Origin of the sequence: uncultured Marinobacter sp. (genome assembly GCF_913055835.1) — a bacterium.
Taxonomy (GTDB): Bacteria; Pseudomonadota; Gammaproteobacteria; order Pseudomonadales; family Oleiphilaceae; genus Marinobacter.
Map to the genome: position 1 here is coordinate 1 of NZ_CAJXKQ010000036.1, position 45,424 is coordinate 45,424.

Annotated in this window: 49 protein-coding genes and 1 pseudogene; 18 read left to right on the forward strand and 32 right to left on the reverse strand. The window is 57.4% G+C overall.

Translation table 11 applies throughout. The features are described 5' to 3' along the window. Positions 1-178: 178 nt before the first annotated feature. The 4 genes from QZ534_RS16015 (at position 179) to QZ534_RS16030 (ending at position 5,147) form a co-directional block, all read left to right on the forward strand. Positions 179-400 (forward strand): DUF2835 domain-containing protein, encoded by a 222-nt coding sequence (locus QZ534_RS16015; RefSeq protein WP_296935823.1) that lies wholly within the window; start codon positions 179-181, stop codon positions 398-400. A 363-nt stretch (positions 401-763) separates the two neighbouring features. Further along, positions 764-2,938 carry a catalase/peroxidase HPI gene (katG, locus tag QZ534_RS16020; RefSeq protein WP_296935825.1) on the forward strand — a complete coding sequence of 725 codons (2,175 nt, stop codon included), beginning with the start codon at positions 764-766 and terminating at the stop codon, positions 2,936-2,938. Between the two features lie 137 nt (positions 2,939-3,075). Continuing rightward, positions 3,076-4,047 carry a tRNA-dihydrouridine synthase gene (locus QZ534_RS16025; protein WP_296935827.1) on the forward strand — a complete coding sequence of 324 codons (972 nt, stop codon included), beginning with the start codon at positions 3,076-3,078 and terminating at the stop codon, positions 4,045-4,047. A 107-nt stretch (positions 4,048-4,154) separates the two neighbouring features. Then, positions 4,155-5,147 (forward strand): MBL fold metallo-hydrolase, encoded by a 993-nt coding sequence (locus tag QZ534_RS16030; RefSeq protein WP_296935828.1) that lies wholly within the window; start codon positions 4,155-4,157, stop codon positions 5,145-5,147. 28 nt (positions 5,148-5,175) lie between these two features. Here the strand turns inward: QZ534_RS16030 and QZ534_RS16035 are convergent, their stop codons facing one another. Beyond that, positions 5,176-6,189: a class I fructose-bisphosphate aldolase gene (locus tag QZ534_RS16035; RefSeq protein WP_296935830.1), complete on the reverse strand. Its 1,014-nt coding sequence runs from the start codon at positions 6,187-6,189 to the stop codon at positions 5,176-5,178. 160 nt (positions 6,190-6,349) lie between these two features. Between QZ534_RS16035 and QZ534_RS16040 the strand changes: the two genes are divergently transcribed. Next, entirely contained in the window at positions 6,350-8,428 is a 2,079-nt protein-coding gene (locus tag QZ534_RS16040) for a dehydrogenase (protein WP_296935831.1), read from the forward strand. Here the strand turns inward: QZ534_RS16040 and QZ534_RS16045 are convergent. The 4 genes from QZ534_RS16045 to QZ534_RS16060 all read right to left on the reverse strand — a co-directional run bounded on the left by QZ534_RS16045 (position 8,398) and on the right by QZ534_RS16060 (position 14,134). Continuing rightward, positions 8,398-9,957, reverse strand: a complete 1,560-nt coding sequence (locus QZ534_RS16045) for a glutamate synthase-related protein (RefSeq protein ID WP_296935833.1) — start codon at positions 9,955-9,957, stop codon at positions 8,398-8,400. The two genes, QZ534_RS16040 and QZ534_RS16045, sit on opposite strands and share 31 nt — an antisense overlap. A 164-nt stretch (positions 9,958-10,121) precedes the next feature. Continuing rightward, positions 10,122-12,314: an OsmC domain/YcaO domain-containing protein gene (locus tag QZ534_RS16050; RefSeq protein WP_296935835.1), complete on the reverse strand. Its 2,193-nt coding sequence runs from the start codon at positions 12,312-12,314 to the stop codon at positions 10,122-10,124. Between the two features lie 90 nt (positions 12,315-12,404). Then, positions 12,405-13,100 (reverse strand): aspartate/glutamate racemase family protein, encoded by a 696-nt coding sequence (locus QZ534_RS16055; protein WP_296935836.1) that lies wholly within the window; start codon positions 13,098-13,100, stop codon positions 12,405-12,407. 14 nt (positions 13,101-13,114) lie between these two features. Further along, on the reverse strand, positions 13,115-14,134 hold the full coding sequence (locus tag QZ534_RS16060) for a sodium:calcium antiporter (RefSeq protein WP_296935838.1): 1,020 nt from the start codon (positions 14,132-14,134) through the stop codon (positions 13,115-13,117). A gap of 159 nt (positions 14,135-14,293) precedes the next feature. On the opposite strand from QZ534_RS16060, the gene QZ534_RS16065 reads away from it, so the two are divergent. Together QZ534_RS16065 and QZ534_RS16070 are read left to right on the forward strand one after the other, a co-directional pair. Then, complete coding sequence (locus tag QZ534_RS16065; protein ID WP_296935839.1) at positions 14,294-15,205, forward strand: pirin family protein; 912 nt, start codon at positions 14,294-14,296, stop codon at positions 15,203-15,205. Positions 15,206-15,302: 97 nt separating this feature from the next. Further along, entirely contained in the window at positions 15,303-15,542 is a 240-nt protein-coding gene (locus QZ534_RS16070; RefSeq protein WP_296935841.1) for a DUF1289 domain-containing protein, read from the forward strand. 51 nt (positions 15,543-15,593) lie between these two features. On the opposite strand, the gene QZ534_RS16075 is transcribed toward QZ534_RS16070, so the two are convergent. From QZ534_RS16075 to QZ534_RS16085, 3 genes are all read right to left on the reverse strand, one after another. Then, the gene (locus QZ534_RS16075; protein WP_296935843.1) at positions 15,594-17,693 is read right to left on the reverse strand and encodes a TonB-dependent siderophore receptor; all 2,100 of its coding nucleotides are present in this window, start codon (positions 17,691-17,693) and stop codon (positions 15,594-15,596) included. Between the two features lie 89 nt (positions 17,694-17,782). Continuing rightward, positions 17,783-18,448, reverse strand: a complete 666-nt coding sequence (locus QZ534_RS16080; RefSeq protein ID WP_296935845.1) for a DNA-3-methyladenine glycosylase I — start codon at positions 18,446-18,448, stop codon at positions 17,783-17,785. Positions 18,449-18,461: 13 nt separating this feature from the next. Then, complete coding sequence (locus QZ534_RS16085; protein WP_296935847.1) at positions 18,462-19,589, reverse strand: hypothetical protein; 1,128 nt, start codon at positions 19,587-19,589, stop codon at positions 18,462-18,464. Between the two features lie 208 nt (positions 19,590-19,797). Here QZ534_RS16085 and QZ534_RS16090 point away from each other — a divergent pair, with 208 nt between their 5' ends. Next, positions 19,798-20,340: a GNAT family N-acetyltransferase gene (locus tag QZ534_RS16090; RefSeq protein ID WP_296935850.1), complete on the forward strand. Its 543-nt coding sequence runs from the start codon at positions 19,798-19,800 to the stop codon at positions 20,338-20,340. Between the two features lie 16 nt (positions 20,341-20,356). Beyond that, positions 20,357-21,460 (forward strand): histone deacetylase, encoded by a 1,104-nt coding sequence (locus tag QZ534_RS16095; RefSeq protein WP_296935853.1) that lies wholly within the window; start codon positions 20,357-20,359, stop codon positions 21,458-21,460. 3 nt (positions 21,461-21,463) lie between these two features. Here the strand turns inward: QZ534_RS16095 and QZ534_RS16100 are convergent, their stop codons facing one another. Then, the gene (locus QZ534_RS16100; protein ID WP_296935855.1) at positions 21,464-22,660 is read right to left on the reverse strand and encodes a CoA transferase; all 1,197 of its coding nucleotides are present in this window, start codon (positions 22,658-22,660) and stop codon (positions 21,464-21,466) included. Between the two features lie 166 nt (positions 22,661-22,826). Between QZ534_RS16100 and QZ534_RS16105 the strand changes: the two genes are divergently transcribed. The 6 genes from QZ534_RS16105 to QZ534_RS16130 all read left to right on the forward strand — a co-directional run bounded on the left by QZ534_RS16105 (position 22,827) and on the right by QZ534_RS16130 (position 29,371). Then, a complete protein-coding gene (locus tag QZ534_RS16105; RefSeq protein WP_296935908.1) occupies positions 22,827-23,480 on the forward strand; it encodes an ABC transporter ATP-binding protein in 654 nt (217 codons plus the stop codon). Beyond that, positions 23,470-26,052, forward strand: a complete 2,583-nt coding sequence (locus QZ534_RS16110; RefSeq protein WP_296935857.1) for an FtsX-like permease family protein — start codon at positions 23,470-23,472, stop codon at positions 26,050-26,052. Before QZ534_RS16105 ends, QZ534_RS16110 begins: the two co-directional genes overlap by 11 nt. A gap of 309 nt (positions 26,053-26,361) precedes the next feature. Further along, on the forward strand, positions 26,362-27,180 hold the full coding sequence (locus tag QZ534_RS16115) for a transporter substrate-binding domain-containing protein (RefSeq protein WP_296935860.1): 819 nt from the start codon (positions 26,362-26,364) through the stop codon (positions 27,178-27,180). 153 nt (positions 27,181-27,333) lie between these two features. Continuing rightward, the gene (locus QZ534_RS16120; protein WP_296935862.1) at positions 27,334-27,999 is read left to right on the forward strand and encodes an amino acid ABC transporter permease; all 666 of its coding nucleotides are present in this window, start codon (positions 27,334-27,336) and stop codon (positions 27,997-27,999) included. After that, a complete protein-coding gene (locus QZ534_RS16125) occupies positions 27,999-28,652 on the forward strand; it encodes an amino acid ABC transporter permease (protein ID WP_296935865.1) in 654 nt (217 codons plus the stop codon). Before QZ534_RS16120 ends, QZ534_RS16125 begins: the two co-directional genes overlap by 1 nt. Next, positions 28,649-29,371, forward strand: a complete 723-nt coding sequence (locus QZ534_RS16130) for an amino acid ABC transporter ATP-binding protein (RefSeq protein WP_296935867.1) — start codon at positions 28,649-28,651, stop codon at positions 29,369-29,371. Before QZ534_RS16125 ends, QZ534_RS16130 begins: the two co-directional genes overlap by 4 nt. A 110-nt stretch (positions 29,372-29,481) precedes the next feature. Here QZ534_RS16130 and QZ534_RS16135 read toward each other — a convergent pair whose 3' ends face one another. From QZ534_RS16135 to QZ534_RS16170, 8 genes are all read right to left on the reverse strand, one after another. Continuing rightward, positions 29,482-29,874 (reverse strand): hypothetical protein, encoded by a 393-nt coding sequence (locus QZ534_RS16135; RefSeq protein ID WP_296935870.1) that lies wholly within the window; start codon positions 29,872-29,874, stop codon positions 29,482-29,484. A 19-nt stretch (positions 29,875-29,893) separates the two neighbouring features. Next, positions 29,894-30,640, reverse strand: coding sequence for an SDR family oxidoreductase (locus QZ534_RS16140; RefSeq protein ID WP_104320678.1), 747 nt, complete (start codon positions 30,638-30,640; stop codon positions 29,894-29,896). Positions 30,641-30,753: 113 nt separating this feature from the next. Then, positions 30,754-31,182 (reverse strand): DUF4399 domain-containing protein, encoded by a 429-nt coding sequence (locus QZ534_RS16145; RefSeq protein ID WP_296935871.1) that lies wholly within the window; start codon positions 31,180-31,182, stop codon positions 30,754-30,756. A 67-nt stretch (positions 31,183-31,249) separates the two neighbouring features. Then, positions 31,250-32,248, reverse strand: a complete 999-nt coding sequence (locus QZ534_RS16150; protein ID WP_296935872.1) for a serine hydrolase — start codon at positions 32,246-32,248, stop codon at positions 31,250-31,252. A 120-nt stretch (positions 32,249-32,368) separates the two neighbouring features. Beyond that, the gene (locus QZ534_RS16155) at positions 32,369-32,701 is read right to left on the reverse strand and encodes a YnfA family protein (protein ID WP_219119894.1); all 333 of its coding nucleotides are present in this window, start codon (positions 32,699-32,701) and stop codon (positions 32,369-32,371) included. 33 nt (positions 32,702-32,734) lie between these two features. After that, positions 32,735-33,307: a hypothetical protein gene (locus tag QZ534_RS16160; protein WP_296935873.1), complete on the reverse strand. Its 573-nt coding sequence runs from the start codon at positions 33,305-33,307 to the stop codon at positions 32,735-32,737. A 74-nt stretch (positions 33,308-33,381) separates the two neighbouring features. Further along, complete coding sequence (locus QZ534_RS16165; RefSeq protein ID WP_296935874.1) at positions 33,382-33,810, reverse strand: GFA family protein; 429 nt, start codon at positions 33,808-33,810, stop codon at positions 33,382-33,384. A 66-nt stretch (positions 33,811-33,876) separates the two neighbouring features. Continuing rightward, on the reverse strand, positions 33,877-34,626 hold the full coding sequence (locus QZ534_RS16170) for an NAD(P)H-dependent oxidoreductase (protein ID WP_296935876.1): 750 nt from the start codon (positions 34,624-34,626) through the stop codon (positions 33,877-33,879). Positions 34,627-34,715: 89 nt separating this feature from the next. Here QZ534_RS16170 and QZ534_RS16175 point away from each other — a divergent pair, with 89 nt between their 5' ends. Together QZ534_RS16175 and QZ534_RS16180 are read left to right on the forward strand one after the other, a co-directional pair. Continuing rightward, entirely contained in the window at positions 34,716-34,991 is a 276-nt protein-coding gene (locus tag QZ534_RS16175; protein ID WP_296935878.1) for a LysR family transcriptional regulator, read from the forward strand. Positions 34,992-35,005: 14 nt separating this feature from the next. After that, entirely contained in the window at positions 35,006-35,605 is a 600-nt protein-coding gene (locus tag QZ534_RS16180; RefSeq protein ID WP_296935910.1) for a substrate-binding domain-containing protein, read from the forward strand. 2 nt (positions 35,606-35,607) lie between these two features. On the opposite strand, the gene chaB is transcribed toward QZ534_RS16180, so the two are convergent. The 3 genes from chaB to QZ534_RS16195 all read right to left on the reverse strand — a co-directional run bounded on the left by chaB (position 35,608) and on the right by QZ534_RS16195 (position 37,512). Then, on the reverse strand, positions 35,608-35,832 hold the full coding sequence (gene chaB / locus QZ534_RS16185; RefSeq protein WP_296935880.1) for a putative cation transport regulator ChaB: 225 nt from the start codon (positions 35,830-35,832) through the stop codon (positions 35,608-35,610). Between the two features lie 69 nt (positions 35,833-35,901). Further along, a complete protein-coding gene (locus tag QZ534_RS16190; protein ID WP_296935881.1) occupies positions 35,902-36,420 on the reverse strand; it encodes a CPBP family glutamic-type intramembrane protease in 519 nt (172 codons plus the stop codon). A gap of 72 nt (positions 36,421-36,492) precedes the next feature. Then, positions 36,493-37,512, reverse strand: a complete 1,020-nt coding sequence (locus QZ534_RS16195; protein WP_296935882.1) for a helix-turn-helix domain-containing protein — start codon at positions 37,510-37,512, stop codon at positions 36,493-36,495. Between the two features lie 158 nt (positions 37,513-37,670). On the opposite strand from QZ534_RS16195, the gene QZ534_RS16200 reads away from it, so the two are divergent. Next, the gene (locus QZ534_RS16200; protein WP_296935884.1) at positions 37,671-38,102 is read left to right on the forward strand and encodes a GFA family protein; all 432 of its coding nucleotides are present in this window, start codon (positions 37,671-37,673) and stop codon (positions 38,100-38,102) included. 64 nt (positions 38,103-38,166) lie between these two features. On the opposite strand, the gene QZ534_RS16205 is transcribed toward QZ534_RS16200, so the two are convergent. The 12 genes and pseudogenes from QZ534_RS16205 to QZ534_RS16260 all read right to left on the reverse strand — a co-directional run. Next, complete coding sequence (locus QZ534_RS16205; RefSeq protein ID WP_296935886.1) at positions 38,167-38,700, reverse strand: cupin domain-containing protein; 534 nt, start codon at positions 38,698-38,700, stop codon at positions 38,167-38,169. A 79-nt stretch (positions 38,701-38,779) separates the two neighbouring features. After that, positions 38,780-39,328 (reverse strand): OsmC family protein, encoded by a 549-nt coding sequence (locus tag QZ534_RS16210; RefSeq protein WP_296935888.1) that lies wholly within the window; start codon positions 39,326-39,328, stop codon positions 38,780-38,782. Positions 39,329-39,486: 158 nt separating this feature from the next. Beyond that, entirely contained in the window at positions 39,487-40,557 is a 1,071-nt protein-coding gene (locus tag QZ534_RS16215) for an alpha/beta fold hydrolase (RefSeq protein ID WP_296935890.1), read from the reverse strand. A 157-nt stretch (positions 40,558-40,714) separates the two neighbouring features. Further along, positions 40,715-41,170 carry an isoprenylcysteine carboxylmethyltransferase family protein gene (locus QZ534_RS16220; RefSeq protein ID WP_296935893.1) on the reverse strand — a complete coding sequence of 152 codons (456 nt, stop codon included), beginning with the start codon at positions 41,168-41,170 and terminating at the stop codon, positions 40,715-40,717. Between the two features lie 85 nt (positions 41,171-41,255). Next, positions 41,256-41,522, reverse strand: a complete 267-nt coding sequence (locus QZ534_RS16225; RefSeq protein ID WP_296935895.1) for a DksA/TraR family C4-type zinc finger protein — start codon at positions 41,520-41,522, stop codon at positions 41,256-41,258. A 104-nt stretch (positions 41,523-41,626) separates the two neighbouring features. Further along, on the reverse strand, positions 41,627-41,947 hold the full coding sequence (locus QZ534_RS16230; protein WP_296935897.1) for a DUF2834 domain-containing protein: 321 nt from the start codon (positions 41,945-41,947) through the stop codon (positions 41,627-41,629). A gap of 228 nt (positions 41,948-42,175) precedes the next feature. Further along, complete coding sequence (locus tag QZ534_RS16235) at positions 42,176-42,463, reverse strand: DUF1330 domain-containing protein (RefSeq protein ID WP_296935899.1); 288 nt, start codon at positions 42,461-42,463, stop codon at positions 42,176-42,178. Positions 42,464-42,553: 90 nt separating this feature from the next. Continuing rightward, positions 42,554-43,294 (reverse strand): DUF899 family protein, encoded by a 741-nt coding sequence (locus tag QZ534_RS16240; RefSeq protein ID WP_296935901.1) that lies wholly within the window; start codon positions 43,292-43,294, stop codon positions 42,554-42,556. 70 nt (positions 43,295-43,364) lie between these two features. Next, positions 43,365-44,159, reverse strand: coding sequence for an SDR family NAD(P)-dependent oxidoreductase (locus tag QZ534_RS16245; protein WP_296935903.1), 795 nt, complete (start codon positions 44,157-44,159; stop codon positions 43,365-43,367). Continuing rightward, entirely contained in the window at positions 44,156-44,653 is a 498-nt protein-coding gene (locus QZ534_RS16250) for a nucleoside deaminase (RefSeq protein WP_296935905.1), read from the reverse strand. The genes QZ534_RS16245 and QZ534_RS16250 overlap by 4 nt, the downstream gene beginning before the upstream one ends. A 120-nt stretch (positions 44,654-44,773) precedes the next feature. Then, entirely contained in the window at positions 44,774-45,259 is a 486-nt protein-coding gene (locus tag QZ534_RS16255; protein ID WP_296935907.1) for a GNAT family N-acetyltransferase, read from the reverse strand. 51 nt (positions 45,260-45,310) lie between these two features. Next, positions 45,311-45,424 (reverse strand): annotated as a pseudogene (locus QZ534_RS16260) (antibiotic biosynthesis monooxygenase); the annotation flags it as partial.

The window sequence follows — 45,424 nt, forward strand, 5'->3', positions numbered from 1 at the left end:
TTAGTCCTGGTAGGTCGGATTAGGCGAAGCCGTAATCCGACAATAGGTCAGGCAATCCGGTTAGCCTTGGTAGGTCGGATTAGGCAAAGCCGTAATCCGACAATAGGTCAGGCAAGCCGGTTAGCCTTGGTAGATCGGATTAGGCGAAGCCGTAATCCGACAAAAAGGACGCAATCAGATGCAGCAGATCATTGTGGATATCAGCATCAGCCCTGATGAGTGGATCAAACTCTATCAGGGCGTTGCCAACGATGTTCACACCACGGCCCGGGACGGACGTTCTGTCCGCTTCCCGGCCCGTATCCTCTCCCGTTTCTATCTCCGCGATGGTATTCGCGGCAGTTTCCGCATCGTTTTCGACGATGCCGGCAAATTCTCCTCCATTGAGCGCCTTCAATAGAAGCTCACTTTCGATAAACAAAAACTTTCACAATTTTATTTTTAATTAATTGTATCGTGTCGTCTTCCCCGGGCTACAGTGAATCTGTTCTCGTCAGACAGGAGTATCCCTATGTCAGGAACGGCTTTACTCAGTCAAAGTGTGGCGTGGCGTGATCTGGTTGGAATCCTGGCGGATTACTCGAGCAATTTTGCCTGCTCGCAGTAGCCGCTTTAAGGCCTCCGGCGCCAGCGGGAATCCCTATAGGCATTCACTATTCAGGGTATAAGAAAATCTCAGAGCAGAGCATTTTTTCTGTCCTATAGTTAGTGATGCCTTGATCTCAAGAAGTGTCGTTTTGCCAAACCCAATGAGGAGAGAGAAATGACGGACAACAACAGCTCTGGTGGAAAGTGCCCTGTGATGCACGGTTCCAACACTCAGGAAAAGTCTGATGTGAAGGCTTGGTGGCCTGAGAACCTGAACCTGAATATTCTTCACCAGCACGACCGCAAAACCAATCCGATGGGCGACGATTTCGACTATCAGGAAGAGGTCAAGAAGCTCGACCACAAAGCGCTTGAAAAAGACCTGCACGCCCTGATGACCGACAGCCAGGACTGGTGGCCGGCTGACTGGGGTCACTACGGCGGCCTGATGATCCGTATGGCGTGGCACGCTGCGGGCACCTACCGTCTGGCCGATGGCCGCGGGGGCGGCGGCACCGGTAACCAGCGCTTTGCACCGCTGAATTCCTGGCCCGATAACGGCAACCTGGACAAGGCCCGTCGTCTGCTGTGGCCGATCAAGAAAAAGTACGGCAACAAGATTAGCTGGGCTGACCTGTTCATTCTGGCCGGTAACATTGCCTATGAATCCATGGGCTTCAAAACCTTCGGCTTCTCCTACGGCCGAGCCGACATTTGGCACCCGGAGGAAGACATTTACTGGGGTGCCGAGAAAGAGTGGCTGGCTCCGTCTGACACGCGTTACGAAAACGTGGAAAAGCCTGACACCATGGAAAATCCGCTGGCCGCCGTCCAGATGGGCCTTATTTACGTGAACCCGGAAGGTGTGAACGGCAATCCGGACCCTCTGAAAACCGGTGAGCAGGTACGTGAAACCTTCGCCCGAATGGCGATGAACGACGAAGAAACCGCTGCCCTGACCGCCGGTGGTCACACCGTTGGTAAGGCACACGGTAATGGCGATGCGGAAGCCCTCGGGCCCGAGCCGGAAGGTGCAGACGTTGAGAACCAGGGCTTTGGCTGGATCAACCCCAACATGGCTGGCAAGGCGACGAACGCGGTGACCTCCGGCATCGAAGGTGCCTGGACAACCAACCCGACCAAGTTCGACATGGGTTACTTTGACCTGCTGTTTGGTTACGAGTGGCAGCTGACCAAGAGCCCGGCGGGCGCCAACCAATGGGAGCCGATCGACATTAAAGAAGAGCACATGCCGGTTGACCCGACCGACATGACCACCCGTGTCAAGCCGATGATGACTGACGCTGACATGGCAATGAAGGTCGATCCGAAGTACCGCGCCATCTGCGAGAAGTTCATGGCAGATCCCGAGTACTTCAAGGACTGCTTCGCCCGCGCCTGGTTCAAGCTGACGCACCGCGACATGGGTCCGAAGGCTCGTTACATCGGCCCGGACGTACCGGCTGAAGATCTGATCTGGCAGGACCCGGTGCCGCAGGGTGAGACCAACTACATTGAGGAGGTGGTCAAAGAAAAAATTGCCGCAGCCGGCCTGAGCCTGAACGAAATGGTCTGCACCGCCTGGGACAGCGCACGCACGTACCGCGGCTCGGACATGCGTGGTGGTGCCAACGGTGCCCGGATCCGTCTGGCTCCCCAGAAAGACTGGGAAGGCAACGAGCCTGATCGTCTCGACAAGGTGCTGAAGGTCTACGAGCAGATCTCTGCCGACACAGGCGCCAGCATTGCGGACGTGATTGTGCTGGGTGGTAATCTGGGTATCGAGATGGCGGCGAAAGCTGCCGGTCACGAAGTTCACGTTCCTTTCCTGAAAGGCCGTGGTGATGCCACCGACGAGATGACCGATGCCGAATCCTTCGAACCGCTGGAGCCGCTGGCGGATGGCTTCCGCAACTGGCAGAAGAAGGACTACGTGGTCAAGCCGGAAGAAATGCTTCTGGACCGCGCCCAGCTTATGGGCCTGACCGCGCCGGAAATGACCGTTCTGCTGGGCGGCATGCGGGTGCTGGGCACCAACTACGGTGGCACCAAGCACGGTGTGTTCACAGATCGCGTTGGCCAGCTGACCAACGACTTCTTTGTGAACCTGACCGACATGGCCAACCGTTGGGAGCCAACTGGCAAGAACTCGTACAACATCGTGGATCGCAAGAGCGGCAACACCAAGTTCACTGCGACCCGGGTTGATCTCGTGTTCGGTTCCAACTCTATCCTGCGTGCCTACGCAGAGGTGTATGCGCAGGACGACAACGAAGAGAAGTTCGTGAAAGACTTCGTCGCAGCCTGGGCCAAGGTCATGAACAACGACCGCTTCGATGTGAAGAAGTAAACCAGCAGTAACCAGCCGGGCATTCCATTGCGGGATGCCCGGCTACCAACTTCCCGCCAAATTCCCTACAATCCGCTCCGTCTGATTTTTGATCAGCCGCAACCGTTATCCCTTTTGGTCAAAGCTCTGGAGCCTTCATGCGAATCATCCTTGCCCCGATGGAAGGGCTGGTCGACGCACCTATCCGTGAAACCCTTACCGGGGTTGGCGGTATTGACCGGTGCGTAACCGAATTCGTTCGGGTGACCCATGGCATGCTGCCTCCAAGAGTGTTCTACAAATACGCCCCCGAGCTACACAACCGGTCACTCACTCGAGTGGGTACCCCCGTTGCCGTTCAGCTGCTGGGTTCAGACCCTCATCAGATGGCACGCCATGGCGTGCGTGCCGCAGAACTCGGCGCCACCCAGGTGGACATCAACTTTGGTTGCCCGGCCAAGACCGTGAACAAGCACAAGGGCGGCTGCGTGTTGATGCGGGAACCGGAGCTGATGCACGAAATTGTGGCTGCTGTGCGCCAGGCTGTGCCTCGCGATGTACCCGTTACCGCCAAGATGCGGCTGGGTTACGATGACCGTTCCATGGGCGTGGCCTGTGCGCAGGCACTGGAAGCGGCAGGTGCGGAAGAGATTGTCATCCACGCCCGCAGCAAAGTGGATGGCTACAGACCGCCGGCCTACTGGGAGGAAATTGCCCGGGCAAGGGAAGCGGTAAAGACCCACATCATCGCCAATGGCGAGATCTGGACGGTTGCAGACTACTGGCGTTGCCGTGAAGTGTCCGGTTGTGACGATGTGATGATTGGCCGTGGCCTGATCGCACGGCCAGATCTTGCCCGCCAGATCAAGGCCAGCCAGCAGGGCGAAACCGTGGCTGATATGACCTGGCCAGAGGCCGTGGCGCTGGTCCACGAGTACGCGACAGTTCTACAGGGATGGCTTGAGGACCGTTACGTCACCGGTCGCATCAAGCAGTGGCTCAACTTCCTTCGCCAGGGCTTTGCGGAGGCTGAAATCCTCTGGCCCGAGGCCCGCAAGATCCGCCAGGTAGCACCCATGATGGCCTGTCTTGATCAGCAGGTACCGGTTTCAGATTCCCGCGCGGCCTGATCCCGATTTCCCTCTCGTTCGCTTCCCCCCGGCTACACTGGTACTAAAGGCTTTGTCGTTCGTATTACTGCCTATACCAACAAAAGACGAGAGGGAGGACGAACAACATGTTCAAACCAGGTTTGCGCAGCACATTGGCCTCTGCCGGCGTGTCTGCCTGTATGCTCCTTGGCGCCGCAATGCCGGCTGCCGCAGACGACCATGTGGTGAAAGTCACACCTTTAGGTAGCCACGATGGTGAGTTCTGTGGCCGGGACCGGGCGCTGGTGTTTGAAGATCCGAATGGCACCCGGATTCTCTACGATGCCGGCAGGACCGTCGCCGGGCCCGACGATCCGCGCCTGGGCAAGATTGATATTGTTCTGGTTTCCCATATGCATGGGGATCACGTTGGGGACCAGCGTATCAGCAAGACGAATGAAGGCACCTGCGGATCCCCCGACACCGGCGTTTCAACGCTGCCGCAATCCAATACCGTCGATATTGCAGTGAAACACAACGCGAAGATCGTGACAGGCAGTGAAATGCCTGCCTTCTTTGCCGCCAAGCTCAAGGACGCTGGCGGTGATCCCGCCAACTCCATGCTGGTGCGTTTCGGAGGCGAACGTGAGGTTGGCGGAGTGGCCATCACTACGGTGCCTGCGGTCCACAGCAACGGCGTTTCGCCTTCATTCCTGACCGGCCCGCTGGCAGAGTACCTTGCTGCCGCCGGTGTTGGAGCCAGTGTCGGACCACCTACAGGCTACGTACTGAAGTTCTCCAATGGCCTGGTGGTTTACCTGTCTGGTGATACCGGCATTACCGCCGAGCAGCAGCTGGTTGTGAGAGATCACTATGGTGCGGGGCTTGTGGTGATGAACATCGGAGATACCTTCACCACCGGGCCTAAACAGGCTGCATACGTGATTAACGATCTGGTGCAACCGAAGGCGGTTATCGCCTCCCATGCCAACGAACCGGCTACCTCCGGTGGCAAGGTGCAGGAAGGCACGCGCACGGCGCTGTTCCGGGATTCAGTGAACGTGCCGGTTCATGTGCCCCTCAGTGGCCGTACCATGGCGTTCAACGGTATGGCCAGCTGCATCTCTGGCTGTAACTGAGGAGCAACTGCCGCCGGGCAATTGCCGATCAATCTTCCATTGCTGATCGGTAACTGCCCGAGCGTGCTGCACTGTTGAGCCGGGCGCGCTTGAGTATCGCCGCCTGGGCTTCAGGGCCATTGTCCAGGTTGCCGGCCCAGGCTTTCTGGGCGGGTTCCTGAAGGGCCCGACCATAGGAAAAGCTGAGCTCCCAGGGCTGAGGCCCCATGCTGTTCATGGCATTCAGGTTAATGGTTGCTTCTTCAGGAGTCTGGCCGCCCGAGAGGAAGAATATGCCGGGTACCGCTGCCGGTACCGCCCTGCGAAAGACATCAAGGGTTGCTGTTGCCACGTCTTCCGGCGACGCCTTCGGGTTTTCCTTGCCCGGCGTCACCATGCTGGGTTTCAGGATCATGTGTTCCAGTTCCACCTTATGACGGTAAAGGGCGTGGAAAACCTCGCGAATCACCGCTTCGCTGACTTCCGCGCAGCGTTCAATAGTGTGACTGCCGTCAATCAAAACTTCCGGCTCGACAATGGGCACGATGCCCAGGGATTGGCAGATTGCTGCATAGCGGGCGAGAACCTCGGCGTTCGCCTCAACCGCGTGCCGGGAGGGCAAGGTGTCCGAGATATGGAACACGTCCCGCCATTTGGCGAACCGCGCCCCCTGGTTCTTGTAGATTTCCAGGCGGTCTTCGAGACCATCCAGGCCAAAGGTGATCTCGTCGCCGGGGGCATTCACAAGCGGACCCTTGCCCTTGTCGACCTTGATGCCCGGCACGATGCCCTTGCTGGCCAGCAGCTTTGGCATGGGCACATTATCCAGGCTGTGCTGGCCGAGTGTCTCTTCAAACAGAATGACCCCACTGATGAATTCTCCCAATCCGGAAGCGGAGAAAATCAGGCTCCGATACTCCCGGCGCATGTCTTCGCTCGACTCCACGCCAACGGCCTTGAAGCGCTTGGCGATCGTGGGGTGGCTTTCGTCCGCCGCGAGAATTCCCTTGCCGGGCTGAACCAGTTCCCGGACAGTGGCGTTGAGTTCTTCCTGAATGGTCATAGTGAGCTCCTGGTTGATCCGTAAAATCTGAGTAGTCGTTCGGCCCGTCACCTTATTGTAGACGTTGAATCGCGCACAGGAATTTGATCTGGGCTAAGGCAGAAACCGGTGTCCTGATTTACGCTACAAAGCATAACAACAGGAAAAGGGAAGCCTGAATATGAAAACCGTTGTCAGTGTCAGCCTGGGATCTTCCGAATATGATTACGATCTGGAAACCTCGTTCCTCGATCAGACTTTCCGGATTATCCGAATCGGCACGGATGGCGATCTTTCCCGTGCCGAAGCGGTTCTGGAGTCGGTGCATACGCAGGCAGACGCCATCGGGTTGAGTATGGTCCACGATCACTATGAGGTGGGCCGGGAACAGCTTGAACACCCCGATACCGCTCGTCTGGAAGCCTGTGTACCGGACAAGCCCGTTACCACCGGTGCGGGCCTGCGTGCGATCCTTCAGGAATGGGCCGTCCGCCATACCCAATCCGAACTGGGGCATTTCTTCGACAATGCCCGTGTAATGTTCATGAACGGGCAGGCCGGTTATCGAATTGCCCGGTCCCTCTCGGAACATACCGAGAACCTTTTCTTTGCCGATCCTTATACGGATTTTGGTGTCCCCAGGCTGCTGACTTCCCTGAAACAGCTTGAAACCTATACCTCGCTGACCGCTCCGATCATGTTCAGGCCGGCGGCTGTGAAGGCGGTAGAAACCATTCTCCGTACACCGCTGTATCGTCTGGGCGAAAACCTCGTTAAAGGGTCTTTGCACAACGCCGTGGCCGACTCACATGTGATTGTGGGCGCCATCGGAGACCTGGAGCATTTCACGCAGAAAGAGCTGGATGGCAAGACCGTCATAACCTCACGGGTGACTGACTCGGCGCTCGACTGGATGCGGTCCCGCAAGGTTGCCATGGTGGTGGATTACAGCCCCTGGCTGGAGGGCCGGCCCGTGGGTGTGAACGTGATGGAGGCGATGATCAGTGCGGCGCTCTCCAGAACTCCGGATCAGTTGGGCCCCGATGACTATCTGGATGTTATCCAGAACCTCGGTATTGAACCACGTATCCTTTATCCGGATGGCTACCGTCGGGTGAACCGTTTTGCGTTCGTGATTCATCCCTTGTCACAGCAATATCTCACCAAAACACCGCCGCTGGACTATGTTGCCAATGTGTCGCCGCCGGTAGTGATGAACCTGGTTGAAAAGGCGGTGGCCTACACGCCACCTTTTATCTACTCGAAGGTATCCGGAATCCGCTCCCCCAATGGCGATGAGGTGGAGGGCTGGCTCATTACCGTTGGCGGCACCCCTCGGGAAATCATGGCCCACGGGCCGGAATTTACCTACGCCAGGCTGCTGCAGGCGGCAAAACTCGCCAAGAAGCTCGGGGCCCAGATCATGGGACTGGGCGCGTTCACCAAGGTTGTCGGGGACGCGGGGATTACGGTGGCCAAGCGCGCACCACTGCCGATCACAACTGGTAACAGCTATAGCGCTTCCGGTGCACTCTGGGCGGCTCACGATGCCATGAAAAAAATAGGGCGGGTAAGCATTGGCCCCAATGGCAAAGCGGCCGGCAAAGCCATGGTGGTAGGTGCTACAGGTGCGATCGGGTCGGTCTGTGCAAGATTGCTGGCCAAGGCCGTGGATGAGATTTACCTGGCGGCGCCGGAGCCGGCCAAACTGTTGGCGCTGAAGGAAAGCATCGAACAGGAAACGCCAGGGGCAATCGTGCATGTTGCCGGGTCAGCGGAACGGGATTTGGCACACATGGATATGATCGTAACCGCCACCTCCGGTGCCGGCAAACGCATCCTGGATATCATGAAAGTGAAGCCCGGCTGCGTGATCACGGACGTTGCCCGCCCATTGGATATTCCGGCGGAAGATGTGGCGAAACGCCCGGATGTGCTGGTGATCGAGTCCGGTGAAATCCAGCTACCGGGTGAAGTGCGCATGAAAGACATCGGTCTGCCCAAAGGCATTGCCTACGCCTGCCTGGCAGAAACCATCGTACTGGCTCTGGAAGCCCGCTTCGAGAACTTCACCCTGGGCCGGAACATCGAGTGGGAGAAGGTGCGGGAGATCTACAAGCTGGGCCTGAAGCACGGCATGAAACTGGCCGCCATTTCCGGGGTGAACGGTGTATTCACCGAGGAAGACTTCGAACGGGTTCGAGTCCTGGCGGCCAGTGCCGAAGAACCTCAGGCAGAGGGATCCAGCACACCGGCGTAGCGAACGCCGCTGAGCAGGGCCATCTCCCGATGCCAGGTGGACAGATCATCTATGTTCAGTTTGCTGAGGCTGTCATGGCCGCAGGCCCTTGCCATCACCTGCATCAGTGAGACCGAGGCCTCGAGGAAGTTCTGCAGCTGTTTGGCAGACTGGTCCACATTCAACCGCTGGCGCAGATCCTTGTTCTGGGTCGCGATGCCGGCGGGGCAGTTGTTGGTGTTGCAGATGCGGGCCGCAACGCAGCCAATGGATTGCATGGCACTGTTGGCAACGGCAATACCGTCGGCGCCCAGGGCCATGGCCTTCACGAAATCAATGGGTACCCGAAGACCGCCGGTTACGATCAATGTGACTCGTCCGCTGGCGCCACGATCATCCAGATAGCGTCTGGCGCGAGCCAGGGCCGGAATGGTGGGCACACTGATATGATCCCGGAAGATTTCCGGGGCAGCACCGGTGCCACCGCCACGGCCGTCCAGAATGATGTAGTCGGCGCCGGCATCCAGCGCGAACTGCACATCCCGCTCAATGTGATTGGCGCTGAGCTTGAATCCGACGGGAATACCGCCGGTAATTTCCCGGACGTGGCTGGCAAAGCGCTGGAAATCCTCGACCGAGCGCAGATCCTCGAACGTGGGCGGGGAATTGGCCGGTTCCCCTTCGGGAATGTTCCGAACTTCGGAGATCTTGCCGGTGTTCTTGTTGCCGGGCAGATGTCCTCCGGTGCCGGTCTTGGCGCCTTGGCCACCCTTGAAGTGGAATGCCTGGACTTTCTTCAGCAGCTCTTCCTTGTAGCCGAACTTGGCGCTGGCCAGCTCATAAAAATACCGTGAATTCTCCTGCTGCTCCTCAGGCAACATGCCGCCTTCGCCGGAGCAGATCCCGGTGCCTGCAAGCTCGGCCCCCCGAGCCAGGGCAATCTTCGCCTCCTCAGAAAGAGCGCCGAAACTCATGTCGGAAACGAACAGGGGCATACTGAGGGTGAGGGGCTTTCTGGCTTCAGGCCCGATCACCAGTTCGGTTGACACGTCAGCGTCATCGGCCAGCGGCTTGCTGGCCATCTGCGCTACCATCAGTTGCAGGTCGTCCCAATGGGGTAACGTGTGACGGGGTACGCCCATCGCAGTCGTCGGGCCATGGTGGCCCATATTGCTCAGCCCCTCACGCGCCAACTGGTGAATAAATTCTACGGTGGGTTCTTCTTTGGTGGACTTGGCTTTCGGTGCCGCATCGGATTCGTCGTCGCCATCATCATCGGAATCCGGCGCTTCCTTACCAACCTGATCATCGCTGAACTGCTGATGGGTACCATCGCAATAGGGAGCGCTGCCGGTCTGTTTGCACTGGCACAGCACCGCCTCTTCGTCTTTTTCTGCCTTGAATACCTTGGGCTTGAATCCCGTGTCCCCGTGGGAACCGTCACAGAAGGGCTGGTTGCTGGAACGGCCACAAACACAGAATGCGTATTCCTCGCCTTTCTTCAGGCTGACTTTCTTGGGCTTGTTATCCGCGATCACCGGATTGCTCATTGCAAAGCTCCTTGTTTGGCGTATGCCGGTCAATGTACGAAGGTGTACGGGCATTAAACGCAAATAGGCTACTTGTAATGGTCCAGTGTGGATCAGGAATGCCCGCGCCGCCAATGCGGCGGGGCTGAGTCAGGCCGCTACAATCAGGGCTACGATGTCTGCGGTCAGGCTGTCAGACCTGCCTTGGCGGCGCGCGCTGCGTGTAGTTTCCGGTAGCTTTCGATCAACCGCTGATGCTTTTCCAGGCCTTCCAGCTGCATGTTGGTTGGTTCCAGACCGTGGAAGCGAACGGAGCCATCCACCGAACCGACAACGCCTTCCATGGTTTTCTCGCCGAACATGCGGGTGAAGTTGGTGATGTAGTCTTCCAGTTCCATCTCATCGTCGAGGGTGACTTCAAGAACTGCATACATGGCGCGGTAGAACAACCCGCGTTCAACAGTGTTGTCGTTGAACTGCAGGAACATGTCCACGAACTCAAGCGCTTCTTCGTGCCACTGCAGCGCCAGGCAGATCAGGATCTTCAGCTCAAGAATGGTGAGCTGCCCCCAAACGGTATTCTCATCGAACTCCACGCCAATCAGGGTGATGATGGTCATGTAGTTGTCCAGCTGGCTGGCTTCCAGGCGTTCCACCAGGTCGGCCAGCTGCTCGTCGTCCAGTCGGTGCAGGTTTAGGATGTCTTCCCGGTAGTCCAGGGCCATGTTGGTGTTGTCCATGATCAGGTCTTCAACCGGGTACACCTCGGAATAGCCCGGCACCAGAATCCGGCAAACCGGCGCGCCCAGTTCCTCATAAACCGAGACATACACTTCCTTGCCCAGGTCCCGGAGGATACCAAACAGACATTCGGCTTCCTCGGCATTGGTGCCGGAGAAATCCCATTCAACGAAATCATAATCGGACTTGGCGCTGAAGAACCGCCAGGAAACAACACCCGTGGAGTCAATGAAGTGCTCCACGAAGTTGTTCGGCTCGGTCACGGCCAGGCTATTAAATGTCGGCGGTGGCACATCGTTGAGGCCTTCAAAGCTGCGACCCTGCAGCAGTTCGGTCAGGCTACGCTCCAGTGCCACTTCAAAGTTCGGGTGCGCGCCGAAGGAGGCAAATACTCCGCCGGTTCGCGGGTTCATCAGGGTAACGCACATCACCGGGAACTGGCCGCCGAGGGAGGCGTCTTTTACCAGGGTCGGGAAGCCCTGGGCTTCCAGGGCTTCAATGCCTTCCAGTATGTCCGGATACTTTTCCAGAACCTCCCGGGGCACGTCCGGGAGGGCAATTTCCTCTTCGATGATCTGTTTCTTGACCGCCCGCTCGAAAATCTCCGACAGACACTGAACCTGTGCTTCGTTGAGGGTGTTGCCGGCACTCATGCCGTTGCTGAGAAAGAGGTTCTCGATCAGGTTGGAGGGGAAGTACACCACCTCGCCGTCCGATTTGCGCACGTAGGGCAGGGAGACAATACCCCGATCAGACCTTCCCGAGTTGGTATCGATCAGGTTGGAACCACGCAGCTCGCTGTCCGGGTTGTAGATGGCCAGGCAGTGGTCATCCAGAATGCCTTCGGGTAGCTCGTCGTTGGGGCCCGGCTTGAACCACTTTTCGTTCGGGTAGTGGACGAACTCGCTGTTGGCGATTTCTTCACCGAAGAACTGATCGTTGTAGAAAAAGTTGCAGCTGAGCCGCTCGATGAATTCGCCCAGGGCAGAGCACAGGGCGCTTTCCTTGGTGGCCCCCTTGCCATTGGTGAAGCACATGGGGGAGGCCGCATCGCGAATGTGCAGGGACCACACGTGCGGCACGATGTTCCGCCAGGAGGCGATCTCGATCTTCATGCCGAGTTCTTCGAGGATGCCGGTCATGTTGGCGATGGTCTGCTCCAGGGGCAGGTCCTTGCCTTCGATAAAGGTCTGGCTGCCACCCTCCGGCTGAGTCATCAGCAGTGCCTGGGCGTCGGCATCCAGGTTCTCGACGGTTTCAATCTCGAAGGTGGGGCCGGTCTGGACCACTTTCTTCACGGTGCAGCGGTCGATGGAGCGCAGGATGCCCTGGCGGTCCTTCTCCGAAATGTCCTCGGGAAGTTCCACCGAAATCTTGAAGATCTGGTTGTAGCGGTTTTCCGGGTCCACGATGTTGTTCTGGGACAGGCGAATGTTCTCCGTGGGAATGTCCCGCGCCAGGCAGTAAACCCGCACGAAATAGGCGGCACACAGGGCAGAGGAGGCCAGGAAGTAATCGAACGGGCTGGGAGCCGAGCCGTCGCCCTTATAGCGGATAGGCTGGTCTGTTACGACGGTGAAATCGTCAAACTTGGCTTCAAGTCTGAGGTTCTCGAGAAAGTTGACGTTGATTTCCATTACAGAGTCCTGGATCGGAGAATTTGGCGCGTCATGGCTTCAATGGCGGCCATTATCCAGTTTTTGCCCGCGTTCGTCTTGGTCGGTCTTCTACGGATGAGCCAACGCCAGCTCGACCGCATGAGCGGCGTGTATTTCCGTGGTGTCGTAGAGCGGAACATCGGTATCGGCCTGGCTGATCAGCAAGCCAATCTCGGTACAACCCAGTATTACCGCCTGCGCACCGCGCCCGGAAAGCGACGAGACAATATCCATGTAGGCATGGCGCGAGTCAGACCTGATCTCGCCTCGGCAAAGCTCTTCGTAGATAACACGATGCACTTCATCCCGCTGAGGTTCATCCGGGGTGAGAACGTCGATACCGGCGGCTTCCAGTCGCTCCCTGTAGAACGCCTGCTCCATCGTAAACCGGGTGCCCAGAAGGCCGACGCGACTTACGCCATCTCTCTTGAGCACCTCTGCCGTTGCATCCGCGATGTGAAGCAACGGAATCTGAATGGCCTGTCCGATCTCCGGAGCGACCTTGTGCATGGTGTTGGTACCGATCACCAGGAAGTCCGCGCCGGCCTTCTGCACTGACAGCGCGGCCCCGGACAGGATGTCGGCAGTGGCCGGCCAGTCGCCTTTGTGCTGCAGTGCTTCAATCTCCGCGAAATCCACGCTGAAGAGCACCAGTTTGGCTGAATGCAGCCCGCCCAGACGGCTTTTGACGCCCTCGTTGATCAGCCGGTAATAGGTTTGCGTGGATTCCCAGCTCATGCCGCCCAGAAGACCAATGGTTTTCATGGTTAACCTCCGTATTATCCGCTTGCCATAACAATTGATAGCGCCACCGCGTAGACCGTCAGCATTAAAGCGCTTTCAAATCCGATCTTCCCGATTCCGTACCGTTGGCGTCGGACCATGCCCATCAGCAGTGTGGCCGTCATCAGAATGCTTACCAGACCCCAGGTCATCTGTATCGGGGTAATGTCGTGATAGATGGAACCGCCAGGGTAGCCCACGTCGGCTGAAGCGATCACCAGCATGTTAAAACAGTTGGTGCCGAATATATTGCTCACCGCCAGAGTCAGCGCGTTCCTGCGAATGGCGGCAATGGTGGTGACCAGCTCGGGCGAGGAGGTAGCTAGCGCGGTAAACAACCCGCCAATCAGAGTATCAGACAGGCCCGTTTCGTCGCTGATGACTTTGGCTCCTTCCATCAATATCCATCCGGCGACGCCCGTGATTGCCGCCAGAACAATAAAAGTGACCCAGGCCTGGGCAAGGCCTCCATGAAGATAATGGCCCGGCTTATCGGGAACGGTCTGGCGAGTCAGTCGGGGAAACCACATGGGTTTGCTGTCGGTTGTGCGAACCAGGTGCAGACCGAACAGATACGCCGCGGTAATCACGGGCGTGATTGGGTGTATTCCCCAGAAGGAAACCGGTGGACTGGCAATTGCCAGTAGCGGCAGAGCCAGCAGAACAATCAATAGCGCAGCCAGCATCAGGTTGGTGGAAGAGGCAGCCGCGTGCTCCAGGTTGGCCTTTCGGTAAATGATGTCCGCAATGCCAAGAAACACCAGGTTCGCGGCCATACTGCCCATGACATTGCTCATGGCCAGATCCGGCCTTGAATCCATAGCTGCGCTGAGTGTGGCAGCGAAGTCCGGTAAAGAGGTTACCCCGGCCAGCAGAAAAATGCCGAACAAGGCCTCGCCCAGACCCGTCCGATCAGCCAGTTCATCCGCCACCCGCGCAAGTCGGCTGCCCGCAGTCACAATGACGATGGATGCGATGGCGAAAGCGATGATGCCGATAGTCAGTGATGGAAACACTCAAGGCCTCAAACTGTTGCAATTGGTTAAGTCCCCTACGCTAACTATAGCGGCCGAGGAATTGCCAGGAGGAATATCGCTGCCCAGACAAAAATTCCGGGTTCTATAATAGCTTCAGGAAAAACAGGTAACTGGTTCGGAGCAAAACGGGAGCGATGCATGAGCAATCTGATGAATTCTGTTGAACAGAACTGTGATTCGGCCGAGGTGCCGTGGAGCGCCATTGAAATCATTTTAAGCCCCCGCGTTGCCGATCTCGGCGGATTCTCCGTACGTCGGTTGTTGCCAACGGCAAAACGGAAAATGGTTGGCCCGTGGATCTTTTTTGATGAAATAGGCCCGGCGGACTTCCCGTCGGGCCAGGGCATCAATGTGTTGCCGCACCCGCATATTGGCATTGCCACCGTAACCTACCTGTTCGAGGGCGAGATACTGCATCGGGATTCCGTTGGCAGCTACCAGCCAATCCGGCCGGGCGATATCAACCTGATGGTTGCGGGCAGGGGGATCGCCCATTCCGAGCGGGAGCGCCCGGAAGTCACTGCCACAGATCACCGTTTGCATGGGCTTCAGCTCTGGCTGGCGTTGCCGGAAAACCACGAGGAAACAGAGCCAGGGTTCCACCACTACTCAGGCGATGATATTCCTTCATTTGAAATCGACGGTGTTCCGGTTCGAATCATGATCGGCAGTGCTTACGGAGTAACGTCGCCCGTGCGCCAGTTCAGCGAAACCCTGTACCTGGAAGCCACCCTTAAAGCCGGCCGAACCCTGACATTACCCAAGGCGCCTGAACGTGCCGTTTACGTGGCCAGCGGCGCACTGCGAGCCAGCGGCTCTGAACTTTCCACCCATAGCATGACAGTCTTTTCGAGTGAGCCCGGTGTTGCCATTACAGCCACGAAGGATGCCCGCATTGTCGTTATTGGCGGGGAGCCGCTCGGGAAACGGTTCATCGAGTGGAACTTTGTCTCTTCCAGCAAGTCCCGAATCGACCAGGCCAAAGAAGACTGGCGAGCGGGGCGGTTTGAAAAAGTCGTGGGTGATGAGGAGGCTTTTATCCCCTACTAGTCTCGGTTTTCCACGGGCTATGTATCTTGTAACTCCGGGGTGCAGTCCTCAGGCTTGAACCAAGCCAAGTCTTCAGTGAGAGGAAAAAGCAGAGCCCATGGAGCCCGTTACCAAGAAACCCTGCATCGATGTCTGTGAGTTCAACAAGAAGGCCGTCTGCAAAGCGTGTGGCCGAACCAAGGAGGAGAAAAAGGAGTGGAAGCAGCTCTCTCCCGATCAGAAGCAGGCGATCTGGACACGTATCCTGGAGTCTCACGGCTCAGGTAAAGGGAAGAATCCCAAAGCATTGCGCGAGCTGTACGAGAAGGCGAAAAAGAAGAAGAAAAAGAAGAGCTGATCGCCGCAGAGGTCCTCAGGCTGCGGCGACCAGAGACTTCAGGATGAAGCCTTAGAAACGATACTTCGCGTTGGCGTTTACAGTGCGTCGCTCGCCATAACCGCAGTCTGCACCCTCGGAGCGGCACCAGGTGATGTACTCCTCATCAGCCAGATTCTTGGCATCTAAGGTGAAGTCCCAGTTCTGCCAGGTGTAGCCAATCATGGCGTCGTAGAGGGTAACGGAGGGAACGACGGGCCCGCCGCCTGAGCCGACGTTGTCACCCACATAGCGCACCCCGGCGCCGAACCGCCAGTTGCTGGCGATATAGAGCTGGTTCCACCAGGAGGCCTGGCGCTCGGCTACATAGGGCAGACGGTTGCCGGAGGCGTCGTCCTTTGCGTTCATATCCGTGTAGGCCAGTTGGGTTTCGAAACGCTGCCAGCGCTTGTTCACCTGCAGCTCCCAGCCGTCGATCACCGCGCCAGTCTGCTCCACACCACCTGGCGTGCTGCCGTCGCTGATCCGGTTCTTCTGGGTAATGTCGAAGTAGGCTGCGGTAATACCGAGGGACTGGTCCGGCGACACGTATTTCACGCCCGCCTCCTGCTGGTCGCCTGTGGTTGGCTTCAGGGTATTCGCTGCGGCCGTGCCGTCGGTTCCCAGGTTCATGCTGAATGCTTCAGCGTAACTGATGTAGGGGGAGATCCCGTTTTCGAACCGGTACATCACACCCGCACGACCAGTGGTAGCTTCTTCCTCGCTGACGGTGTCTGAGCCGGAGACGGCCAGTCGGCGGTTCTCGGCCCAGTCGTGGCGGAGGCCTGCGGACACAACGACGGGTCCGATCTCGATGTGGTCGGCAATGTACAGACCAATTTGTTCGATCTCGTTGTCCGGCCGGTCTGTCGGGTTGATAACGCCGTCGTTCAGGTTGCCGTACTGTGGGTCATACACATCGAAGGTGCCACCCAGGCCGTAACCATAGAAGTAGTTATCCTGTTCCCAGAGTGCGTCCTGGCGATCGGCGCCGATAATCAGGCGGTGGCGGGTCATGCCCAGCTCCACATCGCCCTCAAGGCGAGCGTCCATGTTGAAAATGCGAGTTTCAGCATCTGCCGTGTAAATGGTACGCGGCACTTCTCCGTCGGCGTCGGGCACGCTTGGAATGGTGATCCAGTGTTCGCGGGTTTCTGTGCTGGAACGGGTGTAACGGGCCGTAGCGGAAACCGCCCAGTTGGAGTTCAGCTGATGATCGACAAACAAGGTAGCTTCGGTCTTTTTCCGGTCATAACGATCCCACCCTGGCTCGCCAACGAACCGCTCGGAACCGATAAAGCCCTGTGAGCCGGGTTCCAGGGTGCCGACCTGAGGCAGGAACTGGGCGGATACTTGGCCTTTGTTCTCCTGGCGGTTCAGGAGCAGGGTAACGCTTGTGTCATCAGTGGCGCGCCAGGTCAGGGAAGGGGAGAGCAAGTAGCCGTCGTCTTCCACATAATCCACCTGGGTGTCGCTGTCGCGTCCAAGTGCGATGAGCCGGTACAGCAAATCACCGCTTTTGTTGACTGGGCCGGTTACATCCACCGCCAGTTGCTTGCGATTGAAGGTACCGTATTGGGCCCAGATTTCACCGGCTTGCTCATCTTCCGGGAGCTTGGATACCCCATTGATGATGCCACCCAGATCGCTCTGGCCATAAAGCATGGAGGACGGGCCTTTCAGCACTTCGATGCTTTCCAGGGCGTAAACATTGGTGCGGACGGTATTGTAGGAGCCATAGATCTGACGCAGACCATCCAGATAGCGCCCGGCATCAACACCACGAACTTTTGCGGAATCGATTCGAGTGTCAAAACCGAAGTTGCCAGCATAAACTCCGGGAGTGTAGAGCAGGGCATCCTGGATATTCTTGGCGCCGGAGTCCTCGATAAATCCGCGATCAACGATCGATACCGAGTAAGGTTGTTCTTCTACCGGAACACTGAGCTTGCCGACTTCAGGCGTCTTCTCCAAAGGCATGTAGTCGGGGGCTGTAATGGCGTCGGAGACCACGTCGAGAGCCTCGAGTGTGGTTGTGTCGTCAGTCTGGGATTGTGCAGTAGCCAGCGAACTGGCGCCGAGCAGGGAAGCGAGTGCCACGCAACTGCAGCGTCGGGAGCTTGGGGCTTTCATAGGTATTTACGCCTCGGTTGTTAATACGGAGGCGAATGATAACAATTATCATTAAAGTTGCAAGAGCTGGCGCACTTTGCCGGATGAGGTCAGTCCACAGTCAACGAAAGAATTCTTGAAAGATGGCTGTAAGGCATGCCGCTCTCCTCATGCCAGCGGTTGAAGGCTTCCTGGGCCTGCATAAGCCCCTTCTTGCTGGCGGGAGACGCATCCAGCAACTCCTCCCGGTGCAGTGCGGCAATCACATCGCGGGAGAGGATAAAGCCGTCCCAGCCTACGCGGCGCAGAAAATACTGGGCACTGTTGCCACCGAGCCGCGCACCGTTGCGTTTGAGCCAAAGCAGTAAACCGGCCTGGTCACTGTTGGGCCAACCCGCCAGGAACTTGCCAAAACTGCCGTGTTCCCGGGCAGCATCGACAATCATCCGGGCATTCTCGGGCACGGTTTGAATTTTCTGGGCGTTGCGGACAATCCGCTCATCGCCAGCCAGCCGCTCGAGAACCTCGGGTGGCACCTGTTGCCAGTAAAGGGGGACGAACCCCTCGAACGCCTCTTCAAATTTCGGCCATTTGTTTTCAATCACCCGCCAGACGAACCCCGCCTTGAAAATGCATCGGGTGATTTCCGAGAGGTAGCGATCGTCGCCAAGAGCCTCCAGTTCGCCGAGTTCGGCCACTTTCGGTAGCCTAGCGCGAACCTCGCTCTCGCCGCCTTTCTGGAGAACGGCCTGTTCGTAAATACGGGAGAAAGACATAGCGGTTTCTGAATCAGTCCAGTCTGTTAAGTGATTTGCGCCGGCCTATGCGGGATAAGCCGGCGAACGAGACAGCCAGCAATCCAAGAGCAGGGCGCAGGAAAAATCGGAATATCCAGCTGCCGATGTACAACACGGGCAACAGTATCACCATCCATCCAATAAACTGCACCAGCTTTTCAGGGTAACCCAGTATTTCTGATACTTCGGCCAGAAGGTCATTGATAATACCCGGGTGCGTGACCACCAGGTATCCGGCGCCAATCACGGCGGGCCACTTTGCGTATCGGGCGGTTGCCATCAACAGGCGCCCGCTATTGGCGAGACGAGCACCAATTGCCGCAGACCGGCTACCGGCAGCAGCGGTGCGTGAAGAAACCGCAACCGCCCGTCCGGCGCGCAGAACCTTCAGTGCACTGGCGAATACCAGCACATCGACCGAAGCCCAGCCAAGGTCAGCGGCGGACACATCTTCACCCGTACGGTGCTGAATCTCCAGGTTGCGGATTCCACTGGCGAAAAACTGATTGATATTCTCAAGTACACGTTCCGTTCTAACCCAGATAATGTCGCCTTGGTCGTTCACAACAAACTGGCCCAGGAAATCGTGTCCCTCTTCCTGGATAAAGCGAACGGCATACCATCCGCGCTCTTCCCGGGTCAGCTTTTCTTTCTGCGGGGTGTTTGGTTGCTCGGCAGTATTGGTGTCGGTTTTTCCGCTGCCGGTGAAGAACTCCACTGCCGCCTGGTATTTGTTGGCAAGATCATTCATCAGTTCGATGGACCCAACAGGATTGCTCAGGAAGTAGTGGATCGGCGGAAGAACGTTTTCCCCATACAGTCGGAGAACTTCCCGGAACTCCGGTTCGGGCCCGTAAACCGGAAGGATCTCCCGGGTCATTTCCGGATATCGCAAATAGGCCGCGCGGGCTTTCAGTAGCAACAGCTCGTCATCAGCCATATCCAGCAAAGCTGCTTGAACTTCCAGTGGCTCCGTCTCGATACGAGGAAATTCCCGTAGCGTATCCTCCGCCTGAATCTGGATCAGCCTTTCTTCAATCAGCATGGGCCGGGATGTGACCGTCGCCAATAATGCAATGAGCGTCGCGAGCCCCAGAATTACCAGGAGTTTTCTCATCATTCCTCGCTTCGATATGTACAACCCGCCTGCGCTATCGAAACCAACCCCAGGGGGATAATTCCCAGAACAGTTTGTGAACGTCGCTTTTGTCGCGGGACTAACCAGAGACTACGCTTTGGAGAGTAGCTCAAATGTATGTCACCCGAAAATTCAGATCATTCGGGTTTCACCCGGTTCCCCTGATATGTCGGTGCAACGGGAGTGGCGCGTGGCTGAGAAGCAAGCGAAGCGTGGATTTTTAATCAGAGAGGCCCGCGAAGAAGACCTGCCTGAAATGGTGGGGTTTCTCGCCAAACTGGCCCTGCATGTTTCGGGCGCACCTCCCCATGATTTGAAGGAGAGTGAATACAAGCGGTTGCTCCGTACTTTGCACTCATCGCTGGACGACCCGAACAAGCGCCTGATAGTGGCTGAAAGCAAAAGCACGGGACTGGTGGGCATGGGTTACGTTTACATCTGGCGAAGCCAGGGCATCTGGGAGCAGTCGGAGCCCACCGAGTTCAAGTCTGGTGTTATCGACGATATCTGGGTAGAGCCTGAATACCGGGGGCGCGGCATCCTGAAGGCGTTGTTGCGGGATCTGGTGACATTTGCTGAGCAGCACCACGCATCGGAACTGATTCTTGAATACTCCGCCTCAAACAAGGAGGCCAAGGCCGCCTGGACCAAACTGGGTTTCAAACCGACCGGGGTGCGCGCGGCGGCATTCACTTCGGTGGTGAAGCAGGCGCTGACCGAATCACAAGGATAAGAAAAGGAATCAGGCCATGATCGGCGATCGCAGTGTGAATGTGTTTTACGATGAGGTCATGTTGGGGCACAACCCGGAGGTGGATCTACCGTTCATGCCCAGCCGGGTGGAGAAACGCGTGCGCTCCATTCTTCAGGGGCTGGATTTCAAGTGGAGCTACCCCGAGCATCCGGGGCGGATAAGTGCCATCAAGGAGTATCTGGATGAAAACCCTGTTGCGGGGGTTCAAATCATATCCGGTGCCCCTGCTGCCACATACGATCAGCTAGCCCGGGTACACACCACCTCTTATCTTGATCACATTTTTTCACTGGCGGGCAAGCGGGCCTGGCTTGATAAAGATACAACAGCGGTATCGCCAGACAGCATCAAAGCAGCCACCGCTGCAGCCGGTAATGCCATTGCCGCCGTGGAAAGTGTCGTTAAACGGGAGTGTGAAAGCGCGTTTGCCCTGATACGCCCGCCCGGACATCACGCTGAGCCTGTTCGCGCCAGGGGGTTCTGCCTGCTCAACAACGTTGCCATCGCTGCGGCACATGCCCAGGCCAAACTCGGCTGCGAGAAGGTTCTTATCATTGACTGGGATGCCCACCATGGCAACGGAACCCAGGATATTTTCTGGGCAGACCCTGATGTCCTGTTCTTCGACACCCACTGCGCAGCGCCTTTTTACCCCGGCTCCGGTCATCTGGAGGAAGTCGGGGATGGCCTTGGCGAAGGCTACACTATCAACGTTCCTCTGCCGGAAACGGCTGGCGATGTCGCCTTCGAGAAAGTGTTCCGGGAGATTTTGATGCCGGCGGCTGATTACTTCGAACCGGATCTGGTGCTGGTCTCCGCGGGCTTCGATCCACACCGGAACGACATGGCTCTGAACCTTACTTACGATGGCTTCAAAGTGATTACAGGCATTGTTCAGGCTATTGCCGGCAAACACTGCGATGGTCGGTTAGCTCTCGTTCTGGAGGGCGGATACAGCCTGACTTCGTTGGCCAAGGGGGTGCATGCCGTGCTCGAAGTGCTGGCAGGAGGGGAGGTGCCGGAAGTTCATGAAATAGGTGTGCCAGAGGCCGAGGAGGCAGCCGAGTTCCATCGGTCTGCTTTCAGTGATGATGACTGATTGTTACTCGGCGGGCACGGATGCGATGCCTGAATCACACATCGCCTGAATCTCTTCTACGGAATACCCGCATTCTGCCAGCAGTTCACGGGTTTGCTCGCCGAGACGCGGCGCGCCTTGCCAGTGCTGCTCTGGCGTCGCCGAGAACCGCGACGGGGCGCGGGCCTGGCGGAGGCGGCCGGCCTGGGGATGGTCATAGTGTGAGAGCAGGTCGTTGGCCTGTACCTGGGGGTGGTCGAGCAATTGGGTGCGGGTTAACACCGGGGCACAGGGCACTCGTTCGGCCTCAAGCCTGGCCAGCCAGTGTTCCGCAGAATCGGTTTTGATGACCGACTGAATCAGCTCGAGCCTGGCGTCTATATTCTCCTGGCGCAACTCGGCGGTCAGGAACCGTGGATCCTTCGTCCAATCCGGGCGGTTCAGTGCACGAATGAGGGCTTGCCATTCACGGTCGCTCTGAACCGCAATGGTGATGTAGCCGGTTGTGGTCTCATAGATAAGATCCTGAAGGCTCGCAGCCTCCTGCTGTGGCACCTCACTATGAACAAAGGTCTGGCTGCCCATGTCGGAGCTCCACAGAAACGCGATGATCGCATCCAGCATGGAAAGCCGGACATGCTGGGGCTCCCCGGTGCGTTCGCGGGCGAACAGTGCGGCCGTGATTGCCTGGGCTGCGGTCACACCGGTGAGTTTGTCGGGCAGGATGGTCCTTACCAGTTGCGGGCGCAGCTCATCCGCGCCGGCCTGCACGGTGGCCAATCCGGAGAGGCCCTGAATCAGCGGGTCGTATACCGGTCGTTCGGAATACGGGCCGGTGTCACCAAAACCACTGATTGATACCATGATCAGATTCGGGGCCACCCTGCGCAGTTGCTCCTCACCAAGCCCCATCCTCTCAATAACTCCCGGCCGGAAGTTCTGCACAAAGACATCGGCCGTTGCCACTAGGCGGAGCAGCGCGTCCCGTCCTTCCTGCTCTTTCAGGTTAAGCGCCACTGATTTCTTGTTGCGGTTGTTGTTGAGATACAGCGCCGACATCTCCCCCTGCCGATTGGCAGCGGAGCGGGTGAAATCACCTCCCACCGGGTTTTCGACCTTGATGACCTCAGCCCCCTGATCGGCCAACATCATGGTAGCGAGAGGCCCTGAAATCATGGCTGTCAGATCAATAATGCGGATGCCATCAAGCGGTCCGGTCATGGAGAATGGCTCCTGTTTTACACTTTCGGCGTCAACTAACGGGAGTGCGCCACTCTTGAAAAGGGTTCGTACTCTAAACTTTATCCTGCCATTAATGATTTATTGATACGCGCGAAAACAGGAAATTCATCAAACCAGAGGAGCGCCAGTGTCTACCAGTGTTGAAATGACTGAGATTTTTCTGGAGTACCCCACCGAGTCCGGCAAGGTCGGCGTACTCCAAAACGCCTCTCTCATGGTGCCGCCGGGAGAAACACTGGCAATCACAGGCCCTTCCGGCAGCGGCAAAACGTCCCTGCTTCTGTTGCTCTCTGGCCTGCAGCGCCCAACCAGCGGCGAGATTCTGGTGGGCGATCAACGCCTGGGCGACATGGACGCCAATGCTCTGGCGGACTGGCGAAGTGAGCACCTTGGCATTATTTTCCAATCCTTTCATCTGTTGCCTGGCCTGACGGCTCTGGGGAATGTCAGTCTGCCCCTTGAGATTGCCGGCGAGGCAAGGCCCCGGGAGCGTGCTCTTGCCATGCTGGAGGCGGTTGGTCTGAGCCATCGGCTGCAGCATTATCCGGGGCAACTTTCCGGCGGTGAGCAGCAGCGTGTTGCCATTGCCAGAGCACTGGTGCACCAGCCGAGTCTTCTTTTGGGGGATGAGCCCACCGGCAATCTGGACCAACAAACCGGTGAAAAAATTCTTTCTCTGTTGTTCGATCTTCACAAAGAAAGCAAATCTACTCTGGTGCTCGTGACGCACGACGAGCGCGTTGCCGAGCGGTGCCAGCATCGGGTCCGCATGGACGGTGGTCGTCTCTATGAAGCCTGAAAGCTCTCGACAAGCCCGTTCCACGAGCCTGGTCTGGATGCTCAGGTTTGCCATCACCGATCTGCGATCACGGATCTCCGCACTGAAGGTTTTCCTGGCCTGTCTGATTCTTGGCGTCACCCTGGTGGCGGCGACAGCCAGCCTTTACCGTGTCATTGAACAGAGTCTGCTGGCGGACACCCGGGCGCTGCTGGGTGGCGACGTAGAGCTGGATACCAGCGAGCCTCTGCCCGTCGCTGTGCGCCAGTGGGTTCGCTCAACCGGCAACATTTCGCTGGTTCGGGAATTCGATACCATTGTCAGTGGCAGCAGTGGTGACGGCTTCTTTCGGGCCGAGATACTGGTTCCCGATGCCCTCTATCCCCTCTATGGTGAGCTGGAGCTCACACCAGATGAACCCCTTGACGCCCTGACGGCCCAAAAGCAGGGGCAGTGGGGTGCTGTTATCGATCCTTTGCTGGCAGAACGTCTGGGCCAGTCGGTGGGTGACCGAATCGAGATTGGCGCAGCCACCTTCCGAATCAGCGGTCTCATTCAGAAGCAGCCTGACCGGAGCCTGAACGCCAACTGGCGCGGCCTGCCGATCATGATTTCTGAGCAGGCGGTTGAGGCAACGGGGTTGATCAGGCCGGGCAGTCGGGTGGATTACGAATACCGGGTACAGACTGACCAGGATCTGGATACCTGGCTTGAACAGTTCGAACAGGCTTTCCCGGACACTCGTTGGGACATCACCACTTTCGCCGAGCGTAGCGAACGCATTTCAGAGCGACTGGACCAGATTGCCACCGCCCTGATCCTTATCGCTTTCACCACCCTGTTCATCGGTGGCCTCGGCGTTGCCAACAGTATCCATGCCTACCTCGATGAAAAGCTGGGCACGATTGCCACGCTGCAAACACTCGGCCTGCGCCGCAAACCGCTTGTGGGCCTGTATCTGCTGCAGATCGGCATTCTCGGTAGCCTGGCCGGGCTGATCGGCGGCGGTGTCGGCCTTGGGCTTTCTGCCCTGGCAATCGGTATGGCGGGTGACGCCTTTGCGCTTGCGGGCCCCGAGGGGGCAGGAGGGTGGCTGTCCCTGTGGTTTGTTCCCTTGCTGCTGAGCTGGTTGTTCGCGGTGCTTACAGCCTACGTTTTTGCCTTGCCGGCGCTGGCCAGAGCCCTGGCTACTGCACCTGCCGGGCTCTTCCGGGGCCAGGTTCAGGCCGCCCCGAATGAGCCCCGCAGCTGGCGGATTGCCAGTTATCTTCTACTCGCTGTCTACATTGGTGTGACGCTCTTTTGGCTGCCATCGCCGCACCTGGGCTTTTTGTTCCTGCTGGCGGTCATCATCCTCTGGGGCTTGTTGGAAGGCCTGATCAAGGGTTTGCGGCGCGGCGCCAAGGCACTGGAAAACGGCGGCTTCGCCGATCGAAGGTTTGCTCGTCGTCTGGCATTGGCCAATCTCCACCGACCGGATTCACCGCTGCGCGCCACGCTGCTGTCGCTGGGAACGGCCCTGACCCTTGTGGTGGCCTGCACATTGATGGTCACGACGCTCCTTAGGGCCCTGGAAACCACCATACCGGAAGAATCACCGGCGCTGATCCTGTACGAGGTATTTCCGGACCAGATAGAACCGTTGCGGTCTGGCCTGGAGACGCTGGATGACTCAAGCCGCATTGAGCTACTACCAATGGTCCGTTCCCGCCTGGCTACTATCAATCAGAGACCGATTGCCGAGGTTCTCGCTAATGACGCTGAGGCCAGGCGCGAGGCCATGGGGGATGAATACAAACTGAGTTATCTCTCGGGAAACCCGGAAGCCCTCGAACTGGTGGAAGGAAGCTGGTGGACGTCACCGGCCCCTGACGGCGAGCCCGCCTTCATGGCCATGGAAGACCGGGAGGCCTATCAGCTTGGCCTCGGAATAGGGGATCGGCTCACGTTCACTGCACAGGATAAGAGCATCGACGTCGAAATCCGTGCAATTTACCGGCAAAAAGGACTCCAGACCCGATTCTGGTTCGAGGGGATCTTGCAGCAGGGTGGGCTCGACAATCTGATCAGTCTGTACGTTGGCGCGGTCTACCAAAGTGATGAGGCCGCCAGGGAGTCACAGCAGTGGCTGGCACAAAATATCCCCAACGTGATTACGCTACGCACCGCAGATTGGCTTGAAACCGCAGGTGCTCTGCTGAATAAGGCCGCCGCAGGCCTTGCTGCGGTTGCCTCCGTGAGCCTGCTTGCGAGTCTGCTCGTGCTTTCCAGTGTGGTGAGTGTCAGTCGCAGGCGGCAACTCTACGAAGCCAACCTGTTGCACTGTCTCGGCGCCCGGCACGGAGCTATCCGCCAATCCATGCTGCTGGAAACGGGCCTGCTTACCATTCTGGCAACGGTTTTCGCCACACTGCTTGGTGCGCTAATTGCTTTACCAGTGGCAGACCTCGCGCTGAAACTCCCCGCAGGCGACTTATGGTGGTTGGGGGCATTGGTTGCCGGAGGTGTCAGCACTCTTGCGCTACTGGGGGGCCTGCTGCCCACGCTCAGAGCAATGCGGCTCAACCCCGCCGTGTTGCTGAGAGACAATTAAAATGGCCTGCTGTGGCAATAAATTCGTCTTTTATGTTGAAGGGAGGGAAAAATCATTTAAATTAAACAGTTAGTATTGGAAAAGATTGGCTTTTGTTCGTTTTTTGACCGGAATTATGAGTTGTAGGTTCAAAATATCCGGTTGAGTTGTTGAAATTTAGGAAAATTGCCTACTAAATGGCAAATTTCAAAAATTTTCACTAAATAATCTACGGTAGTATTTTTACGTATGCTTTCTGCACATAACTGTGTTGTGTAGGCATGACAGACACACACTTTTCGCCCACGAAAGATAAAAGAGAGAATAACTATGATTCGCAAACTAGCACCGCTTGTTTTCGCCTGTGCTGCGGTAACCTCTGTTAACGCAACAGCCGATCAGCTGGACACCGTGATTCAACGTGGCACCTTGAACTGTGGCGTGGTTCTGGATTTCCCACCGATGGGATACTTTGACGAGAACAATAACCCGGCCGGCTTCGACGTCGATTACTGTAACGATCTGGGCGAGGCGCTCGGCGTCGATGTTAACGTTCTCAACCTGACCTGGGGCGAGCGGATTCCCTCCCTGGTTTCCGGCAAAACCGACGTGGTAATCGGTTCTACTTCAGATACCCTCGAGCGCGCCAAGACCGTTGGCTTCACCTACCCGTACTTCGTGTTCAAATTCCAGGTAATCGCTCACGAGGACAAGAACATCGACTCCTTTGATGACCTGAAGAACCTGAAGGTTGGCGCGGCTCTGGGCACCACCTACGAAACCGAGTACCTCGCCTATGCGGAGCAGCAGGGCTGGGGCAAGGACAACTACACCTCCTTCAAATCCGAGAACGATGCGTACCTGGGTCTTTACCAGGGCAAGGTCGACGCAATCATCTCTACCAACACAAACATCGCGACCAAACTGCGTAGCGAAGAGTTCGAAGATTTTGAAGCTGGCCCCTACGTTCCCAACTACGACGACGTTGTGGGCATCATTGCCAAGCGTGACGAAGTTGCCTGGATCAACTATCTGAACCTGTTCCTCGTGCGCCAGATTCGCGATGGCAATATGAACGAAGCTTACAACAAGCACTTCGGCACCGATGCGCCGGCCGATCTGATTCAGTCCCTCCGGGACAACAAGTAAGCGCCGAACCGACGGCCGCCAAATAGGCGGCCGTCATTGCATTGGTTTCCGGGTCGGGCACTCACCCTCGGGTGTCGTGACCTTAAATTCTGATCAAGGCCCTTCTTACCGGGCTCTGGTCGAGTTTCCTACCATTCATTAAATGGCCAAGGTATGGACTACGAATTTCACTGGAACGTAGTGTTCCAGAACATGCCCCAGCTGCTAAACGGAGCCTTCGTTACCCTGCACGTATCCGTTTTAGCCATGCTTCTGGGCATTGTGATCGCAATACTGTTGGCGATCGCCAAAATGAACAACACAAAGTTCTTCAGCCAGGTGGCGACGGTCTGGGTAGAGATTGCCCGGAATACGCCAGCCCTGTTCCAGATCTACATGGCCTATTTCGGCCTCGGGGCATTTGGCATTCACCTCAGCCCCTATGTAGCGGTACTGAGCGCACTGGTCTTCATCAATGCGGGTTACCTGACGGAGACGTTCCGGGGCGGCTTCCAGTCGATTCCCAGTACCCAGTACAGCGCCTCCAAGTCTCTGGGTATGACCAGCATCCAGAGTTACCGGTATATCATCCTCCCGCAGATGCTCAGGCGTATTTACCACCCGATGACCAACCAGTTCGTGTGGTCAATTCTCATGAGCTCGCTGGGTATTCTGGTGGGCATGAGCGAACTGTCCGGCACCACTCAGCGGCTTCAGTCTCTGAGCTTCCGAACCCTTGAATTCTTCATTGTGGCGGCCGTGATGTATTTCATCATTACCAAACTGGTGCTGTTCGCTTCATCACTCCTGGCTCGCAGACTCTTCAAGGGGGAAATCTGATGAATTCACTGTTCACACCCCTGTCCTGGAGTGATAGCGGCCTGATCCTGACCGGTGTCTGGAACACGGTGATCATCTCCGTAGTTGCCATCGTGGTGGGCACCATCCTGGGGCTGATCGTGGGCTTTGCCCGCTCTGAGAGCAACAAGGTTGTTAACGCGGTGTTCGGCAGCTTGCTGGATGTTCTGAGGAGCGTACCGCTGATCATCCAGTTGATTCTGTTCTCCACCTTCATGGGTGCGGCCGGGAGCCCACTGGCGCCCTTTGTGGCCGGTTCCATCGTGTTGTCGTTGTACACCATGGCATTCATGGCTGAGGTATTTCGTGGCGGGTTCGAGAGCGTAAGCCCCTCCATGCAGACTGCGGCGCGTTCACTGGGTATGACCAAGTGGCAAACCATCTACCATATCCGTCTGCCCATCGGCCTGCGCGCCGTGTTTCCTTCATGGCTGGGGGTTTCTCTCAGTGTGATCAAGGATTCAGCCCTGGTGTCGGTGATTGGCTACATGGAGCTGCTTCGCACCTCAGAGCAACTGATATCAAGAACCCAGCAACCGCTCGAGATCCTGATCGGGGTTGGTATCTTTTACTTCATTATTTCGTACCCGCTGTCTTACTACGGCCGGTATGTCGAGAGGAAAATGGCAATATGATCAGCGTCCAGAATGTCCACAAATCCTTTGGAGATCTTGAAGTCCTGAAAGGCGTGAGCCTGGATGTACAAAAAGGCGAAGTGGTGAGTGTTATCGGGGGCTCTGGTAGTGGTAAATCGACCCTGCTTTACTGCATCAACGCCATCGAGACCATCAACAGCGGTAAGATCCTGGTCGATGATGTGGATGTCCACGCCAAGTCGACCAACAAGGACAAGCTGCGCCAGAAGCTGGGCATGGTGTTCCAGCAATGGAATTCCTTTCCCCACATGACGGTACTGGAGAACGCCGCGCTAGCCCCCCGGATCGTCAAGAAAATGAGCAAGGAAGAGGCGATGGAAATCGCAAAGAAAGAGCTCGAGCACGTTGGCCTGGGCGACAAACTGGATGTTTACCCCACCAAGATGTCCGGCGGCCAGCAGCAACGCCTGGCGATTGCCCGCGCGCTGGCCATGAAGCCCGACTACATGTTGCTGGATGAGGTAACTTCCGCGCTTGATCCGGAGCTGGTTGGCGAGGTTCTCGATACCCTGCGCCTGTTGGCGGAAGAGGGCATGACCATGATCTGCGTAACCCACGAAATGGGCTTTGCGCGGGATGTGTCTGACCGGGTGGCCTACTTCCATCAGGGCGTGATTGCCGAGATCGGTGAAGCCAGGCAGGTGATTACCGATCCGCAAAACCCGCTCACCCAGAAGTTCCTCTCCAAGGTGCGCTAGAAAGTCGCCACAGACGTGGTGCTGGTTGGGGGAGTTACTGGACCCGCTTCCCCAGCCATTTTTCCAGCCCCGGAAGGCGGTTCAGTAATCCTGGCGCAAAGCCACCTGCATCAGTTCCGGTTTTTCAGAACCTCGTAAATCTCAGGCAAAGCTTCTACCTCCGGCTCCTTCTCCAGAACATCCTCGATCAACTCTAGAACCCTTTTTTCGTCGTTGCTCCGAAGTCCTGGCCAGTAAACATAGGGCACTAAATCCGGGTTGCTGATAAAAAACAGGGCGGTTTCTTCCGGTTCGTTCTCTATGTCTCCCCGCAGGCCCAGGGTGAAGTGGCGGCCGTCATTACCCCTGAGCGTTACCAGGAGCGAGTTGTCCCGTTCGATAAACCGGGCTTCCTCTACCGAAATGGGCTCCGCCAGATCCGGCACCGACGTGATGTAGTACTGAAAACCCAGAAAGGCCACCAACAGGGCAAGCAGGGTGGCCAGGGAAATGGATTTGATCATTGAATGGATCTCAAACGGGTTACATGGCTCTCGCGAAGATGCCAAAGGGCAAGGACTTCAACACGTAACTCAGCGGCGTCCAGGGCCACCAGGGCACATAGGCGCGGCGCTTTTCTGATTCGATGGCTTTCACCAGGGCCTTCACGCCGGTTTCCAGATCCACCCGGAAGGGTGCGTTTTTGGTGTCGCGATTGATGTCGGTGAGGATATAGCCGGGCATGATATTGCTGACGTTGATCGGCTTGCCCTTGGTATCGAGCTGGAGGCCTTCAGCTAAAGAGGCCACGGCAGCCTTGGTGGCAGCATATACGTTCAGAGGCCCACGGAAACCACGCACGCCGCTGACTGAGGACATCAGCACCAGGTGGCCGCTGTTCTGCTCGCGGAAGATCTCCATGGCCGCCTCGCTCTGGGCAATGGCGGCGATGAAGTTGGTCTCGGCGGTGTGGCGGTTGGCAGCGAAGTGCCCACGGCCGATGGGCTGTGAGCTGCCAATACCTGCGTTAACCACCACGCGGTCCAGACTGCCGAGCTCATCCCGGAAGCCACGGAATACTTCGAACACCTGATCGTAATCGCAGACATCCAGGCCGCGGACCAGCACCCGAATATCTGGATGGGCCTGCTGCAATTCCCGCTGAAGTGCTTCCAGCTTGTCGGCCCGCCGCGCGCACAGCGCAAGATTACATCCTTTGGCGGCCCATTCCCGGGCCATGCCTTCCCCAAGGCCGGTGCTGGCACCGGTAATCAGAATGTTCTTTCGCATCAGTTATCCCCTGGATTCATTCGGGTTATTTGCGCTCACAGTACCATGATCGAACGCCCAGGGGATTGACTGAAATGCAGCTCTGCACTGGCCATTTCGTTCAGGGTGCAGCCTTACTCCACCATCACCGTGATCTTCTCGGAAACCACTGGCGGGTTGTGCGGCACGTGCATGTGGTCACCCACCAAAAGCTGCAACGTGTGTTTACCCGGCGATAGCGTGATCTCGGTTTCGGTTTGCCCACCGCCGAAGTGCTTGACGTGATCCGTCGCCGGAAGCGGTTGGCTCAAATCCGATGGTATGTCGGTGTCGATCAGCAGGTGGTGGTGACCGGTGCCGGATTTCTCAATTCCAGCAGGCGCCACGCCCATATTTCGCAGGCCAAAGACAACTTTGAAGGTTTGGTCAACGGTAGCGCCATCGGTTGGCTGGACAAAATACACACCGGCATTGGCCGGGGCCTCAGACATCTTGCTCTCTGCCAGCGCTGACAAAGGCGCGATCAAAAGAGCTGAAAGCAGCGGAATTGCAATCCTGTTCATCTCATTTCCTCCCTGGTGTTTGCCACAGGTCAGTATAGTTGAGGAAATCAAGTTATGACGGCCGTGGTCAGTTCTCGAGGGCGGGAATTATGTGGTCCTCAATTAACTGGAACTGGCGGCGCAAAAAGGCCGAACCCGGCGAGGGTGGGGTAGGGTCTGATGTCATCACCACGGTCAATTGACGAGCAGGCATGACATAAAGCACCTGGCCACCATAGCCTCGACCGTAGTATCCCATTTCGCCTGCGAGAGGTTGTTGGAACCAACCGTAGCCATAGGGATCATCGGTGTAGGCAGATCTGGCACGCTCCACCCACGATTCGCTAACCCAGTCCTCAGGAAACAGGAGCTGGCCGCCAACACGCCCCTCATTGCGATAAAGCTCGCCTATTTTTGCCAGGTCTCGGGGCGAGAGAAGCATATTGTTGCCACCGAAATAAATACCCTGCGGATCGCGATCCCAGGCCGGGATCGCGATATCTAGCGGCTCACCAAGCCAATCGCGGGCCAGGGCAAGTGTGCTCCTGCCGGCGCTTTCGGTAAGCGCCGCCGAGAGAAGGTGGCTGCTGCCAGTGGAATAGAGCATCCGCCCGCCCGGTTCATCGACGAAAGGGCGTGTGAGCACATGGCGCACCCAGTTGTCGCTGTTCACCCACGGCCCGTAGTAGCGACCTGATGTGCGCTGCAACCCTGCTTGCAAAGACAACAGGTGACCCAGAGTAATACGTTCCACGCCCTCGGTGGCGGAGGCCGGCACTCGGTCACCGAGGGTTTCGACAACCGGTTGATCGGTTCCCTCGAAAACGCCTTTTTCGATGCCGATACCTACCAGCGCAGCAAGCACGGTCTTGGAGAGAGACTTGATGTTGGTTGGCGTACCCAGGCCGGTGCTCTTCAGATCCAATGCCAGGACTTCCTGACCCTCATGGACAACAATCAGCGTGTGAAGGCGCTCGAGTTTCGCAGCCTCCCTCGAAACCTCAGTTCGCCAGTCGCCCGTCGCTGAGTGACTTGAGAGGGGAATCAGTAGCAGCAGTGCGAAAAGCCAATTTGAGAAATGTTGCATGGTTTAAGGGATCGCCATCGCCTTTGGTTTGGGACAATAAAGTCGAACACACAACAACAGTACGTCAGTGCACGGCGAGAGGCTCATGCTTCGAAAAGATCTGCGCGAATTATCTGCCGCCTATGCGCTTCGAGGCGCAAACATGATGATCGCCATACCGAGCAATGCTACGCCCGAACCCACCAGATCCCAGACAGTTGGCCGGATACCATCAATAGCCCAAAGCCAAAGAATGGCCATGAAGATATACACACCGCCGTAGGCAGCATACACCCGGCCGGCGGCTGTAGGATGCAGGGACAGCAACCAGGCAAACGCGGCCAGGCTCAGAGCGCCTGGCACCAGAAGCCAGATGCTCTTTCCCTCGCGAAGCCAGAGATAGGGCAGGTAGCAGCCAACGATTTCAGCCAGCGCGGTAACGAGAAACAGACCGACGGTTTTCAGTTCAGGCAAGGGAATTGTCCTTTCAAGAATTTGCATGAACACTCACGTTCCACCGATGCTACACGCTCGGGATGGTGCCCGTTCAATTTTCTGTGTGTTCGATGTTTTCCCGGCAACGGGTATTATCAGGAAACCAGTGCCGGCAAAGGCGGTCGACTGGCTGATGCGGCCCTGGCCCGAGTCATCCAGCCCCAGAAGGGTTTTGCTGGTGACCACACCGATGAAAGGATTGCCCGGCTCTCGGGCGCCGGACGCAATGTAGTCCCGCTTCAGCTCAATTCGCCCGCCCTTCAACTCGAAATCTTCGCCTTCCCGAAATCGGGACTGCTTGAGTAGCACCCCATCCGATACTGCGGAGGCGACCAGACTATTGCCATCGCCCTTCTGGATGTAGACCGCCTTTGGTCGTGTTTCAGCCGTAAACTCGTCGGGCCAGATGATCGAGCTCAAACAGACGGGCGCTGAGCCGTCCGAAGGTTCGCTGCAGTTCCTGTAGCAGCCCGTAAAGGCTTCCAGGCTGGGTGTTTTTGCGAATCCAGTGTCTTCTTCCGCGACTTTTGTAGAGGCGCAGCCCGCACAGAACAGGCATATTGCGATTGGAGCGAGCTGTTTCATTTTCAACGCCAACCCTTCTTAGACTTTCAAGAAAAAAAGATTTCTGCCCGTTATTTGGCCAAACGTTTCACGCCTCATGTCCGGTTGATAGCGTTCTTCAGGGCCGTGAGGCTTTCCGGACCCGCGTCAAGGCGGATGCATTCGCCGGAATCACGCTCCCAGGAGGCGGCTGAGCCCACGTGAAGGTGCACGTTCACGGCCGCTTCAAATGACTCCTCCAGGAGTCCTGCAGGAACCCAAACCAACTCCATGCTCCTCAGTTGGTTTGGCACCGGGCTACCGCAGACCGAGCAGAAATCACTGCGATAGCCTGTTGGCTTTTGGAAAGAAGAGACTTTGTCCTGACCAGACAGCCAGCGAAAGTCCTCCTGCTTCACGAAAGTTGCCGCATTTGCCGACGAGCCCGTCGCCTTCCGGCAGAGGGAGCAGTGGCATTGGTAGAGGTTGGGAATGTCGCCCTCAATCCTGAATTTTACTCCGCCGCAAAGGCACTCGCCTTTCATTGTTAATTCCTTGTCGCGTTCATTTCGCAGTTGAGGCTATCGGGCTCTTTGAAAAAGCTCTATTTCCTATGGGCGCCACCGCATAGGATGAGTTTGTTGAAGCATAACGTCCTCGTCCCAGTCTTCCCAGCCAGTAAAAGGGATGGGTGTTTCGTCGAATAATCCGGGTAGTCGCTCTGCCCAAAAGGTTTTCTTTTGTTCCAGCTGCTCCCTGAACCTGGACTCGTCCTCGTAACGAATACCGCCTCCCTGGATGCCATAGCTAACCTGGGGCGGCAGAACATCAAACCCCACGTAATACAGCGAGGAATGCATCGGCCATAGCCATTCCACCATATTGCCAGCGCGGCCGAAGGGCCTGAAAGCCTGCTCCGGAGATCCGGTGCTTACCGACAACATGGTCTTTTTGCCCCGGAAGTATCCCCGGTTGTAACGCCGGCTCCCGGAATAGAGTCCCCCGTATACCAGAACCCGATCGAACCACCCCTTGAGGATTGCCGGTTGCGCGTGCCACCACAACGGAAACTGGAATATCACAAGGTCGGCCCACTCCAGGTGGCTGATTTCCCTCTGAATCTCAGGAGCCAGCGCGCCTCGTTCATAATGGGCCCGCTGCTCGGTCAACGGGGCGAAATAGGTGTCATCAACGTGCTCGCGGTAGTGGCTTGCACGTTCAACCGGATCGAACTCTTGCCGGTAAAGGTCATTGAGTTCCACCGTGTGTCCAACAGCCTGAAGGGACTCTATCGCTACATCAGCCAGCCCGCCATTGAACGATTTGCGCTCGGGGTGAGCGAAGATAATCAACACATTCATAGCCCATCACTCCTTTTGCATTCATCTGGCAATAGCCTAAGCTGTTCCTCAATACACATAAATTCTCAATATGCGCGAATTAAGTTTGCATGAATGAACAATCAATTCGGTGGGATGATCTGCAGATTGTGTCGGCTATTGCTGAAACCGGAACGCTATCAGGAGCTGGCAGGAAGCTGGGAATCAGCCATGCAACAGTCTTCCGCCGCCTCACCAATCTGGAAAACCAGCTGGGCGTGGTGTTGTTTGAGCGATCGCGCACTGGATACACGCCAAGCGCTGCCGGAGATGACCTTTTCGCCGTCGCGAGAAGGGTGCAAGAAGATACACTGGCGTTGAGCGCCGGCTTGCAGGAAAAGACCTGAAGCTCTCCGGAACCATCCGGGTCACCACAACCGACACGCTGTTTGCGGGCTTGTTGGCCACATCGTTCGAAAAGTTTCGTGGGGACTACCCCGATATCAAGCTGGAAGTTGTCATTTCGAATCAGGTGCACAGTTTGAGCAAACGCGAAGCAGACGTCGCCATTCGCCCCACCGGGAATCCGCCAGAAACCCTGGTAGGGCGGAAGGTTGGAGTGATCCGGCAGAGCGTCTATGGGCAACGGCATTATTGGCAGAACCGGCGGGCTCCTCTGGACACCTTAACCGGGCACCAGTGGATTGGCCCGGACACGCATATGGGCAATAGGGCCCTTGAAACCTGGATGGCTCGGAAGGGTTTGAATGATGTCTGCAATTACCGCGTCGACTCGATGCTCGGTATGCAAACTGCCATTCGAGCAGGTGACGCAGTGACCGTGCTTCCAGACTACTTGGGGGAGAATGATTCTTCACTCTGCCGGTTAACTGATTCTATTGCAGAACTGGATATCCCTCTGTGGATTCTCACCCATCCCGACCTGAAACGCGTAAAGCGAATCCGGGAGTTTACGAAGGTTATCGGTGAGGAGTTGAGGCAAGCGCTGGTTTATGCCTAAGTTTAATCCTTCACCCATTTATCACCTTCCTTGTGGTATTCCTGTTTTACCGCTGCCCATGCAACCTTGTGGGCCGTCTCTTCGCGTCCTGAGTTGTCCCGACGGTCTGCGGGATCACTGTATTCATCCCATGCGGAATTGAATGCTTTGCGATAAATCTCCTGTGCATGGGCAGGCAGGTTGTTGCGTACACTTGCTGGTAATTCCGAGTTGCTGTTATAGGGCATGAGGCTCGCCTCCAAAAACGCTTTCGTCATTAAAAGGCTAGCAGCTGGTAGCGCAGGCAGGACGAAAGGTCAGAGTTCCAGCACAAGATTTCTGCCGCCAAGAAAAAGCACCCAGACTGTGACCGCCGCCCAGTGAATGATTACGGGTACCCAGATAGACCTGGAAAGCACATAGGCGTAGCCGCAGGTTAGCCCCATAGCAGCCACGATAACCAGAAACCACGGATCCAGGAAAAGAGGAACAGCCGTGGGATTAAAGGTCAGTGCATTGAACGGATGCCAGGCAACGAATACCAGCGTGCTGATTACAACCCTCCAGGCCGCTTTTGCTTGACCGGAGTCCAGGATGTTTCTCGGAATCAGTACGCCCCTGAAAAAAGCTTCTTCCAGCAAGGAGGGGAACACAAACAATATGAAGGGAAGCAGGGGAGTGATTGGCGAATCCAGCCAACCCGGCCGAAATAATCCAGTGCTGAGGCCGACGGACACCGCGATGATTGCGAACACCGGTACCAGAGCCCACGCTTTAAGCGGAGACTTAAGTGGGGAATGCAGCAGTGCTTGGGTGAGATTGTTGAATAAACGCACTTTTATTCTTAATCACCAAAATAATAGAGCGATGCCGGAACGCCTCCATTATTCCTTCTGATAATCGAAGAATTATCGATGAGGACTGCGCCCGCTAGTTGCAACATTTTCGGAAGCGCCGACAGTGAACACCTCCCGATAGTATTTGGGAGAGGAGCCCACGTAGCGTTTGAACAGCCTACGAAAAAAAGCAAGGTCTTCATAACCAACGGCCTGGCTAACCTGTTGGATGGTTTGTTGCTCGTTTTCCAGCAAATGCCGCGCGGCATTGATTCGCAAGCGGTGGAGATAGTCTGTAGGTGTTTCTCCGGTCGCGAGCTTGAAGCGCCGGGCAAAATTCCGCGGGCTCATGGCCACGGTCTCTGCCAGATCGCTAATGCGGACGGGGCCAGTGTAGTGTTCGAACAGCCACTGCTGGGCCCGACGGACCAGACGATCCTCGTGGTTTGCCGCCGGAGGATCGGCAGCGTACCCAACCTGCCAGACACGGGGCGTTTCCAGAAGCAAGGCTCTGGCAGTCTGGATGGCAACCGTGTGGCCGCAAAGCTTTTCAACCAGGTAAAGGCTTAGGTCCACAGAGGCGTAAACGCCGCCGCTGCAAAGCAGGTTGTCACTTTCGGTCAGAAACCGCTCCGGTTGCCAGTGAACATCGGGATATCGGTGACGACAGGCATCGACAACGCCCCAGTGAGTTGTTGCTGGCCGTCCATTCAGAAGGCCGGCTTCAGCCAGCAATGCAACGCCGGCACAGACCCCTGCAATTCTGGCTCCTCTTTCATGCCAATCGCGAAGCCAGGGGTAGAGAGGTGCGTTGGCCCGGCAAGCAGCCTCCAGGTCTGTTCCCACAGCCGATACGATGATGAGATCGGTGACGTCCACCTCGTCAAGACGGCAGCAGGGTTCCAGGTTCAGGTTCACGGCGGTGGACACATTTTTGCCATCCTGCGAAACGGTGCGCACCCTGAACTGAGGTTCGGGTTGCAGGCCTCGCATGGAGTTCCAAAGCACGCCGGCTGTGCTGAACACCTCTACCGGAGCCACGGCCGTTGAAGGCATGCCTCCCTCCACCAGAACGACAGTGACATCAATCATCCTGCACCTCGGGAGTCCGAAATGTCCCCTTATTGTGGCGTAGCAGCCACTACTCTGAAAGGTGCAGATAGCAAATACTTTACCCAGCACCACTGACGGTGGACCCAGGAGCGGATCCTCAAAAGGACGCAATTTCCGAAGGCAAGGAGATTAAGATCATGAGCACTACTACCTACAAAGGAAGCTGCTTTTGCGGCGCGGTTGAATTGAGCGTCAGCGGCGAGCCCGAAGCCATGGGTTATTGCCACTGTGATTCGTGCCGGCATTGGTCCGCGGGGCCGGTGAACGCCTTTACACTCTGGAAGCCGGAGGCGGTTGAGGTCACCAAGGGCATGGACAACCTCGTTTCATACAACAAGACGCCGAAAAGCTATCGCAAATGGTGTAAGACCTGCGGTGGCCACATCCTGACGGAGCATCCAGAGCTTGGCCTGACCGACGTTTACGCGGCCATCCTGCCAGAGTTGCCGTTCAAGCCCGGTGTGCATGTGTACTACCAGGAAAAAGTGCTGAGAGTGCACGACGGCTTGCCGAAGTTCCGGGATACCCCTGAAGACATTGGTGGATCCGGAATCACTCTGGAAGAGTAGGCCGTGGTTAAATTCACAGTGAAGTCGCCGGGCACGGTTGGAAAACCCTGCCCGGCGACCCGCATCACTCAGCGTTGCGCTCGATCCCGCACTTGGCGTCCAGGGCCGCGTTCCTTTCCTCGGTAACCGGAATCGTCAGCGCGCCTTCGGCGGGTGCGCCCAGGAGAACGGCAACCACCTCGGTTTCCTGATTACTGCTCGGGTTAAGCGCTGTGTGGACGGTGTCGCCCGGATCCACCAGTGCGTCCCCGGGTCCGTATTCGCGATCGACACAGTCTTCGGCGAACGTGAACACGAAATCGCCCTCGGTAACCGTGATCAGTACGGTGCCGGGGTGGGTATGCCAGGGGAACACGGCACCTGGCTGGATGGTGAAACGCACCACCGTGAGGTGGGAAGCGTCATCAAATGTGATGACCTGCTCTGGCAGACCCTTCAGGTCTTGCGAGATCTTGATCGCGACATCGCCGTCAAAGGTGTGCCGCTGGGTCAGGGGCTCCGCCGCGATGGGTTTGGGTTCATCGGCGCTGGCGGAGACTGCGAGAATCAGCGCCGCGAAGGCGGCTATAGTCGCTTGTTTATCGAGTTTACGGAACATAAGAACATCTCCTGTTCATTCGAGTTGCTTACAGACTCACAAGCGCCGCGGTTGGGCCTGTGAGGCGACGTGGCCGGTGTCAGGCCACCTGGTCGATTCGCCAGTCGGTTGTCACCTTGGTGCCGGCATTGAGGGTTTGAAACACCACGCAACAGCCCTCTGCACCGACCATCAGGGTTTTGATCGTCTTCTCGTCAGTTTCCGCGGGAACTTCCAGGTGTACATCGCAGTGCATGCGCTGAAAACCGACGGGCACTGCCATATCCACCATGAGTGCGCCCCGAACGTCGACGCTGGCCGCAACCGTGACTTCGCTGCCGATGAGCTGTATATCGAGCCGCTCGGCAACCATGCGAAGCGTCGAGTGCAGGCAGGCGGCTAGGGCCGAGCACAGAAGGTCTCCTGGATTGGGGGCGTCGTGGTCGCCGCCCACCGCCCGGTGGATTCCGTAGGGCTGGAGCACGCCATCGTTGTTGGCGGGCTCCACCACACCGTGAATGGCGTCCCTGTGTTTACTTGGCAGCGCCCGGGCGTGGTCGGTAATCCAGGCATCCTCGGGAGCCTCCGCGTAATGTCGGCTCAGAGAGTGTTGGCGTTCTACGATGGATGATTCGTTCGCTACTAACATGGCTCCTGCTCCTCTGCTCCTCTGCTTACTTGCTTACGGTCTCAGTTTGGGCAGGAGAGGCCTTTCATTCATGAGGTGTCTGTCCCGAATTCCAGAAACGAAATTGGGAAAAACGGGACGAATGGCCCGAAGGGGGAAAGCTGACCAGTATCCGGAGCTTACTCCATGCCGAAGCCGGCGTTCCGGGCTTCGATGACCAGTTCTGGCCGAGAGGAAACGGCCAATTTACCGCAGATGTTGCTGACGTGGTTTCGGACGGTTTTCGGTGCCAGCGACAGTTCGCTGGCAATGGCCGCATTCGACTGTCCCCGTGCAACGTGATCAAGAACGACACGCTCCCGGCGGGTCAGTTCATGAAAACCCGCAACGGACGGCAAGCCTTCACCGGGCTCATCGGCGAGAAACCGGCGTACTTCCTCGACGAACAGGTGCCAACCGGGGTCCCGGGGTTGGAGAATATGGTTACGGCCCTCCAACGGCAGAAACCGGCAATCGGGAATCCGCCCGGCCAGGTTGCGCCCAGCCTCAAAGGGCACCATGGAATCGCCCTTTACGTGTGCCACCAGAGTTGGACAGTGCAGCTGCGGAAGCAGATCGCGGATATCAAGTTCGTGAAAGGCCCGCCACAGCCGGGCGGCCATGGCCCGATCCACGGTCAGGCTCTGAAGTTCGTCCCACCAGCTGATCTGATCCGCTGCATCCGAGGGGGAAAGCAGGCGGGCAAACACCTCCCGAAAGGCGCCAGTTCTGCGAGCCCATCCGACTTCAATCATGCGCGCCAGAGTTTCCGCCTCTTCCACGCGATAGCCGGCCATCCCTTCGGTAAAGGCACCGTGCGCATAGGGATTGTAAAGCACCAGGTGGGTGACTTTTTCCGGATGCCGTACCGCATACAGTACGGCGATGGCCGCTCCCTGACACACGCCCAGCATGGGGAATTGGCGCCAGCCGAGGCTGGCGACCACCGCCTCCACGTCGCGGACCCAGGCGTCCAAGGTTTGGCTTTTCACATCCCTGTCGGAAAGGCCGGAGCCGCGAATGTCGAAGCGGGCCAGCGTGTGATCGCGGGTCAGCTCCCGCAGCCAGTGACTCCAAACCGGGCTGTCCAGATCATGTTCGATATGGGTCATCCAACCGCCCACCCGCAGCAATGGCCTGCCTCGACCGGTGGTTGCATAAGCGATGCGCACATCGTCCGTGGTGGTACAGAAACCGATCCGTTGTCTCATACCCGTAGCCCTTTCCTGCCCATCTCGGCAGCTTCATCAACGTGTGTCCCCTTCGTGGAAACTTAGCAGCTGTGAGAGGGATTTGAAGCGCTCCTGCCTCAGATTGAATCAGGAAAGGGAAGTTGAAAAAAACACACCCGTCCGGGTTCAGATGCGGTCAAAGCCAGCGCCGCACCCGTTGCTCATAATCCCGGAACTCATCGCCGAAAATCTCCCGCAGGGCACGTTCCTCCGGTGCAATCTGGAACCGGTTCATATACATCACAAAGACAATCACGCCGATCAGAGCCCAGGCGGATGCCAGGAACACGCCCCAGGCCAGCAGCCATAACGCGAATCCCACATACATGGGGTTGCGGGAATACCGGTAAACGCCCGAGCTGACCAGGGCAGAGGTGGCTTCTGGCTTGCGGGGATCTACGGTTGTCTTCGAGGACCGGAAAGCCAGCACCCCGGCGAGTGCAAACAGGACGCCCAGCAAAAACAGGCTGATTGCTATCGCCGAACGCAGCGTTTCGCCAACCTCTATCCGCGGGCCTGCCTTTGCGATGAGCCACATCAACAAACCTACAATCAGCACCAGCGCTACCGGTGGAATGCGTTTTTCCAGCATGTTCGGTTTCTCTCAGACAAATCAGTCGAATCAGGAAAAGGCGGGGCGCCACCTCCCGAATGTCAGTTACAACAGCATTATCGGGCTATCGGAGTTGGCTGTCTTTGCTGCCCCGACGATTTATGCCGCCGGAGTGAGGGTTTTCTTTCTCGTGGGCTGCCTGACATTCAATGCACAGCCGAACACCGGGAATGGCCTTGCGCCGTGCCTCCGGAATTGGAGCACCGCACTCGTCGCATTCTTCAGCGCTTTCGCCTCCGGCTAACTGGCTGCGAGCGCGCTGGATCTCGTCTTCAACGCTGGCGTCGATCTGTTCCTGAACCGCACCATCACGTGACCATCCGCCTGCCATGGGCGTCTCCCGCATCTGCATCATTGATACCAATAAACAGTATCATTGGAGCGCGTGGGCTCAAAGATTCCCTACGCCGATTTTGCTGATGGGCACGATCAGAGCTAAGCGGGCTCGGTTTCAGGCTCGCGCCCACCTCGAAGCACCAGGTATAGCAAGGGCCCTGCAGACACAAATACGGCCGTCAGGATAAAAAAAGGAATCAGATAGCCCAGTCCTTTGCCACGCCTTTTAGCGTCCTGGTACATCCAGATGCAAGCCAGTGCAGCGAGAATGTAGAGATCGATGACAACCTGGGCGGTATCCGGACTGGACATCAGCTCGGCACCAAAGGCCAGAAGCGACTGCTCAGCCCCGGCCATTACCCAGAAAGTGAAGCCCATGAACAGGCAGAGAACGATGAGGGGGAGGGGGGATACTTTCATGATCTTCCTTGATTTTCATTTCAGAATTTAAAAGGCTAAAGGCGTCCGCGTCAGGGATTTTCCGTATACTGGGGCAGGTCGCCTGTGATCTCAAACCACGACGCCTTGTTGCGCACGTAAACATGTCGCTCCGGCGTTACCCGGGTCTGTATCGAAGGTGCCCATAGGGAACCCAAGCACTTCCGTATGAGCATCTAACTTTGTGTAGAGCCTGGATCTGCCTGCCTGTTAATCCGCCTCGAAACTCACCAGATCCACGTCCGCCGCCTGTGTGCGCAGTGGCACAATTGCCTGATACGCAGGGGAGTTGTGCCATCCGGCGACGGAATCGGTATCCGGAAAACGGATCACCACGGTATCCGTGTGGCAGTACTGCCCGCTCAGTACCTTCGCCTCCTTGCCCCGAAGCACCAGTTTCGCGCTCCAAGGTATCAGCGTTGCTGGCACAAGGCTGCGGTATTCAGCCCATTTTTCAGGGTCTTTCACGGTGATGTTACCGATCACGTAGGCTGGCATTCGTGTTCTCCGCTCGATAATCAAAGTTGGCCGCTGGTGCAGCCTCAAAAACTTATCATTGGCTGTTCCGTTCGAGAAGCCTTCCAGGGCTCAGGCATCGTTTTCTCTATTCTGAGAGCAGCAGCTGGCACCCGACTCGACTGCCTCATCGGTACGTGTCCACTGAGCCACTGGCCGGCCGTCGCGTCGCCACCATGAGCCGGCCTGGTCCTGGGGCCAGCCGTCGGGCGATTCCTCCCACGTCTCTTGCCGGCCGTAAGGCGTACGATCGAGCAAGTGCAGCGTGGGCATCATGGCTTCGACTCCTCGTTGCGACGTTTCATAGGTTTGGAACACCCGGTCTCCATCCCGGAGGTAACAGCGCAGGTCGCCTCCGTCTCGGGTCGCCAGCGCGTCTGACGAATCCGCTGTTGAGTACCACGGGGTTGTCCAGCCCATGAAATCCCGGTAGGCAGCTATCTCGTCCCAAGGACCGCTGCTAAACACGGCGTAGCTCACATCACGTTCTGCCAGGTACGCACGCACGGCCGAGTTCATCGCCACCTGAGTGTGCGTGCAGCCTTCACACTGCTTTTCGTGCGGGGCGCCCGGCGTCCACATGAAGTGATACACGATCAGCATACGCCGCCCTTCAAAGACATCAGTCAGGGGGACGGCGCCATTCGGGCCTACCACCGTGACCGGCTCCATCGGCGTCATTGGCAGACGCCTGCGCGCTGCCGCTAATTCATCGCCAGCACGTGTGTGGGCCTTCTCAAGGGCCAGCAGTTCAGCACGCGCCTGCTCCCACTCATCGCGACGAACGATTCTCGGGGTTGCCAGGTTCTGCATGGTCTACCTCCCGTTCAAACTCGAATGTGGTACTCCCTTGTCGTGCAGCGCCCGTCCAAATCGAGATCCCTCAGGCAATCGAGTCGACGACACCACCATCCACTCGCAATGCGGCGCCCGTGGTGGCTGATGACAGAGGCGAGGCCACATAAACCACCAGGTTGGCCACCTCGTCCACTTCCGCGGGGCGCTGGATGATGGAACTGGGCCGCTCGGCTCTCACGAAGTCGATGGCGGTGTCCTGGAGGCTCTTGCCGGATTTCTCCGCAGCCTCCTTGAGCATGCCTTGCACACCCTCGGACATGGTTGGCCCGGGCAGTACGGCATTGACGGTGACGCCGGTACCCGCCATGCGCTTCGCTAGACCCCGAGACACCGACAGATTGGCAGTCTTGGTAAAGCCGTAGTGGATCATATCGGCCGGGATGTTCAGGCCGGATTCGGACGAGATGAAAATCACCCGGCCCCAGCCTTTCTTCTCCATGCCCGGCAAGTACGCCCGCGACAGGCGCACGCCAGACATCACATTGACGTCGAAAAAGTGCTGCCAGTTATCATCCGGGGTATCGAAAAAGTCCTGCGGGCCGAACAGCCCGACATTGTTCACCAGGATATCGGCGCTCGGCTCGGCATCCACCAGCGCCTGACAGCCCTCGGCCGTGCCCAGATCGGCAGCGACCCCGCGAACGGTTGCGTCGGGCGCACTCTCGCGAACTTCGGCCACAGCGGCATCCACGTTCGACTGCTTCCGCCCGTTGACGACAACGGTGGCCCCGCAATCGGCCAGTCCCTTGGCAATGGCGAGGCCAATACCCTGGGTGGAGCCGGTGACAATGGCCGTCTTACCGGTGAGTTCAATGTTCATCGTAGACCTCCTTCGTGCTTTCTCAGCGAGGCCTGAAAAGGCGCCGCCGAGTTCTCGAGTTCGATATGACACAACCCCAGCTGTTCCGGGTTTACGGGATGAATTTGCCCGTACAGCTGCTCGGCAATGTTGCCATCGGCAAAGCCGGCCCGGTTGGCCGTTTCCTGGGGTGCGGCATACACGATGCGGGGAATGCGAGCCCAGTGGGCCGCCGCCAGGCACATGGGGCAGGGCTCGCAGCTGGCGTACAGGGTCGCTTCCGGCAGGTGGGCGTTACCCAGCGCCTGGCCCGCAATCCGTATGGCCGCGACCTCCGCGTGGGCGGTGGCGTCGCAATCCTGCTTCGCCCGGTTGCCCGCCCGGGCAATCACCCGGCCGTTGTGAACCACCACCGCGCCGAACGGGGCGCCGCCCTGGTCGACGGAGTCGAGGGCCAGTTGAACGGCTTCCTGCAGAAAGGCTTTGTCGGCGTCGTCGCTTCTGGGTTCGCTCACGTTTGGCCTCCGTGTGGGTTTGGTGTTTGCCCCGATAACAGGGTAGATCTGTTCAGACCCAGTCGCGACTTACGCTCGTCCGGAGACAAACAGATCTTTTCGGGTTTCCCGGATGGGTTTTCATTCGCTCTGGCTCAGGCACCGAGCCATGGCGAACCTCTGGAGCTGAACGCCATCGCGCTCCACGGTCTGGGCTTCAACCACCGAGAAACCCCTGGATTCAAAAAAAGGACGGGCTTCGAGACTGGCTTCCGTTGTGAGTGTTCGGACGCCCTTGCCAAGAAGGCGTTCCAAGGCAGCCTCATAGAGCAACGACGCGACGCCTCGGCGGGAGAACGCCGGTGCAGTGAAAAGGAACTCGATATGGCCGCCGGCGGTGAAAGAGATAAAGCCCGCCATGGTGCCATCGGATTCTGCGATTACGGTGTCCACCCTGGAAAGCCGGGATCGCCATTGGGCCAGGTCCGGTGTTTCTGGCGCCCAGGCGGCCCGTTGCTCTGGCGTATAGCTGCGAGCTGCAAGCTGATGGACCGAATCGGTGAACAGGGAAACGATGGAGGGCAGGTCGGTTTCGGTGCCGGGTCTGAGGCTTAAAGGCTGGTCCATACAACTCTTTTTAAAATAGATGTAGTCCGAGACGGCCGCTCAACTTGCTGGTTAAATGCCGTACTCACGCTCTACCCTCGCAATACGCACCCGAAAGGTGGAGTACCATTTTTGGTGGCCCAATCGCTGAGCCTCTCGATGCTCGGCGTTCTGTTTCCAATTGGT

Bases quoted from the DNA above. Each gene is read 5' to 3' on its own strand.
- QZ534_RS16015 (WP_296935823.1), top strand. From the start codon at position 179: ATGCAGCAGATCATTGTGGATATCAGCATCAGCCCTGATGAGTGGATC.
- katG (WP_296935825.1), top strand. From the start codon at position 764: ATGACGGACAACAACAGCTCTGGTGGAAAGTGCCCTGTGATGCACGGT.
- QZ534_RS16025 (WP_296935827.1), top strand. From the start codon at position 3,076: ATGCGAATCATCCTTGCCCCGATGGAAGGGCTGGTCGACGCACCTATC.
- QZ534_RS16030 (WP_296935828.1), top strand. From the start codon at position 4,155: ATGTTCAAACCAGGTTTGCGCAGCACATTGGCCTCTGCCGGCGTGTCT.
- QZ534_RS16035 (WP_296935830.1), bottom strand. From the start codon at position 6,189: ATGACCATTCAGGAAGAACTCAACGCCACTGTCCGGGAACTGGTTCAG.
- QZ534_RS16040 (WP_296935831.1), top strand. From the start codon at position 6,350: ATGAAAACCGTTGTCAGTGTCAGCCTGGGATCTTCCGAATATGATTAC.
- QZ534_RS16045 (WP_296935833.1), bottom strand. From the start codon at position 9,957: ATGAGCAATCCGGTGATCGCGGATAACAAGCCCAAGAAAGTCAGCCTG.
- QZ534_RS16050 (WP_296935835.1), bottom strand. From the start codon at position 12,314: ATGGAAATCAACGTCAACTTTCTCGAGAACCTCAGACTTGAAGCCAAG.
- QZ534_RS16055 (WP_296935836.1), bottom strand. From the start codon at position 13,100: ATGAAAACCATTGGTCTTCTGGGCGGCATGAGCTGGGAATCCACGCAA.
- QZ534_RS16065 (WP_296935839.1), top strand. From the start codon at position 14,294: ATGAGCAATCTGATGAATTCTGTTGAACAGAACTGTGATTCGGCCGAG.
- QZ534_RS16070 (WP_296935841.1), top strand. From the start codon at position 15,303: ATGGAGCCCGTTACCAAGAAACCCTGCATCGATGTCTGTGAGTTCAAC.
- QZ534_RS16075 (WP_296935843.1), bottom strand. From the start codon at position 17,693: ATGAAAGCCCCAAGCTCCCGACGCTGCAGTTGCGTGGCACTCGCTTCC.
- QZ534_RS16080 (WP_296935845.1), bottom strand. From the start codon at position 18,448: ATGTCTTTCTCCCGTATTTACGAACAGGCCGTTCTCCAGAAAGGCGGC.
- QZ534_RS16085 (WP_296935847.1), bottom strand. From the start codon at position 19,589: ATGATGAGAAAACTCCTGGTAATTCTGGGGCTCGCGACGCTCATTGCA.
- QZ534_RS16095 (WP_296935853.1), top strand. From the start codon at position 20,357: ATGATCGGCGATCGCAGTGTGAATGTGTTTTACGATGAGGTCATGTTG.
- QZ534_RS16100 (WP_296935855.1), bottom strand. From the start codon at position 22,660: ATGACCGGACCGCTTGATGGCATCCGCATTATTGATCTGACAGCCATG.
- QZ534_RS16105 (WP_296935908.1), top strand. From the start codon at position 22,827: ATGACTGAGATTTTTCTGGAGTACCCCACCGAGTCCGGCAAGGTCGGC.
- QZ534_RS16110 (WP_296935857.1), top strand. From the start codon at position 23,470: ATGAAGCCTGAAAGCTCTCGACAAGCCCGTTCCACGAGCCTGGTCTGG.
- QZ534_RS16115 (WP_296935860.1), top strand. From the start codon at position 26,362: ATGATTCGCAAACTAGCACCGCTTGTTTTCGCCTGTGCTGCGGTAACC.
- QZ534_RS16120 (WP_296935862.1), top strand. From the start codon at position 27,334: ATGGACTACGAATTTCACTGGAACGTAGTGTTCCAGAACATGCCCCAG.
- QZ534_RS16125 (WP_296935865.1), top strand. From the start codon at position 27,999: ATGAATTCACTGTTCACACCCCTGTCCTGGAGTGATAGCGGCCTGATC.
- QZ534_RS16130 (WP_296935867.1), top strand. From the start codon at position 28,649: ATGATCAGCGTCCAGAATGTCCACAAATCCTTTGGAGATCTTGAAGTC.
- QZ534_RS16135 (WP_296935870.1), bottom strand. From the start codon at position 29,874: ATGATCAAATCCATTTCCCTGGCCACCCTGCTTGCCCTGTTGGTGGCC.
- QZ534_RS16140 (WP_104320678.1), bottom strand. From the start codon at position 30,640: ATGCGAAAGAACATTCTGATTACCGGTGCCAGCACCGGCCTTGGGGAA.
- QZ534_RS16145 (WP_296935871.1), bottom strand. From the start codon at position 31,182: ATGAACAGGATTGCAATTCCGCTGCTTTCAGCTCTTTTGATCGCGCCT.
- QZ534_RS16150 (WP_296935872.1), bottom strand. From the start codon at position 32,248: ATGCAACATTTCTCAAATTGGCTTTTCGCACTGCTGCTACTGATTCCC.
- QZ534_RS16160 (WP_296935873.1), bottom strand. From the start codon at position 33,307: ATGAAACAGCTCGCTCCAATCGCAATATGCCTGTTCTGTGCGGGCTGC.
- QZ534_RS16165 (WP_296935874.1), bottom strand. From the start codon at position 33,810: ATGAAAGGCGAGTGCCTTTGCGGCGGAGTAAAATTCAGGATTGAGGGC.
- QZ534_RS16170 (WP_296935876.1), bottom strand. From the start codon at position 34,626: ATGAATGTGTTGATTATCTTCGCTCACCCCGAGCGCAAATCGTTCAAT.
- QZ534_RS16175 (WP_296935878.1), top strand. From the start codon at position 34,716: ATGAATGAACAATCAATTCGGTGGGATGATCTGCAGATTGTGTCGGCT.
- chaB (WP_296935880.1), bottom strand. From the start codon at position 35,832: ATGCCCTATAACAGCAACTCGGAATTACCAGCAAGTGTACGCAACAAC.
- QZ534_RS16195 (WP_296935882.1), bottom strand. From the start codon at position 37,512: ATGATTGATGTCACTGTCGTTCTGGTGGAGGGAGGCATGCCTTCAACG.
- QZ534_RS16200 (WP_296935884.1), top strand. From the start codon at position 37,671: ATGAGCACTACTACCTACAAAGGAAGCTGCTTTTGCGGCGCGGTTGAA.
- QZ534_RS16205 (WP_296935886.1), bottom strand. From the start codon at position 38,700: ATGTTCCGTAAACTCGATAAACAAGCGACTATAGCCGCCTTCGCGGCG.
- QZ534_RS16210 (WP_296935888.1), bottom strand. From the start codon at position 39,328: ATGTTAGTAGCGAACGAATCATCCATCGTAGAACGCCAACACTCTCTG.
- QZ534_RS16215 (WP_296935890.1), bottom strand. From the start codon at position 40,557: ATGAGACAACGGATCGGTTTCTGTACCACCACGGACGATGTGCGCATC.
- QZ534_RS16220 (WP_296935893.1), bottom strand. From the start codon at position 41,170: ATGCTGGAAAAACGCATTCCACCGGTAGCGCTGGTGCTGATTGTAGGT.
- QZ534_RS16225 (WP_296935895.1), bottom strand. From the start codon at position 41,522: ATGGCAGGCGGATGGTCACGTGATGGTGCGGTTCAGGAACAGATCGAC.
- QZ534_RS16230 (WP_296935897.1), bottom strand. From the start codon at position 41,947: ATGAAAGTATCCCCCCTCCCCCTCATCGTTCTCTGCCTGTTCATGGGC.
- QZ534_RS16235 (WP_296935899.1), bottom strand. From the start codon at position 42,463: ATGCCAGCCTACGTGATCGGTAACATCACCGTGAAAGACCCTGAAAAA.
- QZ534_RS16240 (WP_296935901.1), bottom strand. From the start codon at position 43,294: ATGCAGAACCTGGCAACCCCGAGAATCGTTCGTCGCGATGAGTGGGAG.
- QZ534_RS16245 (WP_296935903.1), bottom strand. From the start codon at position 44,159: ATGAACATTGAACTCACCGGTAAGACGGCCATTGTCACCGGCTCCACC.
- QZ534_RS16255 (WP_296935907.1), bottom strand. From the start codon at position 45,259: ATGGACCAGCCTTTAAGCCTCAGACCCGGCACCGAAACCGACCTGCCC.